Origin of the sequence: Bacillus sp. CD3-5, from assembly GCF_006349665.1 — a bacterium.
GTDB lineage: Bacteria > Bacillota > Bacilli > Bacillales > Bacillaceae_G > Bacillus_A > Bacillus_A paranthracis.
Genome location: NZ_VEPX01000004.1, coordinates 114,689 through 172,359, shown reverse-complemented (window position 1 = coordinate 172,359; position 57,671 = coordinate 114,689). Strand labels below are relative to the sequence as shown.

Genomic DNA, 57,671 nt, shown 5'->3' with positions numbered 1-57,671 from the left:
AATTGTTGGTCTTTCAACAGGAATGGCTTTAACGAAAAAATTCCCTCATGCGAAAATTGCAATCATTGAAAAAGAAAAGGAACTCGCACATCATCAAACGGGACATAATAGCGGTGTCATTCATTCTGGCATTTACTATAAACCAGGAAGTTATAAAGCGAAGTTTGCAAAAGAAGGAAACGCAGCGATGGTCCAATTTTGTGAAGAACATGATATCGCTTATGACATGTGCGGAAAAGTAATTGTCGCAACAGAAAAAGAAGAACTTCCTCTTTTACATAACTTATATGAGAGAGGCTTACAAAACGATTTACATATTGCAAAAATAGATAAAGAAGAATTAGCTGAAATAGAACCGCATGTAAAAGGACTTGGCGCAATCCGTGTTCCTTCCTGCGGGATTGCTGATTATAAAGGAGTTAGTTACGCATTTGCTCGCCTCATTCAGGAAAGCGGCGGAGAAGTACATGTAGGAACAGCGGCAGAGCGTATTACCGAGAAAAAAGACGCCGTCACAATTGAAACAAGCAAAGGAACATTTCAAACGAAATTTCTCATTAACTGCGCCGGCTTACATAGCGATCGCATTGCGAAAAAGACTGGTATATTAACGGATATGAAAATCGTTCCGTTCCGCGGTGAATATTATGAACTTGTCCCAGAAAAACGCCAGCTTGTAAAACATTTAATCTACCCAGTTCCAAACCCTGAATTTCCGTTTCTAGGCGTTCATTTTACAAGAATGATAAACGGAGACGTACATGCAGGGCCAAACGCAGTATTAAGTTTCAAGCGCGAAGGCTACACGAAAAAAGACTTCGACATAAAAGACTTCATGGAAACAATGACATACACAGGCTTCTGGAAAATGGCGATGCCAAACATGAAAGAAGGTATAAAAGAAATGGTGCGCTCATTTAGTAAACAATCCTTCCTAAAAAGCTTACAGCGCTTAATACCAGAACTAACAGAAAAAGATATCATCCCAACGCATGCAGGCGTAAGGGCACAAGCCATCTTATCAAACGGCAATATGGTTGATGACTTCTGCATCATTCCAGGCATAAACTCTCTACACATTTGCAACGCACCATCCCCGGCCGCAACGGCTAGTATAAAGATTGGTGAGGAGATTGCGAAGCGAGTGCCGGATGTTGTGGGGGTTAGGGTTTGATGAGTCCCCCGAGTTTCGGGGGATTTTTTAGTGGGGTTCGGGTGTTCTCCGGTAGACCGGGTGTGGGATTGGTTGGTGGTTATTGGGTGTGAAAGTGCGGAATTTGTCGGTAAGTCGATATGTTGTGTCGAATCGTTGATATATTCGGAGTTGTGATTGATATAATTGGATAATCGTTGATATATTTTTGGGGGGGTGGGATTAGTTGGAGACTCCTGGCTGCCAACCTTCTACTGTATAAAAAAATAGACAGTAGTGTATGCTTTTTTACACAATGTATACAAATCTATACCCTATGCGTTGGCATGATATTTGCAATAAAAATAGTATCAACATATAGGGGAGAGATAGAAATGAAGGTTAGTAAAGTGTACACGACAATTGATGCTCACGTAGCTGGAGAGCCGCTCCGAATTATTACAGGCGGCGTGCCAGAAATAAAAGGAGAAACGCAGCTAGAAAGACGCATGTACTGTATGAAACATTTGGACCATCTTCGCGAGGTTCTTATGTATGAACCGAGAGGACATCACGGTATGTACGGTTGTATCATTACTCCGCCTGCAAGTGAACACGCTGATTTTGGCGTGTTATTTATGCACAATGAAGGATGGAGTACGATGTGTGGTCATGGCATTATTGCTGTTATTACAGTCGGAATTGAAACTGGTATGTTTGAAGTGACAGGTGAGAAACAGAAGTTCATTATCGATAGCCCTGCTGGGGAAGTCATTGCGTATGCAACATATAACGGGAGCGAAGTAGAATCCGTATCATTTGAAAATGTTCCTTCATTTGTATACAAAAAAGACGTTCCTATTAAAATAGATGAATATGAATTTCAAGTAGATATCGCATTTGGCGGAGCTTTTTATGCGGTAGTAGATAGTAAAGAATTTGGTTTGAAAGTCGATTTCAAAGACTTAGCTGCTATTCAAACGTGGGGCGGTAAAATTAAGCACTACATTGAGAGCCAGATGGAAGTGAAGCATCCCCTTGAAGAAGGGTTAAAAGGAATATACGGCGTTATCTTCTCAGATGAACCGAAAGGGGAAGACGCAACTTTACGAAATGTAACGATCTTCGCTGATGGGCAAGTAGATCGTTCTCCTTGTGGTACAGGAACTTCCGCAAGAATCGCAACTCTTTTTGAAAAAGATGTCTTACAAAAGGGAGAAAATTTCGTCCACGAATGCATTACGGATGGGAAATTTGAAGGGGAAGTATTGTCGGTAACCGCAGTAGATACATATGAAGCTGTCGTTCCAAAAATAACGGGGCATGCATTTATTACAGGATTTCATCAGTTCGTTGTAGACCCGAGAGATGATTTGCATCGGGGATTTTTGTTAGGATAGAAGGAGGAGGTGGAAAGATATGCTAGTCATAAGCGCGAACGAACAACGAAATTTAGTAAATATGAACGAAGTTATTGAATACGCGGCGCTTGCTTTAAAAGAATTTTCCGCAGAAAGAACGATCACGCCAATTCGCGGCTCATTGCCATTTGCGAACGAGAAAAATACGGCATTAATTATGCCTTCAGTAGCGGAAGGACTTGAGGCACTTGGCTTAAAAGTAGTAACAGTAGTCCCCGAGAACAAAAAGATAGGAAAGAAAACGATAAACGGGATTGTAATGCTATCAGACTTTCAAACAGGAGAACCGCTCGCACTGTTAGAAGGATCTTACTTAACGATGATTCGAACAGGCGCCCTATCAGGAGTAGCGACAAAACATTTAGCTCGTCATAATGCAAAAACGTTATGCATAATCGGGACGGGTGAACAGGCGAAGGGAATTGCTGAAGCTGTATTTGCGGTAAGAGATATCGAAAAAGTCATTTTATACAATCGAACAGAAGAAAAAGCACATGCATTCTCGCAATATATACAAGAGAGATTCAATAAACCTGCATATGTTCACACAAATGTGAATGAAGCAATAAGCGAAGCAGACATCATCGTCACAACTACGAACGCATCCACACCAGTCTTTTCAGAAAAACTACAAAAAGGCGTCCACATAAACGCCGTCGGCTCATTCAAACCGAACATGCAAGAACTACCATCCCACGCTATCACGAGCGCAAACAAAGTAGTAGTCGAATCAAAAGAAGCAGCATTAGAAGAGACAGGGGACCTTCAAGTTCCGATGCAGGAAGGGTTATTCAAAGGAAGCGATATCCATGCTGAACTAGGTCAAATTATAAGCGGGGAAAAAGCAGGTAGGGAGAACGATGAAGAGATTACTGTTTTTAAATCGGTTGGTTTGGCGGTAGTGGATATTATTGTTGCGAAGTATTTGTATGAGAAAGCGGTGGAGAGTGGGGTTGGGAATAGGATTGAGTTTTGAGTGACTGCCTTTTGGTGGTCTTTTTAATTTTGGGTTGAGGGGTAATAACATTTGGTCCTTTCCAAGAAAAGTAAAGAGTTGCATCAAAGTTATTTTAGGTGTTATGAAAAACTGCGTCATTTATTTCTGCAGGTTTCTAAATTTTATAACTGCTGTACAGTATCGCCATAACCACTACTAGCATTTCCATCGTCTTAAAAAAGATTTATAGTTATATTATAAATCTTCTTAAGGAGAGGGTATATTGAATAAGAAAAACAGGATGAATATTGCTATTTTAACAATTTTATTATTAATAATAGGCTACATATTTTATACAATGTACAGCAAAAATATTACGCAAGATAAAGCTTCAAAAGTAGCAATAAAATACATGACGGATAAAGAAAATATAGATCTTGTAGTTACTAAAGTCGAGACTTTACATGGAGTACGTGAGGGTTTTATTGATGTAGAAGGTTATTCTAAAAATGATAAGAAGAAGGTAATCCGCGTTACAATAAACAAAACGCAAAACTATTTAGTATCTGGTTGGGGATTTAAGAATCGAAGGTAATAAGTTAGATTACTCCAATAGAACTACCAATGGCATCTGTTTTATGAAGCCATTGGTAGCTAATCTGTTTAAGGCTTAGAGTCTCAAACGATGTCCTTTGTTAGACTGCCGTGCATTTCATTATTAGAGGTGCAGCTTTTTTACCATTCCCGCCATTCTTCAGTTATATCTTCTTCGGATTCTAAGCCACCTATTCGTGCAGCTGCATCGATAAATTCATAGAGATCTTCTCTTTCCATTGTTTCGATAAAATGGTCATGTTCGATATTTAGTTCATTTAATTTAAGAACTACCTCTTTAACAACTTGCATGACTTCGGCCTCGGTTGGATTCTCACCTAATTGCTGTAAATTGTTAATGTAAGTGTCAAGAACCTTATTTGTTGCACTTATATTTTCTTCAGTGAAAAATTCCCCATCTTCATCATACTCAACCCATGAGGTTGTAGGTTTGTTTTTTTTCAATTCATCAAATGTCATGATAACCTCCTAAAAAGTGTTTTTTTATCTTTAATCTCATTCTATATTTTCAATCATATATAACAATCACTTAAGAGAAATTTTTTAGGCTACTAGTTTTTTAACTTATTTTGCTCTTCGCATCAATATAGTTTATCACAAGAATGCATGAATAGATTTCAAACCTTCTAGTTTTACAAAAAAGTTTGACTTTATATAGAGGTAGTGGTAATTTAAAACTTATAAGAAAACTCGGGATTAATTCCGAGTTTTCTTATGGGTATAACTAGTTTGAGGGGGGCCGAAAGATGAAACGGAAATTATTTGCATTACCATTTGTCCTAATACTACTTATTGCATTAGCGGCTTGTTCTGGAGGAAAAGATTCTTCGAAGCAAGCGGGCACTAGTAAATCAGGGACTCCGAAAGATGGAGGAACATTAACGATTGGCGTTAGCGATAACCCAGAGACGATGAATCCGCTTTATGCGAATGATCGTGTGTCGTTAACGGTGCAGCAAGCTTTATATGCACCGCTGTATCATATGGAAGACGGTAAGAAGAAATTTGTTCTTGCTGAAAGCTTTACGCCTTCAGAGGATCAATTAACGTGGACATTGAAGTTAAAAGATAATTTGAAATGGCATGATGGTAAGAAAATTACATCAGACGACATAGCATTTACATTCCAATCTATTTTAGATGAGAAGCAAAATAGCTCAAGTCGTGAAAACTTTGTTTTTAAAGGAAAACCGCTTGAGGTGAAAAAGGTAGATGAGTTAACAACTCAATTCGTTTTACCACAAGTAAGTGCATCTTTTGAAGGTGTGATGAATGATTTCTTCCCAATTCCGAAACATGTATTTGAAGGGGAAGCAGATTTAGCGAAGAGTAAGAAAAACTTACAACCTGTAGGATCAGGTCCGTTTAAGTTTAAAGAGTATAAGTCTGATGAGTACGTTGCATTAGATCGATTTGATGATTATGTAGGTGGTAAAGCGAAATTAGACTCTATCGTATATCGCGTTGTAAAAGACCGTAATACAGCAAATGTTTCACTACAAAATGGTCAAATCAATATGAAGATGATTGAGCCGCAAGACTTTAAGAAATTAGATAGCACTGGGAACTTCTCAATGGTGACATTCCCTGAAGGTAGATTATTCTACTTATCTTATAACCAAAATACAGATCTTATGAAGAAAAAAGAAGTGCGCCAAGCAATTGCGCATGCGTTAGATAAGAAAGAAATGATTAACTCTGCATTCGTTTCGAGTCAATTTGCAGAACCAGCAAATTCAATTTTAACGCCAGATGCTATGTATTATGCAAAAGACATTAAAGATTATAAGTATGATAAAAAAGAAGCGAAAGATTTATTAGCGAAAGCTGGCGTGAAAGATAAAGAAAAAGTACGCGTCATGTATGTAACGAATAATAAAATTATGGAAAGCTTAGCGCTTTATACACAACAAAAGTTAAAAGAAGTTGGCTTAGAAGTTGAACTAAATGCATTAGATGCTAGTGCGGCAAGTGAAAAAGGCTTAGATAAAGAGAATAAAGAATATGACATTACATTTGGTGGTTACATAATGGGACCTGAGCCAGATTCATATAAGAGCTTATTCTTAAGTAATGCTGAATACAATTATGCACGATATAAAAACGCTGATTTCGATAAGTTATGGGAAGAAGCTGCAGTTGAAACAGATAAAACAAAACGCGCAGAACTATATCATAAAATTCAAGAGACAGCTAGAGAAGACTTACCTTATCTACCAATCGCGTATCCGAAAGCTGTTATTGCAGTAGATAAAAAGTTTGATGGATTAAAAGAAGCAAAAGCAATTCCTGTCACAATGTTTGAAGATTTATCTAAGATTTATGAAGTGAAATAAGAAACAAACAGTAAAGAAGCTGGTGGAAATCAGCTTCTTTAGCTTGAGGGGGGAAGTTTGTGTATAAAGTAATTGCGAAGAGGCTTTTAAATGCAATTCCGCTTTTATTTGTTATTTCTATTATTTCTTTTCTATTAATAAAACTAGCGCCAGGTGATCCTGTTCGAAACTTTGTCACACCGAATATGAGCCCAATTGATGTTGAGCGTATTCGCAAAAGTTTAGGGCTCGATCAACCCATTTATATGCAGTATATTTTATGGCTGAAAAATATTTTAACAGGGAACTTTGGTTATTCACTGCAAAATCATCGTCCTGTTTTAGACCTTATTGTAGAAAGATTACCTGCGACAATTGGGTTAATGGGATCATCTTTACTCGTCTCATTTGTAATTGCAATCCCGCTTGGACTACTTACAGGTGTAAAAAAGAATTCTATCTTTGATCGCATTGTGAACTTTATCTCTTATGTGGGAATTTCAATGCCAGTCTTTTGGTTCGCTTTACTATTAATTTACTTATTCTCTTTAAAGTTGAACCTTCTTCCGAGCATGGGTATGCGTACGGTCGGTCAAGATTCCTTCTTGGATATTGTCCAGCACGGCATTTTACCTTGTATGGTGCTAGCGTTCCAAAACGTCTCTGTTTATATGAGATATATTCGTTCCAGTACGATTCAGCAGTTAGAAGAAGACTACGTACAAATTCAATATGCATACGGTGCTTCAAAGAAAACCGTTTTATTTAATCACGTACTTCGAAACGTATTAATACCGATCATTACAATTTTCGGATTATCTATTCCAAGTTTAGTAGGCGGAGCGTTCATTACGGAAACAGTATTCTCATGGCCAGGTCTTGGTTCGCTCGGGGTAAATGCTATTTTTAGATTTGATTATCCGATTATCATGGCAATTACATTATTATCATCATTCATGTTAATTCTCGGTAACTTAATTGCTGATATTTTATATGGCGTAGTAGATCCGCGCATTCGAATGAGGGGGTGATTTGGAATGAATAATAGGAGATTTCAAACGATAAAAAGTAGTTTTACGAAAAATAAGTTTGTACTAATGGGAGTTATTATACTTACGGTTTTAACGGTCGCATCGATTTTCGCATTTGTATCACCATACGATCCTAGTAAAATGTCGATTCCAGATCGCTTACAAGAACCGAGTGTGAGTCATCCTTTCGGAACGGATGATTACGGAAGAGATTACTTAACTAGGGCGTTATATGGTGGACGCGTTTCACTTGCGGTCGGTTTCCTTGCGATGGTTGTATCTGTTACAATCGGTACCGCAGTTGGGACGATTAGCGGATATTTTGGCGGAAAGTTAGACAACTTCTTAATGCGAGTTGTTGAAGTGCTTATGTCAATTCCATCATTCTTCTTAATGTTACTATTAAATGCTTATTTAAAACCAGGAATTACAACGTTAGTTCTTATTATCGGATTACTAACATGGATGGACACCGCTCGTATTGTAAGGGCAGAAACGCTATCTGTAAAAGAGCGGGAGTATGTTTTATATGCAAAAGTGTCAGGACAAAAATCACTCACGATTATTGTAAGACATATCATTCCTAACATTTTATCAACCATTATTATCGCCGCGACATTAACGATTGCGACATCAATTTTAATGGAATCATCACTTAGCTTCTTAGGTTTAGGTATTAGAGAACCAGATTCTTCTTGGGGCAGCATGCTAAACAATGCGCAAGGATATATCGGTGAAGCTTGGTATTTAACACTCTTCCCAGGATTCCTTATTCTTTTAACGGTACTTAGTTTTAACGTAATTGGTGAAGCGTTGAAGAAAGCTTTCGCACCAAAAGGAGCTGGAAATGAAAACTAAAGTGTTAAGTGAAAGGAGTGAGAAGCGTGTCTGAAAAACTACTAGAAGTGAAAAATTTAAAGACTTCTTTTTTCATAGAAAGTGGAGAAGTGGAAGCCGTTCGCGGCGTTACATTTCGTTTAAATAAAGGAGAAGTAGTTGGTATCGTTGGGGAATCTGGAAGCGGAAAGAGTGTAATGGCGAAGTCCGTTATGTCTCTCGTTACGTCACCAGGGAAAGTGAAAGAAGGAGAGATTCTTTTTCATAATGAAAACATCCTTTCTAAATCTGAAAAAGAATTACGTTCTATTAGAGGAAATCAAATTTCACTTATCTCCCAAGATCCAATGTCTGCGCTAAATCCAGTCGTGAAAATTGGGAAGCAAATGACGGAAGTAATTATACGGCATCAAAAAGTAAAAAAGAAAGAAGCAGAGCAGATTGCGATTAACTTGTTAAAACAAGTCGGCCTTTCGTCACCAGAAGAAAGGGTAAAACAATATCCGCATGAACTAAGCGGCGGTATGAAGCAGCGAGTTATGATTGCGATGGCGATGTCTTGTAACCCTGACCTTCTCATTGCGGACGAACCAACAACAGCGCTTGATGTAACGATACAAGCACAAATACTAGATTTAATGAAAAACTTAAAAAATGAAACGAATATGGCGTTACTTCTTATTACGCATGATTTAGGAATAGTCGCGCAAAACTGTACACGCGTTATCGTTATGTATGGCGGGCTTATTATGGAAGAAGGACCTGTACTTGATATTTTCCAATCGCCGAATCATCCATATACGAAGGGGCTATTAAACTCTTTGCCGAAAATATCGAACGGTGTAAAAGAAAGGCTCGCACCAATTCAAGGTGTAACGCCAAACTTATTACACCCGCCAAAAGGTTGCCCATTCGCAGAGCGTTGCCCGCATGCGATGGACATTTGTGAAAAAGAACGGCCGCCATATTTTGAAATCGGAGACGAAAGACGTTCCATGTGCTGGTTAAATGATAGGGCGGTAGGTGATTCACATGCATGAAGAAAACTTAATTGAAGTGCGGAACTTAAAAAAGTATTTTCCTATTAAAAAAGGACTATTTGGCAGGAAAACAGAGCAATTAAAAGCAGTCGATGATTTAAGCTTCACAATTAAAAAAGGTGAAACATTCGGGTTAGTAGGAGAATCTGGTTGCGGAAAATCAACGACAGGAAGAAGCATCATTCGCTTACATGATGTTACTTCAGGTAACGTGTTATTTGACGGAAAAGACATCGCAAGTTTAAAGGAAAGTGAACTAAAAGAATATCGAAAACGAATGCAAATCATTTTCCAAGATCCATACGCATCATTAAATCCGTCGATGAACGTATTCCAAATTATTAGTGAGCCAATGAACATTCATGGATCTTATGAAAAAGAAGAACAAAAAGAAATCATATTAGACCTGCTCAAAAAGGTAGGCCTAAAAGAAGAACATCTATATCGCTATCCGCACGAATTTAGCGGAGGCCAGCGCCAGCGCATTAGCATCGCGCGCGCACTATCTGTAAAACCAGATTTCATCCTATGTGACGAACCGATCTCAGCACTAGATGTCTCAGTCCAAGCGCAAGTCGTAAACATGCTGCAAGACATACAAGAAGAAACAGGCGTCACATACTTATTCATCGCACATGACCTATCGATGGTAAGGCACATATCAGACAGAATCGGAGTCATGTACTTAGGAAACATAGTAGAAATTGCCGACAGCGAAGACCTATACACAAAACCGGCACATCCATACACACAAGCACTACTCTCATCCATGCCAGAACCAGATCCAACAAAAACAGGTAAAGATCGGATCATTCTAGAGGGAGAAGTACCAAGCCCCCTCAACTCACCATCCGGCTGCAAATTCAGAACGCGCTGCAAATTCGCCACTGAAAAATGCGCACAGGAAGTACCGAAGATGGTCGAGATTGCGAAAGGGCATGAGGTGGCTTGTCATTTGTTTTAGAGTGGGGAAAAGCACTGGGGGAACCTGGTGCTTTTTTCTTTTGTGTGGGAGCGTATATTGATAATAAAGTCATTTGAAAACAAAAGTAAATCTCTTATTGTTATTTTGTTAATTTTTACCGTGCAAAAAATAAAGTTAAAAGTGATGTAAAATGAATTCGTAGATTTGAATAAATAGGAGGGGAGTTCTAATAAACAAAAAAGAAATTGAAGAATTATTTGAAGGCGTACCACCAACATTTCGGAAATTTTGTACGGTAAGCAGTCAAAACTATAAAAATTGATTGTAATATTTTCGCTTAAGCCATTGCCAAAAAGATATTAACCACTAATCATCGGCACTTTGTTTTTGGTAATGAGTTTTGGCGACAGCGAAAGAAGCCAGTGAGAAATGGGGCATTTCAGATCGGCTGGACACGGGCTATTCCAGAGGATGCCGTAGAACCTGTTGATGGACGAACGAAATAAATAAATCTTAAAACTACAGGGAAAATACAGATTGCTGTGTTATCTTTTTTACGGAGGTATACATTTATGGATATACGAATACTGCTTGTCGAGGACGATGAGCATATTTGCAATACAGTAAAAGCCTTTTTATCTGGAGCGGGATATAAGGTGGATGCCTGTTTTAACGGGGATGAAGCGCATAGCAAGTTTTATGATAACACCTATCAGCTTGTCATTCTTGACATCTTGCTGCCGGGAATGAACGGTCATGAGCTTTTAAGGGAGTTCCGTAAGCTGAATAATACGCCGGTTCTGATGATGACCGCTCTTTCCGATGATGAGAATCAAATCAGAGCATTTGATGCGGAAGCGGATGATTATGTGACTAAGCCATTTAAGATTCAGTTATTGCTGAAACGTGTGGAGGCGCTGCTCCGTCGCAGCGGTGCGGTGGCAAAGGAACTTCACTATGACAAGCTGACACTTTTGCCGGAAGATTTCAAGGTTTTTTATGATGACGAAGAATTACTTTTGACCCTTAAAGAGTTTGAAATCTTAATGCTACTGGTGCAAAACAATGGCAGAACACTATCTCATGAAGTTATTTTGTCCCGCGTGTGGGGCTACGATTTTGACGGTGATGGCAGCACCGTGCATACTCACATTAAAAACCTACGGGCGAAGCTACCGAATAATATCATCAAAACAGTACGCGGAGTGGGCTACCGATTGGAGGAAACTTCATGAAAAAGAATGGGATATTTATTAAAATTTTTGCCTATACGATAGTTGCTATGCTGTTGATTGTTTTCGTAACTGCCACATTGTTTTCAGGTCAATTCTTAACACTGTACAGAGCAGTTGAAAGGGAACAAATATTAGTGTCCTATCAGCCTTTGGTCAATAGAGTAAAAAATAGTGATTATAACGATATTCCCGCAGCAGCACAAAGGTTTCATGACAACAACCAATCATTTGAGTTTTGCATTATAGATGATAATGGCGGCGTGATTTACGCTACGTTGGGTGCTGATACCTCGGATAATTTCAATGGTGACTTTTACTATGTGGTGCATAATGATAAAGCCCGCGGCTATTCTGTCGTCGCCCAGACCAGACCGGGCTTAACTGCCTTTTACAATGAAATAATTGTGCGGGCATTTGTTGCGTTTGCCATTATACTCGCCCTCTGCCTTGTGTGCGCGTATGTTTTTGCACGTCAGATAACCAACCCCATCAAGCGACTGGCGGATGACGCCGGGAAAATGACAAGGCTTGAAGATGTACCGCAAAGCCTACCTATACGCCGGGATGAATTAGGCGATTTGTCGCGTGACATTCACTCTATGTACGATAAGTTGAAAGATACCATTTCCCGGTTAGAAAATGAAATCCTGCGGGTAAGGGAAATGGAGGAAGCACAGCGATATTTCTTTTCGGCGGCTTCACATGAGCTAAAAACGCCTATCGCGGCAACAAGTATCTTGCTGGAGGGTATGCTCGAAAATGTAGGTGATTACAAAGACCATCCCAAATACCTGCGCGAATGCGTGAAGATGATGGACGCGCAGGACGATGTGATTTCCGAGATACTGGAGATTGTCAACCTGAGCGATGGGGAAATCTCTCAGGCTTTTGAAAAACTGAAAGTCAGGCAAATAGTGGCTGACATACTGCCTGACTTTCAGATATTAGCTGAAGCAAACGGTCAGTGCATTGTTATGGACATTCCTGACGGACAAAACTGCCTTGTCGATTCTAAAATGCTTCAAAAAGCACTTTCCAATATCATTTTGAACGCAGTACAGAATACGCCTACAGGCGGTGAAATCAGGATATGGAGCGAGCCTGCGGCTAAACAATATCGCCTTTGCATACTAAACGCAGATGCAAGGATAGACGATACAGTTCTGCCTAAGTTATTTGACCCGTTCTACCGTATGGATAAAGTGCGGGGTCGGAAAAGTGGGCGCAGCGGTTTAGGCTTGACCATCGTGCGGAAAACGTTGGAAGCAATGAACATTGAATATGCTTTGGAAAACGTTCCGGATGGCGTTCTATTTTGGATGGATTTGCCAAAGGCATAAATAACACAAGGAGAAAAAATAATGAAATCAGAAAACCGAAATAAACTTACAATTACATTGTTTGTAGTATATATGCTGCTGTTGACAGGCGTCATTCTCTTCAAATTACCGTTTTTTTCTTCTGAAATATCAGATGGGATACGAGTAATCAATCTGATTCCGTTTCAGGGGTCTTTCGATGATAGCGGAACTATTGATTTTAGAGAAATAAGAGCTAATATATTTATTTTTATCCCTTTAGGTATATATATTTGTATGCTAAAAAACAAATGGCCTTTTATGAAGAAAGTTCTTCCAATTGTTGCTTTGACATTGGCGTTTGAAACTATACAATTCATTTTCGCAATGGGAAGAAGCGATATTACTGATGTACTTGACAATACGCTTGGAGGGGTAATCGGCATTGGTATTTATGCTTTATTGTTCAAGATTTTCAAAAACAGGACTGTTAAGGTTGTAAATATATTTGCCCTGGTAGTAACCGTTTGCGTAGTATTATATTTCGCCTATCTGTTTTATCTCAGCCATTTTGTTATAAGGCGTCTGCACCCCTGATGTTAGCAACCAAGCTTTATCACTTTGACCGACAGGATTATTCCTGCCGGTCTTTTTTGATGTTCTCCGCTACAGACAAACTACAGGGAAAATACAAATTGCTTTGCCATAATAGGAGCATGACAAACGTAAATGTCTATTTTACGCCATACATAGGAGGACTACCTCAATGGACGTAAAGTAACTTGATTATTCTTAATCATTCGACAAGATGCAACAATTTAAGATCGTATTTTTTGCTATGATAAGTAAGGAATTTATATATCGTGTTATTGGGGGATAAAAAGAGATGTTGAAAAAATTTACTACATGTATTTTAGGTGGCGCTTTAGTATTCAATTTATCTGGTTGCGGCAATACATCCGACAAAACTTCTTCAGAATCTAAAGAAACTAATTCTAAACAAGAAGAAAAGAAAGTGCAAACAACTGATGAGGCGAAAACGAAAGAGAATACAAAGCAGAAAAATACAGAACAAACAAAAGAGAAATCAAAAATAAAAGAAAAAGAGTATGCTGTAAACAAGGATTTTCATACACCTAAATTTGATGTAACTGTAAAAAGAGTTGTAGAAAGAGATAAGGTTGGTAAAGAAAGTATAGGATTCCAAAAACCTGAAGATGGACATGTCTTTATTGTTGTAGAAGCAGAAGGGAAAAATATCACAAGCGAACCGATGAAATTAGCCTTTTTACCATCAGTGGATTTAGTGGATGAAAATGATAATGCTTACCAAAGTGATGTGTGGGCAGCTAGTAGTTATGATGTTGAAAAAGGTGAGACCTCTAGTATTACTAAGGAATTAAAACCAGGGGAAGTAAAGAGACAAAATAAAGTTTATGTGATTAATAAAGAAAAATTTGATACAGGAAAATGGTATGTAGTTGTTAACAATGAGTATAAGGAACAAATTAAATAGTGTTTATTTATGAAGAGGAGAGGGCTCCTCTTTTTTGTTATAAGTTAACATAGAATTTTATTTTAACATGATATCAGAGAACGTTTATTGAATAGTGAATTAAAATTAAATAAATCGAAGAAAGAGTAATCTTATTTATACTAGAAAAATAGCAAAGGAGAGTAAAAAATGAAAATTTGGGAATTAAAGAGTTCATTTGATGACTATGAATCCTTTCAATTATTGAATTTAGAAGAAGATTCTAAAAAGTATTTTGAAGGGAAAATTGACTCGGCAGTAAAAGCATCTGACTCATGGGGAGAAATACGTATTAAATGTGTAGAAGAAGGAAATCAAAGTGATTTGCCTCATTTTTGGGGAGAAGTTGGTACAACAATGGTTAGTGGGAAAGCTAAAAAATTCTTAGAGTCTATACTTGGTGATAATGTAGAATTTCTTCCCCTAATTCATGATGTGACGGGAGAAGTGTATTATATAATTAACGTTTTAAATGCAATAGATGCTATTGACTATGAGAAAGCTATACTAAAGAAACTACCTTCTGGCTTAGTAATAGATTGCAAAAAATACGCATTCTTACCTAATATGGTTAAGAACCAAACAATATTTAAAGTTTACTTAAATGAAATATTACATATTCCTTCCGTTTTTGTATCAGATGAATTTAGAAATACAGTGTTAGAAAGTGATTTAAAAGGTTTTGAATTTATAACGGTATGGGATTCAGAAGCAAACATGTAAAAGAAAGTCCTAAAATAATTGATAGGAGTTAGTGATATGGATGCAAAGGTTTTAGAAGTTCTAAGAATGTTAAACAATTATGAGGGAAATGAAAAAGAAATTTTTGAACTGATTCAAGCTGAAGTAATGGTGAAATTTATATGTGGAAAAATCTGATTTTAGAAATTGAAAAAATAGAGAAAAGTTTTAATGATAAACTGAATACACCAGCAACAGATAGTGAGGTTCAGAAATTAAGAGAACGCATGAAAGAGAGTTTTAATGTTGACCTGCCGAGTGAATATGAGGAGTTTCTTAAAAATGTAAATGGATTAGATTTTAACGGGCTAGTATTTTATGGAGTTGACTCTTATTTGTTAGATACAGAAAGGGACGAATCAATTTGCGGGCTTATAGAAACCAATGATATTTGGTATGAAAATGAATTTCAAAAAGAGCATCTTTTCTTTGGCGATTCAAATATTGCGTGGTTTTGTAAGAGTTTATCAGACGGTACTTATTTAGAACTTGATAAACCATCAGGTACGGTAATGAACACATATAATGATTTTAATACAATGCTTGAGGAAGCGTTAAAAATAACTCTTCTTTAATAGGGGGTATTAAAAATTATGTTTAATTTTTTGAAAGAATATGTTGTGGCAGACAGAAGTGTTTGTTTTAAACAAAAACCTATTTTCTATCCTATATATCAAGATGGGATAGATGAGGCAGAAAGCTTATTACAAATGGAACTCCCAAAAGAACTGAAACGCTTTTATCAAGAAATAGGTTGTGGGTTTTTAAAGTCTGATAAAAAAACGTTTTTCAACAGATTTATGGATCCGATTTCAGTTGCAGATTTCCGTTTAAGGCAAGATATTTATGAATATAATCCTAACCTAGATGATGTAGATGATAATGAATCATTAGTGTTTTTTGAAGTAACAGAACTTAACTTTTTAACCATTAAATTTAAAGAGGAAAATGAATTAGGTCAATGTCCTATTTACTCTGAGGATGAGAAAATAGCGGATTCTTTAGAAGAATTTTTAATTAAAATGGATGAAAATCCTGACTATTATATTTAATCTTTTTAAGACTTGCTTTAAGGTGTAGCATTTGAAAAATATCTAATCATGAGTAAAAAAGCTTATGTATAACCTGCATAAGCTTTTTTAATGTCCATAAAATGAAAGAAATTTTCATATCCAAATCTAAGAATGTGTTTTTACTCATTTTATTAGGCTCACTCGTACAGACTTTAGATCGAGCATCTTCTAAAAATGTGGCGGATTCAATAAGTAGTCCATTTTCAATAATCTCAATTGAGTTGTACATCAATAAGGTGTGACTTTTTATTTATGGATTTACGACATCTTTATTTATAGTGTTTTGAATGTATACTTTTTTTATATGAATTGAGGATATCAAGGGAATTGTTGAGAAGTCAATGTTTAAGGGGGAATGAAAGTAAACTAATATTTAAAAGTTTACTTTCAAATTAGAAATACACTTATTAGACACTCTAAGTAATAAATTTGTTCCACTTTAAGAGGAGGGAGAATTTTGGGTTTTTAAATTATATATGAATCAATTAAGCTTTTTTAGATAAAGCAAATCGAGTTCAGGTAAACGAAGATCATAGAATACATACTTTTAACTAGATTTATTATTAACGGATGTATCCCCACCACCAAGCTCCGCCTCAATCTGCGAAGTCTTCGATGACTCTGCCATACGCCAATACGTAATAAAACTTATCGCGATACATCCAGCTACGTAGAAGTAGAATAATGACTCCATTCCGATACTCTTTAGCCATAAAGCGATGAATTCTGCTGTTCCGCCGAATATCGCGACGGTTAGTGCATACGGTAAACCTACGCCGAGTGCACGAATTTCGGTCGGGAAGAGTTCTGCTTTTACAATTGCGTTAATGGAAGTGTAACCAGTAACGATAATAAGACCGACCATCATGAGTAAAAATGCTACGATTGGTTCTGTCGTTTTTTCCATAAAGAAGAAGATTGGTGCTGTTAGTAATGTTCCGAGAATACCGAATGCCATTAATAGTGGGCGGCGTCCAATTTTATCGGATAGTAGCCCTGCAATCGGTTGAAGTACGACGAAAATAAGTAGTGCGACAAAGTTAATCCAGCTTACAATTTCTTTCGGAAGACCGACTGTGTTTACCATGAACTTTTGTAAATATGTTGTGTACGTATAGAATGCAACGGTGCCTCCGAGTGTTAGGCCGACTACTGTTAGTACTGCTTTCGGGTGTTTCATAAGCGCGCGAACGGTTCCTGCGCTTTCGCGTTTTTGTGATTTTATGTTGGAGAACTGCTCCGATTCATCCATCGTACGGCGAAGCCATAATACAGCTACTGCGCCCATCGCGCCAATAATGAATGGAATACGCCATCCCCAAGCTTTCATATCTGGTTCGCTTAGTAATTGCTGAAGAACAATTTGAACGCCTAATGCAACCATTTGCCCCGCAACGAGCGTTACATATTGGAAGCTTGAATAAAAACCGCGGCGACCACTACTAGCCATTTCAGATAAATACGTTGCGGAAGTTCCGTACTCTCCGCCAAGTGATAATCCTTGCAGTAAACGGGCGAGAACTAAAATAATAGGCGCCATAATACCGATGCTTTCGTAACTAGGTGTACAGGCGATAATTAAAGAACCACCGGCCATAACCGTAATGGAAAGCGTTAATGCTGCCCGGCGTCCGTGCCGATCTGCATAACGTCCCATTAATAAACTTCCGATAGGGCGCATTAAAAATCCAACTGCGAAAATAGCTGCTGTGTTCAATAATTGACTCGTTGGATCGCCTTTAGGAAAGAACTCTGCTGAGAAGTAAACAGCGAAAGCAGAGTAAACGTACCAGTCATACCATTCAATTAAATTGCCGACAGAACCTTTGAAAATATTGCCGGCGACTCGGTTAGATTTTGCTTGAGCCATACTAATTCCTCCTCTTGCATAGTAATAAAATGATAATTATGAAAGCGTGTTCATTGCATTTGAATTGTACTGTTCTTTAAATGAAATCTCAATATTATGATAATTTTATTCTTTTTGTACTTTATGAACATGGATATTTTTAATAGTTGCTTCATTTTCATTTTTGTCATAATAATAGAAAAGGAGATTGATAGTTTTGAATATTTTATCAAAGGATATGAAGCATGAAAAAATCACGCCAAGTGTCATTACAAACGAAAATAGTAAGCTTAATTATCGCGTTAATTTTATTTGTCGTTCTCCTATTAACGGGAATATTTGTTTACATTCAATCCGTTGATACGAAGCACCAAGTGGAACAGTTAGCACTGCAAACAGCGAAGTCGCTTTCTTTTATGCCTGCTATAAAAGAAGCTTTTCAAAATAATGAGCATAAAAGTACGATCCAATCCATTGCGGAACAAGTTCGTGAGCAAGCTGGTGCAGATTATGTCATTATAGAAGATCGCTTTGGGGTTATGTATTCCCATTCTAATTCGGATTTAATTGGCACAATGAGTAACAATCCATATAACTATGAAGCACTTACTTTTGGTGGCTATTATACGCTTGAAGCAAATGGTGAAAGTGGTCCTGCTTTAATGGCGAAGGCACCTATTATTGTTCATAACGGAGACTACGATCAAGTAGTAGGCGTTGTGACAGTAGAGTTTTCAATAAAAGGTATAGAATCTAACATACTGAGTAGAACGAAAGAAATTATACTCTTTTCTTTAGCTGTATTATTAGCTGGAATTGTTGGTGGTATTCTTTTAGCACGTAGCATTCGTAAAGACACACTCGGTTTAGAGCCAAATGAAATTGCGGCGTTATACCGGGAACGAAGCGCGATACTACTATCTATAAAAGAAGGAATTATCGCTATCGATCAAAACGGTTTTATTACAATGATGAACACGTCAGCAGAAGAAATGCTACATGTAAATGATGATTATATGCAGCAACACATTTCAAAAGTTTTACCAGAATTTAATATGGAAAGAGTGTTAGAAAGCGATCAAGAAATCGCGTTTCAAAATAAAGTGTTTATTTTAAACATGACACCGATACTTGAAAATAACAGTACAGTAGGAGTTGTATGTAGTTTTAGAGATAAAACAGAACTGCAAAACTTAGTGAATACGATATCTGAGGTAAGAAAGTATTCGGAGGACTTACGCGCTCAAACACATGAATTTACAAATAAACTGTTCGTCTTATCAGGATTACTTCAGTTAGGGCACTACAAAGAAGCGATTGAATTTATCCAGCAAGAATCTAACATTCATCAAAGCAAAAACCATATTTTATTCCATCAAATTCATGATGCGAAAGTACAAGCTATTTTATTAGGAAAAATCGGAACAGCATCTGAGAAAAAAATTGATTTTCATATTGAAGGAGATAGTGCGCTTCATCCGTTACCAGACCATATAAAAGTTTCACACCTTATTACGATCCTTGGAAACATAATCGACAATGCGTTTGATGCGGTGAGTGGGCAAGAGGGCAAGAGAGTTTCATTCTTCGTTACGGATATTGGACATGACATTGTGTTTGAAGTGATAGATAGTGGAGCAGGGATACCGGTAGAAAAAATCACGACCATTTTTCAAAAAGGGTTTTCAACGAAAGGAAATGATCGTGGTTACGGACTAGCAAACGTAAAAGAAATGGTAGATCTACTAGAGGGAACAATTGAGATTCAAAACGAGAAAAATGGGGGAGCTATTTTTACAATGTACCTTCCGAAAACATTGAGAGAAAGTACATAACAAACAGGGGGATGGGCATATGTTGAAGGTTGCAATTGCAGAAGATGATTTCCGCGTCGCGCAAATTCAGGAAGAGTTTTTATCAAAAATAAAGGACGTAAAAGTAATCGGAAAAGCATTGAACGCGAAAGAAACGATGGAACTATTGCAAAGGGAAGAAATCGACTTGCTTCTATTAGATAACTATTTACCAGATGGAATCGGAACAGACTTATTGCCGAAAATTCATGCTGACTTTCCAAACGTTGATGTCATTATGGTGACAGCGGCGAATGAAAACCATATGTTAGAAAAAGCAATTCGAAATGGCGTAAGTAACTACCTTATAAAACCAGTCACATTAGAAAAATTTGTGCGTACAATTGAAGACTATAAAAGAAAGAAGCAATTATTACATAGTAACAATGAAGTGAATCAAGCACTAATCGATAACTTCTTCGGCATGTCGCAAACACAAGACATAAAAAACTTACCGACAGGTGTAGATCCGTTAACACTGCAAAAAGTGAAAGAAATTATAAAAGGATTCGACGAGGGCATTACAATAGAAGAAATGGGGGAGCAAATGGGGGCCTCCCGAACAACCGCAAGAAGGTATTTAGAATACTTAGTAGCGACAAACGAATGCACAGTAGAGTACACATACGGCATTATCGGACGACCAGAACGAAAGTACCGAATAGGACGAGGACTATGAAAAAACGATTATTACTATGTATATGGATCATGACAGGAGTAATAGCTGGTTGTTCCTCGGAAAAATCCCAAAAGAATAAAGTAAACATCGACAAAGTAGAAATAGTTGCGCCAAACGTTCAAGGAGCAGGCTGGGACTTAACAGCGCGAGCGATGCAAAAAACACTAACAGAAGAAAAAATCTTCACAAAACCAATCACTGTCACAAACAAAGTAGGTGGCAGCGGTGATGTCGGTTGGAAATATACGAAACAAAAAGGTGGTCACGTACTCGCGATTAACTCAAGCTTACTCATAACGAACAACCTACTAGGCCACAGTAAACTAACATATAAAGACTTCACGCCGCTCGCGCTACTTGCATCAGACTGGGAAGTCGTTGTCGTATCAAAAGACTCTAGCATAGATAACGCAAACGAACTAATGAAACAACTAAAACAAGACAAGAAAAACTTCAAAATCGGCGTTGCCCCTGGCCTAGGGAACGACGATCACCTATCATTCGTACAAGTAAGCAAAGCATTCGGCATAAACCCTGCTGAACTACAATTCTTCGTCTACGAAAACAAAGAAAAAATCATAAACGCCTTAACGAACAAACAAATCAGCGCCGCAACCATGACCCTATCCGAAGCCGAAAAACAACACAAAGCCGGCAAAATAAAAATACTAGCCGTATCCGCACCAAAACGCCTAGACCGACTACCAGAAATCCCAACATGGAAAGAACAAGGAATCAACGTCATATTCCAGCACTGGAAAGGGATTATGGGCCCAAAAGATATGACCGAGGAAGAGGTTGCTTATTGGGATGGTGTGATTAAGAGGATGGTGGAGAGTGATAGTTGGAAGGGGGTTTTGAGGGAGAGAGGGTGGGAGGGGTTTTATAAGGGGAGTGGGGAGAGTAGGGGGTTTTTGGAGGAGAGTGATTTTAGGTATGAGGAAATGGTGAAAAAAGAGGCTTAAGAGGGAAGTTTTCAATCATGCTTTATTTTTGTAGTTACTTCTATATAATATAAAAGAGATGAGAGTGTTAGGCTAATTGCATTAAAAGGGCTAGATAGGGATAGATAAAATCTAGCTTACTGATTAAAAATATATTAGTCGTTAAAAGATATAAAAGGCATTTTTCAGTCTATAAGGTGTGGAAACGTAAATTATAGAGTTTCTGTGAGATTTAAGGAGGACATCATGAAGAAAAATATTTATGTTGTTGGAGCAGTAATTGTCCAAGATGAGAAAATTTTATGTGCGCAAAGAGGACCTTCAAAGTCGCTACCTCTTATGTGGGAATTTCCAGGTGGAAAAATAGAAGAGGGAGAAACACCTCAAGAGGCGTTAAAGCGTGAAATTGATGAAGAAATGCATTGTAGCGTGCAGATTGGTGAGCAAATTGATTATACAGCCTATGATTATGATTTTGGTATTGTGCATTTGAAAACTTTCTATTGTAAACTTGTTGAAGGAAGTCCGGTTCTAACTGAGCACGTAGCAATTAAATGGTTATATCCGAATGAGCTATCAGCTTTAGAATGGGCACCTGCGGATATCCCAACTATTGAGAAATTATCAAAAGAGTCGATTGTAAAGTAATTTGATTAAAAACTATTCGTTTTATGCGGATAGTTTTTTTATTGTAATAAATTTGCACTTTAAATCAGTGAGTAATACAATTAATATAAAAATTTGTCATAAATGGTGATCATATGGAGAATTTTATTCAAAAATTAGAGGGGTCTTTATATAAAGGGTTTATTGATCAAAAACATAGTCATCCCGGAATATATAAGCCTAAATTATTAGTAAACAATACGAAAAAAAACGAAAATGTTTTAAGTTCATTGTTGGAGGAGCTAGAAAATAGTACATCCTTTATTTTTTCAGTGGCTTTTATTACGGAAAGTGGACTGGCGACTTTAAAATCGCATTTCCTTGATCTTAAACAAAGAGGGGTTAAAGGACGTATATTAACATCTACATTCTTAAATTTTAATACACCAAAAGTGTTTAGAGAATTAATGAAACTTGAAAATGTAGAAGTAAGATTAACAAACTTATCTGGTTTTCATTCAAAGGGGTACATATTTGATAATAAAACACATTGTTCATTAATTGTCGGTAGTTCAAATCTGACTGCACATGCTTTGAAGGTAAACTATGAATGGAACGTCAAGTTAACATCGCATGAAGATGGAGAGATTGTTCAACATTTTAAAAATCAATTTGAAGAAGTCTGGGAGCATTCTCAAGTATTAACTGAAGAGTTAATTGCAAATTACGAAACAATATATGAACAAGTTGCAGAAAATAAGTTGCTAGATCGAGTTATAGAATTACCTGGTCAATATCATAATGCAATTGAAGAAGCGTTGAAAATTACGCCAAATAAAATGCAACAAGCTGCGTTAAAAGAAATACAAGCTATTCGAGACGCTGGAAAAGAAAAAGGGTTAGTTATCTCTGCAACTGGAACGGGTAAGACATATCTTTCAGCATTTGATGTTAGAAATTTTGCACCTAAACGGATGCTATTTATTGTCCACCGAGAGCAAATATTAAATAAAGCAAAATCAGATTTTCAAAAGGTTCTTGGTGGAGCCGATGAAGATTTTGGAGTTTTATCAGGATCAAATAAGCAAATAAATGCTAAATATTTATTTGCGACAATCCAGACTATTTCAAAGGAAGAAAATTTACATCAATTTGATCCTGGGCTATTCGATTATATTTTAATAGATGAAGTTCATAAAGCGGGTGCTAGTTCTTATCATAGAGTTATTGATTATTTTAAACCAAAATTTTTAATGGGAATGACTGCTACACCTGAGCGTACAGACAATTTTAATATTTATGAGCTATTTGATTACAATATTGCTTATGAAATTCGTTTGCAAGAAGCACTTGAAGAAGATATGCTTTGTCCTTTCCATTATTTTGGAGTAACTGATTTTGAATATAATGGTGAAAAGATAGATGACACTACAGTTTTATCTAAACTTGTTACGGAAGAGCGAGTGGATCATATAGTTGAAAAAGTAAAATATTACGGTTTTTCCGGTGGAAAAGTAACAGGACTAATGTTTTGTAGCCGAAAAAATGAGGCAGAACAATTATCACACGCCTTAAATAATAGAGGTTTTCGCACATTTGCATTAACAGGAGATCATTCCCAAGAGGAAAGAGAATTGCGCGTGAATCAATTAGAAACTGGCGTGCTTGATTATATTTTAACGGTAGATATATTCAATGAAGGAATTGATATTCCGAGTGTGAATCAAGTTGTTATGTTAAGACAGACTCAATCAAGTATTATCTTTATACAGCAGCTGGGGCGTGGGCTTCGAAAACACGATTCAAAAGATTTTGTTACGATTATTGATTTTATTGGAAACTATAAAAACAACTATTTAATTCCGATCGCCCTTTCTGGAGATAAATCACAAAATAAAGATAATATACGTAGGTATACAAATGACACGAGTTATATTAAAGGTATTTCAACAGTTAACTTTGAAGAGATAGCGAAAAAGCAGATCTTTAAAGCAATTAACGAAAGCAATTTAACAGCTATGAAAGTATTAAAGGAAGCTTTTGCTGAGTTAAAAAATAGAATCGGCAGAATTCCATATCTATATGACTTTATCGTAAACCATTCTATTGATCCAGTTGTACTTGTAGAAGGATATTCGAACTATTATCAGTTCCTATTGAAAATGAAAGAAGATGTCCCTACATTAACAGAGTACGAAAATAAAGTTTTAACGATGTTTTCATTGGAAGTATTAAATGGGAAACGTAAAAATGAAATCGTTTTGTTAGACTTATTATTAAAGCAAGAAAAAGTTGATAAGGATGAGTATATAAAACAACTTGAAGAAACTAATTGCTTAACAGATGATGAAACGATTACTTCAGTACAACGAATTTTTGAATTAGAGTTTTTCTCACAAAACAGCCAAAAGAAATATGGAGAAAAGCCAATTCTCTCTTTACAGAACAATAAGACATATATGTTTAATGATTCTATCCAAAAAAGTTTAGAACAAAATGAATACTTTAAGCGCATGGTTATGGACATTATTAGAAGTGCAAGAGAAAAGAGCAAAAACTACGAGTGTGATAGTAACCTTACTGTATATAAAAAGTACTCAAGAAAAGATGTCTGTAAACTTTTAAATTGGCATAATGATGAGAGTTCAACTATGTATGGTTATAAGACAAAGTACTATACTTGTCCAATATTTATCACATACCATAAAAATGATGAGGTAGAATCCAGTGTGAACTACGGTGATGAATTCCTTAATCAAGATGTTCTTAAATGGTATACAAGAAGTAATAGAACGTTAAAGTCAAAGGAAGTCCAGACGATTATCGATGCCAAAGAAAATAATATTGATGTCCATATTTTTGTGAAAAAAGATGATGACGAGGGAAGCGACTTTTACTATTTAGGAAAAGCGAGACCTGATAAAGCAAGTGTAGAACAAACTGAAATGCAAGATAAAAATGGAAAAGAACTACCGGTTGTTACAATGAATATGATTATGGAGAAATCGGTTGATAATAAGCTTTATGATTATTTAAAAGATAGTAACGTTTTGTAGGTAGAATAATTTTTTAATGCTTGTATAGTTCAAAAATGAGTAGTATTAGTGGATAAGATAAGGCTGTATCAAAATGGTATGGGGTATGCTTTGGATATAGCTTTATTTATTGGGAAGGGTTCTAAAGTGTAATTTCTGGTTAAACTAGTATTAATATTATTAGTTTAATAGACTTTTCGCGATAACAGGCAATATGAATGAGGTATTTTTGTATAATCGAAGTGTAAAGTACTATGAACTTTATTGATTGCCTAGCACACAAAATTTAACTATCAAATTTTGTGTGCTAGGCTTTCTTTTGGTTAATCAAAATTAATGTGAAACTAGACTAATAAGGAACTAATGGTAGGCTGGTAAATATTTCATTAGAAATTAGTTAGGGTATGCTTCTTATTATTAATCTTCTCCACAACTTCTTCGGGTAAATCTCCTAAGAAATAATTTTCAATATGATTCCAAAAATCGTCAGAAGTAAAACCACTTTCAAATAAATACCTCAACATCTCTACAGAGGTATAGTGACGATCGTGTACATTTTTTAAAATGCTGTTGTTATATCCTTCAGGATTTTGGAGTACTTTTTCAATTTGATATTCTGAACCGACACGAATATAAATTTGTGGATGATCGCCACCTTTAACTTCATAAACTAAGAGCTCAAACATTTCTAGTAAACCTAAGACTAAAAATAACTTAGCTGATCCAAAAGTGTCTTGCTTTCGCAAAAGATACTCTATAGAAGTGCCTTGTTCATTTTGCTTGTGTGCATAATATAATAATTTGGAAGTTTCTTGGGTGATAAACTTTATAAATGTGTTAAAGCTAGGATGAATTCGATATGTTGTTGAAAGTCGATATTCATTTTTATTTAGTATATTTGTTCTTTGAGTGTTTGTTTTATTCATAATTGCTTCATAATTAATAATGCTTTCAAGTAATTGACTGACAAATGCTTCAGCTTTATAAGATGAAATAGAAAAATGAGCCTTTATAAGTTTTTGAAGCTCTTCAGCTTCAAAAACTTTTCTTTTCATAATATATTGTGAGAAAACCTCATTTAATTTGTTAAGATTTTCTTCTAATTTATACATAAAGAAATCTTGAGAAGGGGCCTGCAATTGGCTAGAAATGATAAAAATTGGATCGAGTTTTTCTAATAACTTATCTTTAAGTTGACGATCCTTTGCATGCAAGATTCTTTTGAAATTAGGGAATGATAAATGGCTAAATTTATCTCTCCAAAGATGATCAAGATTTATTTTATAAATGCAATGTGTTTCTGCGTCTACCTCGCGATACTTTTGAACATATTCTTTATAATTTTTTAATAAATCACCTTCATCTTCTCTAGATACTTTAAAGTATTCTATAGCAAACATACTGCGCGGACGTGCTGTTATAGGAGAATATTTTAAAGGTGAGTTAATAAAGCCTTTCTCAATAATTAATAGAGCAGTTTTGAGTTGGTTATCTATTAAATCACTGTTAATAGTATCATCCCTTTTAGATTGGAAAATGTAATGGAATTCCTCAGAACTCACTAATAAGTGACGAGATTTATTTTGTTTGCTTCGTTGTTTATATAAGTCTAAAACTTTTTGCATAACTTGAATTAATTGATATTTTTTAATTGTACTAATACCATGCAGTCGATTCACATGTTTAAAATCCTCTTTTAAAAAAGTGAAACTTGCTAATCCCATCTCTAAATCCCGTGCAGCGCGACCGATTTCTTGTACATAATCACATACATTTCCTGTTGGGGCAAAATGTAGCACTGTATCGATGTCTGGAATATCAATACCCATTCCGAAAGCTTTTGTAGCTAGCATGATTTTTGCATTTCCATCTTTAAATCGTAAGAAATTTTCATTTTTCTGCTCTTTTTGAAGGCGGCCATGATAAATCGTGAGATGTTCTAAAAGATTATCTGAGGCATGACGTTCTAAATATTCTTTAAAATTGAGAATAGATTTGATTAATGGGAAATATATGAGCACCTTTCGGTTATCTGCTAGCTCATATTTAATTTGTTCCAACAAAAACTTGTGCTTAGCTGTAAGGTACTCTTTATCTTTTGCATTCTCAATTCTGTTCGAATTAATTGGGTTGATTTGAACTTCAATATTATCCCGCTTTACATAGCCAAAGTAGTTAATTGGATGATTTAATATTAAACTATCCCGTGTTTCGGCATACATATCCTCAATACCACCATAAATCGCAGTTGCAGTAAAAGTAGCAATAGGAAATTGATGCTTTGTCTCTAAATCTGCGGGGGTATTTTTTTGATAAGTTTTACCTCTGCGAATTTTTTGTAAGTAATCTCCTAAGTACCAATAATCTGCTCGGAAAGCTTTACCCCAAGTTGTGACAATATGTGCCTCGTCAATAATAAACAGTCCAATCTCCCTGTCTCCAATAAGTGCTGATATATCTGCCCTGCTTAAAAGCGTTTCAGGTGAAATATATAAAATAGAGACTTCTTTATTTGAGATTCGATCTGCAATATTTGCTTTTTCTACTGGAGAAATCTCAGAGTTAATCGTCGCGCTAAAGGTTATATTTTTTTCTTGTAAATTATAGACTTGGTCTTTCATAAGGCCAATCAATGGTGATATGACGATTGTAAGATATTCATATTTTTCAGCTAAATAAATAGCAGGCACTTGAAACATAATAGATTTTCCAGCGCCTGTTGGTGCGGTAACAAAAATATCTCTAAAGTTTGGTATTGTACCAGTCCTTTTTGCGGCTTTAGATTGTGAAATTATATCGTGAATAATTTGCATCTGAGAGACTTCAATGGTTTCTTTTTTATTAGTAAGAGAGTCCACATTTTTATAAACTTTTAAAGAACGATAAGAATCATATCCCCAATAACGTTTCAAAATATCTAAGTATGTAGCTTCCATTTCAGATGGAATTTCATTTTTCTGTACCTGCTTCAACACTTTATAAACTTTTAGGTTGGGTATATATGAATAAAGTAAATTCAACTTATCTAAATTAAGGATTTCTATATAGTTTTTAGTGGACTTCTCACCGAAACTTATGTAAACTGGGCTGTTTATTTCAGCTGATTGGATTCGAGCTGATATCATATCTAAGAAATCAAAGGGGATTTCGCCCCCTAATTCAACATAATCAACCTTTTCGCTTATTTCTTCTAATTGTAATTCGTTAATCTTACTAAATAGATTTACTTCTTCAAAGTCTTCTCTAGTAACGTATGAAACATAAATGTTTTTTTTCGGAGAAACTTCAATTGATGAGTAGAAGTTAAATAAATAATTGGCTTCATTATTATTTTTTGAATCAACTTGAAAGTTATGAAAAATATCTAGGTGTTCTTGTGGAATAGAATAACTTAAAGGGTAGTATGCATCGTAAAAGTTATTGTTAATAATAATCGGTGTTCCAACAATCTCAATATTAGCGGGTGAAATTGTTTGGAATTCTTCATAAGTTAGCCAGCAATGGTTTTTTACAGAAGATTGAGTGAAAAAGTCTATAATGTTTTGTTGTTTTTTCACATTTAAGGAAAGTAGTGAAGTATGCAAAGGAATTGGTAATAATTTGAAGTCGGAAACTTCTTGTAACCAATCATGCGGGAATCCTTTGAAAACATAAATTATTTTATTTGTATCTTGTTTTTTTTCTCTTAAGTTAAAAAAAGAATCTCTAAAAATTTGCTTAAGCAAAAAGACACCCCCTGATAAATGTAAATATGTTACTATTATATCAGTATTTATTCATTTACGGAAACGTAAGGGAGGTGTTTTTAGTGAGAGAGCTCTTGGATGATATTCTTTCTTCTCGGCTAACAAGTTTAGATAAAAATTCCCCAATAAATATTCAATGGTTTTTACATATTTGTAATTCTTTCTCCACTAAAGACGTAAGTGAGAAAGAATTAATTTCCTATCTACAGAGAAAGGGATATTTTTTGTTCTTTAACCAAACATTAGAAGAAGTAGTAAAAGAGACTAAACATATAGAGCAAAAAAAATCAGTTGTAGTAGAAAATACAAGAGATGAGCTAAAAAAAAAGAGAAAGCCTTTTAATCCTAATGAATTTTTAGATGAGATTAAAAATAATATTGATTTAACTATTTATACACATAGGGATAATGATTATTTGATTCAAAAGTATCGAGACACTAATGAATCTAAGTATTTAGATAGAATTATAGAAGTAAATATTAAATTGGTGCAGTCAATAGCTAAAAGATTTCTTAACTTAGGTCACCTGCTAGAATTTGATGATTTAGTACAAATAGGAATAATAGGATTGTATAAGGCTGTTGAAAAATTTGATGAGAACTTAGGTTATAGTTTTTCCACCTATGCAACTTGGTGGATTAAACAAAGGATAGATAGAGAAATTATGGATCTTGGCTTTACAATTAGGTTGCCAGTACATATACATGAACAATTAATTAAGTTGAAAAAATTACAAAAGCAATCAATTGAAAGTCAGCGAAAAATTGATAAAGTGTGGATTGCGGATCAAATGGGCATTAAGATAGAAAAATATAATGAATTATTAAAGATAGATTACTATTTTTATAGCTTAGCCTCATTAAATACGTACGTGTCTCCAGACGGTGAGGAAACAGAATTATTAGAATTGATTAATCCTAATCCAGATGTAGATTTTAATATGCAACTACAGCATTTTGAAGAACCTGGTCTAGCATGTATAAAAATAGATACAGTAGAGTTGCTGGGAGGGTTATTAGATTTATTAACTGATAAAGAAGCAGATATATTAAGAAAACGCATGGGCTTCTGTGAGGACAAACAGATGACATTAGAAGAAATTGGGGTCGAATATGATTTAACAAGAGAGCGTATTCGACAATTAGAAGCCAAAGCTTTAACGAGGTTAAAGGAAATTATTAAGCTAAAGAAATGGGATAAATATGATTTGATGTTTTAATAATTGGGATGTAGATGGTAAAATTATTACAACAAATAGTGTTTAATGGTTTTTTTATAAGATTAATATACAAATATAATTATAAAAGAGGGATAATGATGAATTATAACAATGTGGAGGGGAAAAATGAATAGAAATATTATTATCAGAAAAAAAGAAAGTCCTGTTCATAAACATATCGGTGCGTTAGTTATGGATAATGAAAGAAGAGATTCTAATAGAAAATTAACAGAATTAGAGAATACTACATTAGAACATGCTTTGAGACTTTTATCACACAGTGAATTAGTGGAAACTTTACTTTTGAATGGAGAAAAAATCCCATCTTCTATCAAAAAAAATACTGATTTAGTCGAGTATGTAAAGAGTAAATTTGCCAGAAGAGATATGCCGATTTCTGTATATACAAATTTAAGAGAAAAGGCTTTTAATCCTGAGCTAAATACTACAGATGGCTTCTTTTTAACTTATTCAGGAAAAGTTAAAAATTTAACTGAAGAGAAATTAGATGAATTTATAATGGCATCAAATAAAGAATATGATGAAGATGGGGCTGCTTATAAAGCAGTTATAAAAAAAGAATCTTATGAAAATAAAAGATGCAAATTGTTGGTGAATAGAATCCATTATGGATACGTTTTTGATAAACATAGTATGTTTAGTACCAAATTTGTAGATGAAAATAAAATTTGGGTGGAAATTGATTTTGATAAGGAAATTATTTTTTTTCAAACTTCGAATGTAGTGAAATTTAGAGCAGTCAAAACAATTGTTAAGGACTTTTTGAGAATAGTGACTGGTATAAATAGTTTGAATTTAAATGCCCCGAGATTATCTCAAACATTGGATATGAAATTAGAGTCAGATAAGGCGATTTCATATAGTATAAATCCAGCGACCACTAAGTTGCTAGATTTATTTATGCAGTTGGAAAATGATACAACAAATTTTGGTGGATTTGAGTGCCAAGAAATAGTTTTTGACCATAAAGACTCTAATAAGAAAAATCGAAAAGAGAGAATTGATAGGCAGGGCTACGGTGGTGGTGATCTTCTGAAAAAAGAAGATGTAAAGAAATTAGTTTTAGATAATCGTGATATATTAGAAATAGAATTTTTACTTGCATACAATCAAGATTTGGGTAATGGAAGTACGAGAAAGCATACCATTGTTGCGGGAATTAATAATAGAAAAAAAGACTATTTGAGAATTTATATAAAAAATAACGATTTAAATATTAAGAGGATTTTAAGAAAGGCTTACTTTGATTTGAAGGAAGTCTTTATTGAGCATTACGCAGATAATAAATTGAAAAGTGATGAAAAAATAAAAAAATTATTAGGGATATGATGCGGATTGGAAAAAAGCATCCCTTTTGAAGTTGCTTCTTTGTTTTTGTATAACAGTAGTGTTGCAGGAAATCTTCTTCAGCAGCTATTGGATGGTAATATTAAAAATAGGCAGGAGAGTTGGTTTTTAAATAGTAGTGTGATAACAAAAGATTGTTTTATTTTATATAATGAACAACTTCTTTGGGTCTTCAGTAGAGGTTCTGTGGAACCACGATTGTTTGAGGAAAGTAACTTTGAAGAGTACTTCGAAAAATTCCAATTAACGGAAAAAAAGTTTATTGATTTTCTTTTTGAAAAAGAATTTAGCGATAATCTAATGGAAATATTTGTTGATGGTGAATGTATTTATGATTATTTTGAAGAGCAATTTCTTTATGGTGCACAATTAAATTTATCTAAAGAATATGAGAAAGTAATGAGAGAAGATGATATTCAGATTATTGATATAAAATTACAACCATTAAATATGGATACTATAATTACATTAAGGAATGAGCATGTTATTGAGTTTAGTAACAAAGCTAACTTAAAAGAAAATTTACATATTATAAATATATTATCTAAATATATTATGAATTACTTAAGAACTGAAGAAAAAGGTGATAGGAAATGAGAATTGTATCAATTACATTAACACATGATGAAACATATACTGAATTGGAGCATAATATTTATGCTAAAGAAGAGGGAGTAAGTATAGATTTTGTGATGGGAATCGAAAATATTCCATCTAAAGAACATATTTTTCGCATAAAGAGGGAGACAGAAAACCTAAAATGGCTATCTTTTGAAGATGCCAGCTTCTATTTCAATTTAGATTTACTGAAAGTGGAATACCCTGCATTATTTGGTGAATGTAATTGGATGAAAGGCAAAGTGAAAATTGTTCCTTCTAATGCCGTATGTATTACTACTGATAGAACGGTAGTAAGTTTTTCTTTGACAAAAGAAGAGATAGAAAGTACATTCCCTCAAAAAATATTCTTGAGTCATAAGGGAGCTAATAAACCTATGGTTCGAAAGTATTTTAATTTATTGAAAGAACTAGGATTTGATCCTTGGATGGATGAAAAAGATTTAGTTAATGGCGACCCGTTGGATAGAGGATTGCTTAAAGGTATGAAAGAGTCGTGTGCTTGTGTTTTCTTTATAACTCCTGAGTTTAAGGATGAAGATTACCTTGCAGATGAAATAAACTATGCCAAAAGAGAAAAAAAAGAGAAACGCGAAAAATTTAAAATTATTACTTTGCAATTTACAAATGAACAAGGAGAAAAAGGGATTGTCCCAGAAATACTTACGTATGAGGTATATACATCCCCTAATTCTGAATTGGAAGCTTTTAATGATATTGTAAGGTCGTTACCTATTAAGCTTGGTAATGTACATTGGATAAAAAAATGATTTAAATTTATCATTATTATTGGGTCGGTGGATATTTAGCGGCAGGGTTCGTTACTTATCTATTTTGGCAACTAGTTTAGAATTTTTATATATGAAGTAGTCTTTGTACTTTAGATGTGGACTATGCTGGAACATATGTATAAGCCCGTTCTAAATTTGGAACAGTCTTATGTTTGTTTTGGTTTTTAAAATTAAATAACTTTATTGTCATTTTGCAAAATGATGAAAAGATAGTGTGAGATTATAAATTCACACTATCTTTTATTATTTTACGTGGAATATGTTAGCAGGCATGTATAGTAAGTGTAATACTGGAATTTTAAAATGTTAATGTGAAATCCATAGATAAAGTCGTGATTGCTTCTGATAATGTTAAAGAATTTTATGATACTAATCAAATAGAAAAAATACAATGCAACGTGAAGGACTAGCAGAATCAGAAATTTTAGTTGGTTTTCACTTGCTTCCTAAAAAAGGAATGAAGCTTATTGCGATGGGAGGTATGGAACAGCAAATGAAGCGACTTTTAGCATTTGCTTACCAACTACCTACTTAATTTATGGAAGTGTACGTAGGTTTGGAATTTAGTGCACCAAATTTTGTTGAGCCTTTCAATCTTTTTCTTGTCTTATCGTTTCATCATCTTTATGAAGTAAATCGCCCCAAACGGTCATAGCAAACATAGACATTATTATTATTACTGACACGAATAATAGGATCATTTTTATTCGTTCTTTCATTTTTTAAACCTTCTTATATAAATCCCTTTCAGTTAGAACGGTTAATTGTAAATTTATAGTATAATAGACGTATAAAATCTTTTGGGGAACGGTGATGAAAAATGAATAGTAACTTTTCATTTTTTCGTGGGAAATGGGATGTATTAGCAAATCTTGGAGAGACAGCGGAGAACAATGTATATCAAGATCCACATACGACCTTAATGAAGCTTCGTCTGTTTGGTGAAACATTATCAAAATTTATTCTTGCTTCTGAGAATATTCGTGAATCGTTTGGAACAACACAAGTAGACCGTATAAATACATTAAGAAGAGAAGGCTTAGTTGAATCTGAATTAATTGATATTTTTGATACTATTCGTCGGAAAGGGAATAAAGCATCTCACGAAGCAGATTTTGGTAAGGTAGAAGAAGCAAAGGCATTGATTAAATTGACTTTTCGTTTGTCTACTTGGTTTATGGAAGTATACGGAGATTGGGATTTTCAAGCCCCTGATTACATAGAACCAACTGAGCAGACAGAAGTAGATGAGGATATCCTACAAAAAGAGTTTGAAGATAAGATTAAGGAACTTAAAAAGCAATTAGAATTAACCCGCCAAAAAGCAGAATCTGAAAATGATGAAGTGAAGATTGAGCGTAAAAAAATCTCGAAGAACTTCATACGTAGGCAACAATTATCTGAAGCGGAAACACGTGCCATCATTGATGAGAAACTGCGTTTAGCTGGATGGGAAGTAGATACCCACCAACTCAATAATCAAACTAAAGGTACCTTTCCAGAAAAGAACAAAAACATGGCGATTGCCGAATGGAAAGTAGACGGTGGTAGAGTTGATTATGCACTTTTTATTGGTCTACAATTAGTCGGATTAATCGAGGCAAAGGCACAGAAAAAGAACATTCCTGGAATATTAGAGAGTCAAACTAAAGTGTATGCGAAGAATGTTATTCAACGTGGAAAAGAATTGATAACTCCAACTACAGGGAAGTATAAAGTACCATTCTTATATGCAACTAACGGTAGGCCTTATTTAAAGCAGCTTCAAGAAGAGTCTGGTATATGGTTTTGGGATTCACGAAAACCATTAAAACATGCTCGTCCTCTAGAAGGGTGGCATTCTCCTGCTGATTTACAACTTCTCCTAAGTCAAGATGATGCCGATGCAAACAAGCGACTTGAAGAAGAAGACATTACTAAGTTTGGGTTACGTCGTTATCAACAAAATGCAGTTCTTGCTACAGAAGCAACCTTAAAAGAAGGACAAAGGAGAATGTTGGTTGCTATGGCGACAGGAACGGGGAAAACTCGAACAGCCATTGCATTGATGTATCGATTAATTAAAACAAAGAAGTGTCGCCGTATCTTATTCTTAGTAGACCGAAAATCTCTAGGTAAACAAACCGAAGATGCTCTAAAAGATACCAAAATTGAAGGATATTCTTTCTCGGATATATACGATGTAAAAACACTTGAAGATATGACACCTGATGTAGAAACAAAAGTACAAATTGCAACTGTACAAGGAATGGTTCGGAGGCTGTTCTATAATGAGAGTGATAATATACCAAGTGTAGGTCAATATGACTTTATCATTGTTGATGAAGCACACAGAGGTTATACAAGTGACAGAGAAATGTCAGAAGAAGAATTAACATTCCGAGATCAATATGATTATATCAGTCAGTACAGACGAGTTATTGATTATTTCGATGCGGCGTGTCTAGGCCTTACAGCAACACCTGCTCTTCATACTACTGAAATCTTTGGTATGCCTATCTATAAGTATTCTTATAGTGAAGCAGTATTAGACGGTTATCTTGTTGACCATGAGCCTCCGTATCTATTTAAAACAGAACTTTCACAAGCAGGTATCAGTTTTGAAAAAGATGAAGAGGTAGAAGTCTTCGATGTGGATAGTGCTGGGATTCAGTTAGAAAAAATGGAAGATACGATACGGTTTGAGGTCGAACAATTCAATAAAAAAGTAATTACAGAACCTTTCAACAGAGTAGTGCTTAACAAATTAACTGATTACATTGACCCAACTAGCAAAGAAAAAACTCTAATATTTGCAGCCACAGACCAGCATGCTGATTTAATTGTTCGTTTACTAAAAGAAGCATTTAAGGAACGTGGTGACGAGGTAGAAGATGATGCTATTGTTAAAATTACTGGTTACATCTATAAACCTTTAGAAACTATTAAGAGGTTTAAAAATGAACGTTTGCCAAATATCGTTGTAACAGTGGATTTATTAACAACTGGGATTGACGTACCGGCTATAACAAATTTAGTCTTCGTAAGACGTATTCAATCACGTATTTTGTATGACCAAATGCTTGGTCGTGCTACACGCTTATGCCCTGAGATAGGGAAAACCCATTTCAATATTTATGATGCGGTAGGTATCTATGACAAGTTACAAAGTTATACAGAAATGAAACCTGTAGTAAAGCAACAAAACTATACAATTAGTCAACTTCATGAATCTTTATCAAATGCAACTTCAGAAGAAGAAGAGGCTTTTTACCGAGAACAATTAGTTGCAAAGATCCAACGTCGTAAACAACGGTTCAATGAACAAGGAAAGCAGAAATTTGAAGAGTTATCTAACGGTAAGAGTTTAGATGAGTGGGTGAAAGGGGTTCAGTCATATTCTTCTCAAGATGCAAAGAAAGACTCCGTCCTGTTTGAGTTTGTTGAAACTTTCCGTGCTAAAGGTGAAAAGCGCTACATTTCTAAAACAGAAGATGAAGTGACAGATGTAGTTCGTGGATACGGAGAAGGGAATAGCCGACCAGAAGATTATTTAGATGGATTTGTCCAATTTATAAAAGAAAATATTAATGAAATTCCTGCTCTACAACTTGTATGTACTCGACCTAAGGATTTAACCAGACAAGATCTTCGAGAACTGATAACAATCTTAGAAACAAAGGGCTTTAAGCAATCACATTTACAGACTGCATGGAAACAAACAAGGAATCAGGATATTACAGCAGACATTATCAGTTTCGTTCGTCAAGCCGCATTAGGAGAAGCACTTGTAGATCACGATACTCGCATTAAAAACGCTATGCAGAAAGTGTACTCATTAAATGACTGGACACCAAGACAGAAAAAGTGGTTGGAGAGAATTGAAAAGCAGTTACTTCAGGTACCAGTTTTAGCACCAACTCCTCAAGAAGCTTTTTCTGAAGAGCCATTTCTTAGCCGTGGTGGGTACAAGATGTTGAAGCGTGAATTTGGCGATTACATTGATAAAGTTGTAACCACAATAAATGATAGTTTATATATCAGTTAAATTTTGTGCCTCTTAATTGAGGCACATTTACGTTATAATAGAAAGGTCATTTTAACAAGTATATTAATTTTTAATATATATTTTGGGAATTATTTTAGGAGGTAAGAGAATGAACAACCAAGAAATCGTTCAGAAATTATGGAATTTATGTAATGTATTACGTGATGACGGAATTACATATCAGCAATATGTAACAGAGTTAACATATTTATTATTTTTAAAAATGATGAAAGAACAAGAAACAGAAGGGGTTATTCCAGAAGGATATCGCTGGGATGACTTATTACAGCAAGAAGGTACGGATTTAAAAAAATTCTATCAGCGTCTACTACTCGAACTAGGAAATAGTTCAAATGAAAGGCTAAGTCAAATTTATAGCGACGCTGCAACAAGCATTGTAGAACCGAAGAACCTAGAGAAAATTATCAAATCTATTGATGCGCTTGATTGGTACAATGCGAAGGAAGAAGGATTAGGTAATCTATACGAGGGCTTATTAGAGAAAAATGCAAGTGAGAAGAAATCGGGAGCTGGGCAATACTTTACACCTCGTGTACTGATTGACGTCATGGTTCAATTAATAGATCCGAAGCCAGGTGAGCGTTGTAATGACCCTGCAGCTGGAACATTTGGTTTTATGATTGCAGCAGACCATTATTTAAAAAATAAAACAGATGATTACTTTGATCTAGATCCACAAGATGCAGAGTTCCAGAAGAAAGAAGCTTTTACTGGGATGGAACTTGTAAAAGAGACACATCGCCTTGCATTAATGAATGCCTTACTACACGATATGGAAGGGCGCTTAGAACAAGGAGATACTTTGTCTAGTAACGGAAAATGGATGAAGAACTTTGATGTTATATTAACAAATCCTCCATTCGGTACAAAAAAGGGCGGAGAAAGCGCAACTCGTGACGATTTAACATTTGAAACGTCAAACAAACAGTTGAATTTCTTGCAATTAATTTATAATGCATTGAAAGATGATGGACAAGCACGTGCAGCAGTTGTTTTACCTGATAATGTTTTATTTGAAAGTGGAGCTGGTGCACAAATTCGACGTGATTTAATGAACAAGTGTAACTTGCACACTATTTTACGTTTGCCAACGGGTATTTTCTATGCACAAGGTGTTAAAACAAATGTTTTATTCTTTACAAGAGAAAAAACAGATAAAGATAACACGAAAGAGGTATGGGTATATGACCTACGTACAAACATGCCTTCATTTGGAAAACGTACTCCATTAGCGGAAGCGCATTTTGAAGGGTTTATGAAAGCCTACAATGCTAAAAATCGTACAAAGGTAGAAGATGAACGATGGAATGTATTTACACGCGAAGAGATCGCTAAAAAAGATGATAGTTTAGATGTTGGATTAATTGCTGATGAATCACTGTCTATATATGAGAATTTACCAGATCCAGTTGAATCAACGAAAGAGGCGATTGGTAAGTTGCAACAAGCCATTACCTTATTAAATGAAGTTGTAGATGAATTGAAAGCGGTGGAAGAAGCTGAGGGGGATAAGTAATGAGTAAAAAGAAAAAAAATCTGGATACTCTTATGCAAGAAGCAATAGTTAGAGTAGAAGAGCAACCTACTAGCTTACCTGAAAATTGGATATGGTCAAAACTTGAGTATTTAACTGATTCAGCACCTTATTCTTTAGTAGATGGACCATTTGGAAGTAATCTTAAAACTGTAGATTATACAACTGAGGGAGTAAGGTTAATACAGCTTCAAAATATAGGTGATGGATATTGGAAAGATCAAAATCAAAAGTTTATTTCAGAAGAGAAAGCTAAAGAATTAGAACGATGTATTACTTATCCTGATGATATAGTAATAGCGAAAATGGCTGCGCCAATAGCTAGAGCTACTATTGTTCCAAAGGTTGAAGAGAAATATATTGTAGTGGCGGATTGTATAAAATTAACAAGTAATAAAAAATTAAATATAAAATATTTAGTTCATTGTATTAACTCCCCAATTGTAAGACAGGTCGCAGAGAGTCTAGGAAAAGGTTCAACTAGAAAGCGTATAAACTTAAAAGATGTAAAAAAACTTCCTATTCCACTCCCACCTTTAAATGAACAAAAGCGTATTGCTGAGAAAGTAGAGCGTCTTTTAAATAAAATTGAAGAAGCGAAGCAGTTGATTGAGGAAGCAAAGGAAACATTTGAACTTCGTCGAGCGGCTATTTTGGATAAAGCATTTCGTGGGGAATTGACGGCGAAGTGGAGAGAGAAAAATCTTGAAATTGAGTCTGGTGTAATGAGGTTAGAGAAAATTAAAAATGAGAGGTTTCAAATTGTTGAGAGCAAGAGAGAACTTTCTGAAATAGCAATCATGTTTGATGAACTAAATACTGAAGAATGTATAGATAATAATAACTGGCTGTACTTAAAGGCAAATATGTTCTGTTATAATATTAATTGTGGAGGCACTCCTTCTAAAGATATTACAGAAGAAGGAGAAATTCCGTTTTTAAAAGTGTATAACATAGTTAAAAATAAAATATCTTTCTCCTATAAGCCACAGTATATCCCAAAAGAAGTTCATGAATCAAAGCTTAAAAAGTCTATTCTAAAACCGAATGATGTAATTATGAATATTGTTGGTCCTCCGTTAAAGAAAATAGCCATTATTCCTGAAGAATATCCTGAGATGAACATGAACCAAGCAATTGTCCGCTTTAGATCAACAAAATACGTTTTACCGAAATATCTCTATTTTTGTTTACAATATGACGAAACATTAAAAGAAGTAATAAATGAAACTCGAGGTGTAGTAGGTCAAAGTAATATTTCTGTTTCTCAAAGTAGAAATTTAATTATGCCAATTCCTTCATTAGAAGAACAAGCTGTAATTGTGAATAAATTAGAGGAATTGATTGAGAGAGAAGAAGTTGTATTAAACTTAATATCCGACAAAAAGAATTTAGAGGAATTAAAACAATCCATTCTCTCAAAAGCCTTTCGTGGAGAACTAGGAACAAATGATCCAAGCGAAGAAAATGCGATTGAATTATTAAAAGAAGTGCTACAAGAGCAGGTGAAATAGGTTGGAAAAACAGTGAGCAAACACGCTTGCTGTTTTTTTATAACAAAAATTGGTTTTTGTTTGCATATTTGCTTATTTTTTTGAACTTCAACAGGAAATAATTATTTTAAATAAATGATGAGGTGAGGAAATATCCAAATATACTATAGAGGTGTATAAATTGCCTTTAATCTGGGCTCAAAAAGTAAAAAATGTGAATACATTGAATAGGAACTGTAAGGATGATGGTAAAGTCGTTGGTCCTTTTATGCCAGGATATGAAGCAGATCGAGCAAATGGAATAAAAACTGAAGGTGTTGCAAATGTACTAAAGGGGGTATTCTAAAACAACATATGGTTATCGTTTTTTACGATTTCTTTTTCAGTGAAGTAGGTTAAAGACATAAAAAAACGCCTTCATTCTCATTTAGAGTTAAAGGAGGAGTTTCAATCAAAACTTGAGCGGTACTCACCGTTAGTTTTGGTCAAAATATAAATTATCAACAGTTGATACAAGAGGGTGTGACCCCGGAGAATCTCGAACTCACGACCACCACACTGTCAAGGTGAAAGTCTAATTTTATCTATATCGGTATCAATCAATTTTTCTATATATTCCCCTTGCACCTCCCCCAACGTCACCCCCTAATCTAAAGAAGACAAATCAAACAGGGGGGACCAAACCACTCATGAAAACCACCAGAAAAGAAAAAAGAAACACCATCATCATGCTACTACTTTCAGCTGCAATAGGAATCTTCTCACCACTACTCATGTACATCACACTGGCACGGAAAAATGAGGTGTACAAATATCATTGCCGAAAGGCATTCAACTTTCATTTGTTAATTTTTCTTCTATTTAATATTAGTTCACGTATTAGTGATGTTTTGTTTTGGAGCGTATTTGCCTTTGAGGTCGTTCAAGTGATCATTGTTGCGTGGAAAGTAATACGCGATGAACCATATCGTTATTTCATTCGAATTCCTTTATTTAAAGAAGATAAGTATGTCGTGGAAGGAGAATAGGTGATGAAACAAGAAGTGGAGATAAAGGGAAAGCGAATTTTTATTATGATTGCAGTGTTGTTTATTGCGATTTATATCGTTTTAAGAAAAAGAAAGTATGAGTACTTTTATGATGGTATTAGCGAGTATGAACATCGTTATAGGGGGAGTGTTCCTTTTGTATTGCTTGCTGTAGGTTTGTTTCAATATTGTAGGCAGAATGAGATGAGTTTTTCTCATATGCTTCAGTATGTGAAAGAGAAGTTAGCGGAGTAGGTGATGATATGGCATGGATGATTAGTGAGTTTGCAAGTGTTGGGGATGTTACGGTGCGGACGCTTCGTTATTATGACAAAATTAATTTATTAAAGCCGAGCGATTATACGGAGGGCGGACATCGGTTATATACGAAAGATGATTTGTATGTGCTGCAGCAAATCCAATCGTTTAAGCATCTTGGTTTTTCGCTTGGGGAAATTCAAAATATTATATTGCAGCGTGATATAGAGACGGCAGAATTTTTAAGACAAATGCATTTTCAAAGAGAGATGCTTTTGGCGGAGCAAGAAAGAATTGCGAAGGTACTATCACATATGGATGAGATGACGAAGAAGTTTCAAAAGGAAGAACGAGTGGATGTCGCTTTGTTTTCTTCTTTTTTGCAAACTTTTATATGGGAGAAAGAAAATAAGGAATGGTTAGAGGAACATTTTTCAAAGGATAGTGTTCAGTCGTTTTATAATAATAAGGAACTAAAAGAGAAGTTTGATCGGCGCTTTATGGATGTGATAGGGAAGTTAAAAAAGTATAAGGAAGAAGAGAAGGATCCGAGTCATCATGAAGTTCAAGTTACTCTGAAGGAATTTTTCAATGTAATAGAAGAGGTAACGAACTATCTTGATATACCTCAAAGCGATATAGAGAATATAATCCAAAAATCAAACCTTCCACTATCCGAATTCCCAGCTCTCTTCACAACTGAAGAAGAAAATTATATAAAAGAAGCAATGCAGCAGTTTAACACCTAGTTAAACTGCTTTTCCATTATAATAGAAGAAAAATCAAACGGAGGGAAAATCCCATGCCAACCTACAACAAACTAATCCGAAACAAAATTCCACAAATAATAAAAGCTAACGGAAAAACACCCACAACAAGAATCCTAAACGAAGATGAATACATAGAGGAACTCTGCAAGAAAACACAAGAAGAGCTAACAGAATACATCGAAGCAAAAACAAAACCTCATAAACTAGAAGAACTATCCGACCTCCTAGAACTAATCAACGCCCTAGCCGAACATGAAGGCACAACACTAGAAGAAATCAACAACATCCGAAAAAAGAAAGCAAAAGAACGAGGCGGCTTCTCAGATCGAGTGTTTCTAATCGAAGTAACCGATAACTAGCCCCTCCTAAGCCCCTTACAAGCCCCTACCAAGTAATAAATCACTAAGAAAAAACATAACAAAACAAAAACACCAACAAACACCGTAGTAGGAATCGAAAAAAATTTTGAAATAACACGCCAAAACCCCAGCCCTCCTTCCTATATATAGTACAAAGAGGGAATTTTCATTTTTGAATTAGGACGGGAGGAATTGGGATGGCGGTGTATCGTACTGTGCAGGTGAATTTTTGGCAGGATGATTTTGTTTTGGATTTGACGCCGGAGGAGCGGTATTTTTATGTGTATTTGTTAACTTGTTCGAAGACGACGCAGTGTGGGATTTTTCCTTTTCCGAAGCGGTTAGCTGAGATGGAGACTGGTTATAATCGGGAGACTGTTGATAAGCTTGTGCAGCGCTTCATTGATTATGGGAAGATTCTTTATGATGCGGATACGCGGGAGTTATTCGTTTTGAATTGGCTTCGTTATAATCCGGTAACAAATACGAATGTGGAGAAGTGTGTGCTTCGTGAGCTTAAGGGTGTGAAGAATAAGGAGTTTGTACATATGTTTCTTCAGAAGTGTGCGGAGGAGGAGATGAATGTTCCGATGCTGTTAGCGCATTTCGGTATGCCTGGTGATTTGGCTATGGATGATGTAGAGCCGGCTTGTGAGGAGGCAGAGGAAGAAGAGGAAGAAGAGGTTGTTCAGGAAGAGACGGGAAGTAAGGTGTTCACGTTTTATGAGCAACATTTTGGTAGTTTGTCTCCTTTTACGGTGGAGGAATTGAATGCATGGATGAATGATTTGTCAGAGGAGCTGGTGCTGAAGGCTCTTCAAATTTCGTATGAGAATAAAAATCGGAAGATGGCTTATGTGAAGGGGATTTTGCGGGGTTGGCACGGGAAAGGGTTTACGAAAGTGTGTGAGGTTGAGGCGGATGCTGCGAATTTTCGGAAGAAGGGGTCGTCTGTTAGTACGGGGGAGACGGAGGAGTTTTTGGCGAGGTGTGAGGAGTGGGAGAAGAATGCGCCGTCTGAGGAAGAGTTGCAGCGCTTTTTAGCGGAGCGCGGGTGGCGTCCATGAGTATTCAAAATGTGGAGGCGGAAAAGACGGTGTTAGGTTCTCTATTACTTGATGGAGAGCTTATTAAGGAGTGCCGTTTGACGGAGCAGTATTTTTCTATGCCAGTGCATAAGTCTATATTTCAGTTAATGCGAAAAATGGAAGGAGAGGGGCAACCGATTGATCTTGTGACGTTCACTTCTAGAGTGGATCCGAAGTTTTTGAAGGGGATCGGGGGAATGGAGTATTTTATAGGGTTAATGGATGGTGTGCCTACAACTGCCAACTTCTCTTATTATGAGGGGCTTGTTCGAGGTGCCTGGAAAATGTATCAGGCGGGTGTTCTTGGGCACAAGATGGGAGAGCGTCTTATTGCAGAGAAGAGTGAGAAAATTATTGGTGAGACGATTACGGCACTTTGTGAGTTAGAGGAGAAGGACTGTGTATGTGAGTTTGATTTGAAGGATGCGCTAGTTGATTTATATGAAGAGCTTCATCAAGATGCGAAAGAGATTACTGGTATTGAGACGGGTTATACATCGCTAAATAAAATGACGTGCGGATTGCAGGAAGGAGATTTTGTCGTTCTCGGTGCTCGTCCTTCGATGGGGAAGACAGCGTTTGCGCTAAATGTTGGACTGCATGCGGCGAAGTCTGGTGCGGCGGTTGGGTTGTTTTCGTTAGAGATGAGTAGTAAGCAATTATTGAAAAGGGTGGCTTCTTGCGTAGGTGAAGTGTCAGGAGGTAGGCTGAAAAATCCGAAGCATCGTTTTGCGATGGAAGACTGGGAAAGGGTGAGTAAGGCGTTTGCGGAGATTGGTGAGTTACCTCTTGAGATTTACGACAATGCAGGGGTTACGGTGCAAGATATTTGGATGCAAACTCGTAAGTTAAAGAGGAAGCACGGTGATAAAAAGATTTTAATTATTGTAGATTACTTGCAACTTATTACGGGCGATCCGAAGCATAAGGGCAATCGTTTTCAAGAGATTAGTGAGATTTCTCGTAAACTTAAGTTATTAGCACGTGAGTTAAATGTTTGTGTAGTAGCATTATCGCAATTGTCTCGTTCAGTAGAGTCGCGTCAAGATAAGCGCCCTCTTTTATCTGATTTAAGAGAGACAGGACAAATTGAGCAAGATGCGGATGTCATTATGCTTATGTATCGCGAAGATTATTACGATAAGGAAACGAAGCAGAAAGAGATGACGGAGATTCATGTGGCGAAGCATCGGAATGGACCTGTGGGGAGTTTTAAGTTGAGATTTTTGAAAGAGTTTGGGCGGTTTGTGGAGGGGAAATAGTGAAAAGACTTGAGTATTACTTTGCATATAAAATAAAGCATAAGTTTTCCACTGTATTCACTTATGCTTTATTTTTTGAATATGTTCCTTATTTTCCCATAAAGAAAGATCGTCTCTCTGCAGTAATCCATTGTTCCAAGTCATCTTGGCTACGTCGGACAAGTCGATTTACTAAAACATCATGCCATACATAATCCTCTAATAAGTATATATGAACGGGGTCATCTGTATAAAAAGCAATATTACGCTCTTCAAGTGATGGGCCATAAATCATCTCTTTAGAATCTATCGATAAAATAAACCAATGTTCTGTAGAGAGGGTTTCTGTATAAGTTGTTATACGATGGGCTTCTAGATTTTTAATAGGATTTTCAACATGCAAGGTAATGCCTTGTACTGTGACTTTATCAGCTACCTCAGCTAGGTCCTCTTTTAACGCTTCATACATTTCATCCCACATCGAAATGACAATACGTCGTTCTGCTTTTTTTATTAATGTTTGACAGTAGCTAATGATTGTTTGATTATCTTTTAAAGTAATGACTCGATTATCCGTTTTTTCCTCGGAAGTTTCTAGTTTTTTTAATGAATCGCTAATTCCTTCATAAGTAGACTGCCATTCTGATTGCGCCTTCTGTAAAAAGATTTCAACAGGTAGAGGTGAATAGCGAGTGGTGTCATTTATTTCTTCCTTCATGACAATTCCTTTTTCTACAAGGTTACCTAAAATCTCATATATTCGCGCTCTTGGGACACCCGAATCTTTACTCACTTGATAGGCTGTGACAGGCCCCTGTTTCACAAGAGATACATAAGATTTAGCTTCATATTCATTAAAACCAATTTTTTTAAGCTGTTGCACTATGTAGTCCACTTTTTTTCCTCCGATGTTTGCTGTTATATTTCAACGTTACAATAACTCTTTACATTTAGCAAATCAGTAGTTACTATTACAATAGTGACTAAAGGGGAGGCTATTAGTATGGATTTTTATTTAGACCCATCTGTATTAATGATTTTGATTGTTTTTGGGTTTGTGGCTGCATTTATTGATTCAGTTGTAGGCGGTGGTGGATTAATCGCTTTACCAGCTTTATTATTTACAGGATTGAATCCAGCAAGTGCAGTAGCCACAAATAAGCTAGCATCGACGATGGGAAGTGCAACTAGTAATATTGTGTTTTATCGTTCTGGTAATCTTGATTTGAAATCGGCGTTTAAATTATTTCCAATCACTTTCATAGGTTCCATAATAGGGGCATGGACCGTTCATTTAATGAATCCAGAAGTATTAAAGCCATTAATGCTGATCATGCTCGGTGTGGTCGCTATTTATACGATATTCAAAAAGGATTGGGGAAGTATTTCCACTCATAAAAAATTGTCTGGTCGACACGTCATTATTTTTACCTTTTTTATTTTTATTATTGGTTTTTATGATGGATTTCTAGGTCCTGGTACAGGTTCATTTTTAATGTTTGCTCTTTTATTTATTGGGTATGATTTTTTAAAAGCAGCAGGTACGGCGAAGTTTCTTAATTTAGGAAGTAACGTTGGTGCATTGTTGATGTTTATGTATGTAGGGCAAGTAAACTATGTGTATGGTTTTATAATGGGAGTTGCTCAAATTGCTGGAGGAATCGCCGGCTCCAGATTTGCTATAAAAAAAGGAAGCGGGTATGTTCGCGCCCTTTTCATTACCGTAACTTGTTTGTTGTTAGCGAAAAATCTGTATGACTATATTCAGTAAGTAATCTAAGTGAAGAGAATGAAAATAATATAAACTCATATTTTTCCATATAAAATTTCATTTGTTTTATTTACATAATATCTTTACAATCATTTGATAAAATAAAGTCAACTGCATATTGTGAGGGTGGGTGGTTATCTCTTCTTTCCATTTGGAAGGAAAGGGGGGCATAATATGGAGTTTTTGTTTGACCTTGTAAAGAATTTGTAAAAGCGACTGTACGTGAAGTTTCAGCGTATTTTTTGCGGAAGCAACTTCTGGGTAAGGACAACAAAAAACCCACTCCGCGCCGTAGGAAGCAAAAGGGTGGGTTTCGTAAAAAATAATAACGTATAATAACCACCACCCTATACGGTAGCAGTTAAGGAAGAGATGTTAGCGCATCTCTTCTTTTTATTATATGCCAATTTATTCGCTGTTACACTTATATAGTATTCTACGGAAAATATATCATATTCCTATTTTGGGGTCAATTTGATTGCATGATTGAAAAGGTGCAGTCTTATTCCTTTTCAAACTGAAAAATATCCCGGTTAATAAGTTGGTGGAGATACATATCCATTTCAGCCGCAGAAACTTTTCTTTCATTTTTAAACCACCATGCGCTTAATGAGGTGATTGCCCCTGAATAAAATTCAATGATTAAATCATTTGGCATCGTATGATTTTTGAGCAGTTGATGTAACGCTTCTATTTCTTGTTTTCTCGTTTCGTGACTTAAATACTGTGTCCGGTTAATAAATTGTTCATCAGACATTTGCGTTTCTAATATTTTACCAATTTCTTCATGGTGTAGAAATTGTTCCATTACTTGAAATGGTTTACTTAATCGATCTGAAACGGGTATTTCAGCAATCATCTTGCTGTATCGTTTAAATCCAAAGGCTAATAAAGCATCTTTATCTTCAAAGTGTTTATAAAAGGTTGTTCGGTGTACCATCGCGCGATCACATATTTGGTTAATCGTGATAGTACTATATTTCTGTTTTGATTGCGTCATTAATTCAAATAAGGAATCCCATAGTAATTTATGTGTACGCCTAATACGTAAATCAAGTTGTTTTTCATTATCGTTCATCTACAATTCTCCTTTTTTGTAGATTAAATATACAGTGGTTGAAAATTGATTCTCCCTTTTTAATCTACATATGTATATTATATTACATGTGTTCAGGTATATTTAAAGTTTTTTAAGTAAGAAATAGGAGGAGAATTTGCAAATGAATATGACAACTAAGAGCCCAGCAAGTGGCAAAGTTGATACTTCTAATTTGAAACATACCCCCATTTTAATTGCATTACTTTTAGGGGCAATGGTTGCATTATTAAACGAAACGTTACTTGGTAATGCGTTAACGGTATTAATGAAAGAATTTGGCGTAACAGCTTCAACGATTCAATGGCTTTCTACAGCTTACATGTTAGTAGTTGGGGTTTTAGTTCCAATTACAGCGTTACTTCAGCAATGGCTCACAACGAGACAAATGTTTTTGATCGCTATGGTAACGTTTTTAGCCGGTACATTAATTGCGGGATTTGCGCCGACATTTTCCGTTTTATTAGTCGGCCGTATCGTCCAAGCTGTAGCGACGGGGTTAATTTCACCGTTATTAATGAATACGATTTTAATCATTTGTCCGCCTGAAAAACGTGGTGCCACAATGGGATTAATTGCACTTGTGATGATGGCAGCTCCAGCAATTGGCCCTACATTATCTGGAGTAATCGTAGACTCACTAAATTGGCGCTGGTTATTCTATATTGTTATTCCAATCGTGATCATTTCCATTATGATTGGGATGAAGTACATTCAAAATGTTTCAGAGTTAACAAGACCAAAAGTAGATTATCCATCTATCCTTTTATCGACATTAGGATTTGGCGGGCTTGTGTATAGCTTTAGTGCATCAGGTGACTTAGGATGGTCCGATGCGAAAGTATATGGTGCTTTAATTGTTGGGCTTATATCATTATGTATTTTTGTCGTTCGACAATTAAAAATTGAGAATCCAATTTTAGAATTACGCGCATTTAAAGTTCCAATGTTTACATTATCAGTTGGATTAATCGTCATTGTGATGATGTCGTTATTTTCAACGATGACTTTATTACCGATGTTCCTGCAAACAGTTTTACTCGTTACAGCTTTTAAATCAGGAATTATCATGCTTCCGGGAAGTATTATTAGCGCCATAATGGGACCAATTGCAGGTAAACTATTTGATAAATTTAGTCCGAAAGTTATTATCGTTCCCGGCATTGTGTTAGTAGGGATTGCAATGTTCTTATTTAAAGGCATTACACCTGACACATCAATGTTACAAATTATTATTATGCACAGCGTATTAATGGTTGGACTCATGTTTGTCATGACAGCACAAACATACGGTTTAAATCAATTAACACCAGATCTATATCCGCACGGAACAGCACTGTTTAATACGCTGCAGCAAGTAGCTGGCGCAATTGGTACGGCTATCTTTATTTCAAAAATGTCTTCAGGAACAACTCAGTATATGGAAAGCTCCGCAAATCCAATGGATCCAGTAGAGAAGTTAAATGGTTTAACGTCAGGATTCCAAGGTGCATTTGCACTTGGATTAGTCTTTATCGTTGTTGCATTTATCGTATCGCTATTCTTAAAAGAAGAGAAAAAGGGAGTAGAAGTAGCAGGGGTTTTACAGAACGAAAATTAAGGTTTATATAAAAAGACATCTTTTACGATATACTGTACCCTATTGAATAGACACTTAGAAAAAAGTCTATTCGATAGGGTATTTCTTGTATAATAAAAAGAAAATGAGAATCAGAGAATATTCAAAATGAACAAAAAATTATTCGCAAAAAAAGAAATGCAAAACTTATCGAAGAATCCATACGTAACGTTGTTTTGAGTTAAATCATTTTCAAACAAAACAGGAGGTGTAGTATTTACATTAAAAGAATCCGTAGATGCTGATGCTTCAGTTGCTAAAGTAGTTGTTAAAAGTAATGGTGCAGTTAATGCTAAGATTTTTTTTTCTTCATAATGTCTCCCCCTAATTACTTTTTTATTGAAAAACCATATTTAAGTTTAATAGAATTTAGATATAAGAATGTTTATCTAAATATTTTTTTGGTATAATTATCCTGTAAAAAATGTAAACTTAACGAATTGTACGATTGGGAATCATCAGAATTTTAGTTGTCATTTCTTTATAAAAAATAAGTATGTTTGTCGATTTTTTAATATATACATACCTTGCCCCCTATAGTATAATAAACGCTGTAATTATACATTATTTTCCTTAAACTTGAAGGGTTTCAATATATTATTCGTATATATTGAAATTATTCAAATTTATAAAGAACTAATATACTGGGGGATATTTATTATGAACAATAAGCTACTACTAACACTCTCTTGTTCTGTTTTATTTATGGGGTTAGCAGCTTGTGATTCTGAACCAAAAAAAGAAGAAGTAAAACAAGCGACAACTAGAAATGGAGCATCAGAGGACTGGACAGACAACTCAAAAGATAAACAAGAAACAAAATCTACATTCAAAAAAGTTTCGATGGATCAATATATCAAAAACTATAACAAAATCAAAGAAAAAATGAAAAAAGAGGGCAAAGAAACCTTTCCCTTCGAATATGAGAAACAAGACCACTTAGTTGGCTATACGGTGTATTCCACAAAGTCAAAAACAGAATATCAATCAAAAGGATATACCGAAGTAGAAGTATATTTAAACGATGCTCGTGAAGTTGTACGTATCTCTTATAAGGGAAATGTAACAGATATGAATACCATCCAAGCAATGACAGAAGCTACTAATATCAAATGGACAAAAGAGATGGAAAACCTCGTACTCGCAAGGCAAAGACATAGCGATGGTATTAAAATGAGTAATGGTGTTAGTTTTGATGCCTATGTATCAGGCAACGATGATGAAATCAGTATAGAAATTTGGACCAATCACAATGATCGCTAACTAAAAAACAAATTAGGTCCTGATATATCTTCAAAAATAAAAACTGATTCCTTAACATACAGGGAATCGGCTAATTTCTGTCCAAAATTAGTAAGGAAGTCGACGAGATAAAAAGAGAAAGGAAAGGGGACGATCATGAGATTACAACCTACACAACCGAAAGATCCAAGAATCCGGTCGGACGAGGAAAAATTTCACACTATTGACTGCTGGATGTATACATCCATTTTTACTAGTTTGCAATACAGCAATCGGTTAAAAGTATTGATTGGTATTCTATTTACTGGTGTACTCTTTTCTTTAGCAGATTACGTTATACCTGCTCTTGGCTATATGTCGTATGACAAAACAGATTTCAGTGTATTGATTCCAATATGCGTCGTTATATTCTATGCTTTTTGCCATCTTGGGTCTGCTAGGTGGCATCAATATATCGTTCATCCTATATTATGCCTCATACTTGGATACAGTTATGCTTCCATTTTAAAAATGATTTTTCCTATTGATTTGGAATTTTTCCGTTTTTCGGTTTTACTTGCGGGCGGATTTTTACTCTTTTCCTGTTTCACGAGAAAGGTATACACCTTGCCTATGTATCTATTTAATGCCAGTGTCAGTTTGATTTGTAGCTTTTATTTATCTTATATTTTGAGTTACGTGCTGACAGGTATGAAGATTCTCCCGTACGAAACATCTTATAGCGGCCTTGCTATATTTATACTTTATTTGTTCCATTTTATATGTGGGTATCGTCACCGCTTTACCATCCCAGCCGGTATCATATCGTTTTTCGTAAGCGGCGTTGCCACTTATATATTTTACAGCATTTGGGCAAAGCAGCCATTCTCCATGGATGCTTTATTACACACACTAGTGGGCGGTTTTATCTTCACGGCGTGTTATGCGATATGCAGTTCGATTGCAACAACTTATTGCCACCAACCAAAGGCACACGTCTTTCTTCCACCGCCACCACTGGAAAAATATACAGCATATGACCAAGGATATGATGATGGGAGATACGAAGGGGAACAAGATGGATATGAAAAAGGACTGCGAGATGCTGAACGTCAAAATTATTAGACATTTGTTTCAAATAAGCCCTGTTAAATAGTAATTAAAATTAGAGTGGTTCAAGTCGAAGGAAGGCACCTTTGGGTTTCTTTTCTTTATAAACTTTATTCAATATGGGGGAGCGTCCCGAAAATACGGATTTACAACGCTAAGCCTATTTTCCTGACAAATCTTATATAGTTAAAACCATTTTTTATCAAGATATTTTTTTTAACATCGATATATAGGCCTTGAACAAACAAAAAATATAAATCGTGCATTTATTTGTTTATTTAATTTTAATAATTTATAAAAAAATTAGCATTTCATTGGTAAAAAAAAGGAGAGTGTTTGTTAGTGGATCCATTTACTTCACGTTTTGCGAAACGATTTTTTATTACAGTTGGGTCAGCTGTAGGGTTATTTTTGATAGGAGCTATGATTAATAGCGAAGCCATAGCATTTTCTTATCTGCTTGCTTTGTTTGGGATTCCTATTTATTTTGTGATCCAGGATAAGAAAGGGAAAAACAGCTGTAAAGAGATTGTACGTAATAAGTATAATCAAAACAGTATATTGACAGTAGAAGTATATCATCATTCTGATTTTGGGTGGGGATTTCTTACGTTAACTAAAGAGGCGCTAATTTTCGTTCCCAAAAAAGGTGATATAATAAATATTCCTCACAGTAATTATTCTGATTATGGTTATAAAGGACTTGGTACTGGAAATTATATAACTACTTCGTCAAAAATTGGGGATACAAATATGAGTATTAATAATACAAGTGAGAAAAAAGCCCCTGTTTTCTACATTGCTGCACAAAACGGTAATGAAACCCATTTTCATACAAGAAAAAACAAACAGATGTTTACTGCTGTACGAAAATTACGTGGAGAGGATAATAGCAATCTTAAAAGTAATTATTAAGAAATTGAAGTGCAATTATATTTTCTTTTATTAGTTTTATAATAAGTAATTAATGCGAATAAGTGTTACAAAAAACCATTTCATATTTGAAGTGAATCCGAATAGTGGCACATGAAAAAAATACCTCCTGAATTCGCATACTAAGTATGCAAATTCAATGGAGGTGTTTTTCGTTTGAAGACAAGAGTTCATTACCCAGAAGAAACAAAGAAAGTCATTGAAATATTTCACATTCAAATATTCGAAAATACAATAGGAAAAATTAAGAAATGTAAGATTTTTTAAGAATCCTACATTTCCTCCGTAACATCATACCGAAGCAACTCTTCCTGATCATAAAACCTCTCAAAAATAAGCCCCATAATATAGAAGAATACTAGGCCGAAACCAATATGAATGAGTGTAAAAGTAGCTCCAAATGAAGAAAATTCATACACGAGAATTGGCAATTTAGCAGTTGTCCAAACGCCTAAGAAAAATACGATGTACCGAATGCTTGCGCCTTTTTTTAATAGTAGTGCTGCAATTGGGAAGGCGACGTAGAGGGGACCCGCTGCAATGCCTCCTAATAATAGAGAAAATAAGATTCCGTATATACCTGATTTTTTGCCCATATATTTCATGAGTGTTTCTTTTTTTACCCACTGATCAAGTAACCTTACAAATAGTAAGACAGGGGGGAGGAGAAACAACATATCTAAAATGCTATTCCCTGTTAGTTGTAATGCACGCCATCCTAAAGATTGATTTATAAACGTTAATATGAAGAGACCGAGTAGTAAGATGAAAAAGAAGCGATATCTTTTTAATTCTTTCATACCATCACCATCCAAATGATATAGGAAAATAGAAGTGACATGAGCAAAGCAGATGCATTACGTGCGTAAGCAAAGCTTCGTCCGAATATTTTTTGTTCCATCGGCAAGGTTGTAATTCCTACTGACATAAGTGTAGACATAAGTGCCGCAACTTGAGGTAGCCCTGCACCGTGTTGAACTAACGTATGACCGAGAGGAAATACAACAAAGCTTGGAATAAGTGCAATGGATCCGAGTATTGCTGAATACACAATGCCGATAAAACCTGATTGCCCTCCAATAATTGAAGAGATAAAGGACGGCGTTAATATAGAAAGCGATAATCCAACGAAAAGCATGATGGAGAGCATCGCAGGAAGAAGGTTGCGAAACATTTTCCACGACTTCATTAGAGCATCTTTTGTTTTCTTGCGGTCCTTCATAAAAGAAATCCCCGTAAGAATAATGGCTAAAGTGTAAAGGATCACGCCGTTAATCATGGTCGGATTCCTTTAAGTCTTTATATTTGTCCAGGAAAAAGGATAAGTTCTTCATTTTTTCTTCAATGTCCATTTGAAAGTCTGCCAATTGTTCCTTTCCAGCAGGCGTAATTTTGTACATCTTTCTCGGTTTGTCTTGATGATCTGTGCTTACATAAGATTCAATTGCACCTTCGTTTTCTAACTTTTTTAGCGTACGATATAAAATGGCACTATCGATTGGATTGACGGGAAGTTCTTCCTCGCACTTTTGCAGTAATTGTCCGCCATAGTTATCGCCCTCAGCTAGAAATAATAAAAGAAATGCACCTGTATGTCTTCCTGTATGTTTCATGGATATACCTCCTAGAATGAATTTGGATTTATACTGTTAATGACAGTGTACTGTTGTTAACAGTATATGGTGCATGAAGTGTTATGTCAATTTTAAAATATGTAATTCTTCAGAAGAAAAATAATCAGTTTAATTGTAATTGTTTTCTGATTTTGTTGAGTGACAAAATTTAAGCATGCGGCATTCTCGTTCAAATGTTTATTGAGTGCCTCGGTTGAAAAACAACTAACAGTGGCTTCATTTAATTTTGTGCAAAGAGTAACTAAAGACTCAGAACTGATTGTTTGTCCTAAAAATACAAAGAGTAATAGAAGATTCTGTGCCTGAGATTTTTGTTTTGGTTGAATCATACCTGTTTAATACATAAGTTCCTCGATTGGTGCGTCATTGTTTATAGCCATAAATTAAAACACCCTTTCATACAGTACTGCATGAAAGGGTGCCCTAATTCATTATTTTATTCATTTTCTTAAGTTGATGGCTATGCTCTTATGAGTGCCTACAGTGTTAGTTTTTAAGTTCTAAATTTTTAGAATGAGACATGGAACTTACATGATATTTTTCTCCACCGTATTCTACATCTGCAGAAAAGGTTTTACTCTCATCATCTTTTATATGCCCGTTTATAAAGACGGTTTGAAAATTACTTGGGGCAAATTTATGTCCTGTAATGATTACTTCTAAATTCTCTTTTTCTTTGAAATATTTAATAGTTACTTCTTCGGCCTTTTTTACTATTTTTTGTTCTTCTTCTTTCTTATCATCATTCATGTTACACCCTCCTAAAATGATTAATATAAAAATAATACTCAAACTGGAAAAGATTTTTTTCAATTCAATTCCCTCCATTAATGGTATCTAATATTTAAATCTATACTTTGTGGAATTGATTGAGCTATTAGATCAAAAAAGAGACGCTGTAATTAATGTTTCTTTATAATAAGTGTACTCTTACAGTTTAAGCATACTATTTCTTTTTGTTTGAATACAAGGTGCTGCCTATTACAAGTTAGGAAAATAATACCAACAGAGGTTAAACGTAATGTATTATATTCATGACTTTAAAAACCCGTTGTTTAAGAGGAGTTTATATAAGGGAGACGTAGTAATCAGTTCATAGGGCATTAACGGATTATATATGTAAATTGAGTGCAACTAGAGGGGAAATTAATTATTATAAGTAAAAAAAAGACACTCTCAAGAGTGCCTCCCCTTAGCAGCCAAATCCGCCGCCCCAACAGCTAGCGCCAACGATGATTAATAAGATAAAGAGTACAACAAGTAAAGCGAATCCGCCGCCGAAACCGCAGCCGCCACCACAAGTACCGCCATAGCCCATATTAACTCCTCCTTCCATAAAGACCATTAATTAATGGATTTAATTCACTTTATGTTTTTACGGATAATCTTGAGCAGGTCCTTTTGAAAAATAAAGGTGCTTAGATTTTATAAGAGTTGACGACCTTATTTTTGTCACCGCTATTCCGCTGATGACATATTCTATTTTATTCTGTGCATTGGGGGAAGGAGGATCTTTATGGCCAATTCTGAAATGATTTTACGATTACTTACGGATTTAAAGATTGAACAGCAAGCTTTAAAAGAGCAGTTGGAAAAGATACAGACAGCCGTGAATACTCTTGAAGAAAAATCAGCGATTGTGGAAGAGAAACCAACGACTATTGAAGAAAAACCAGCTGTTGCTGCTGCAAAGCAAAGAGCTCATTCTGGACACCCAACATCTTTTCGTGCTTGGAGAGCATCTGCTCAAAGGAATTCATAAAAATATAAGAAAAGAAGACATCAATTAAGATGTCTTCTTTTGCTTGTGCAATCCAAATGCGATAAGAAGGTATATATCCATATTGCTTTAAAACTAAGAAGAAAATAACGATTGTCGACTCCTTTTTTAGTATAGCATGTAATAATAAATAATTTTATGTAATGTTGCATATATACGGATTATATAATATTTAGTCATATATATTTTAGTTGTCTGTTGTCGAAACAGTATGTATCCCCTATTTAAGTAAACGTCAAATTGACTCGCGTATTTGTAGTGTGCTCTTCCGTTTAGATAATAATTTTTTCAGTCGGTAATAAAGCTAGCTTAGGGAAAAAGATCAATATATGTACATCAATAATATTGCTAATTATAATTAAGATGAAAGCATTCATAATATATGGGGGAATAACAAGTAATGAATAAAAAGGCAACATTTAAAATAGGGGCAATGTTTACTATTTTATTAATGGCATGTTTGTTTTATGGATATAGGAGTTTAAATAGTTTTTTAGTCTGGAATGAACTCGGTGATATACAGATGATTTCAAGTGAAAAAGAGGTTGCAAATGGTATATATTTTGTAAGGGGAGAGATATATTCTGAACGTGTAACAGGAGATGAAACGCTACTTGCTGATGGGTATGCGGTAGTGAATCGAATTCAAAAGAAAAAAACAACATACTATACACAGACTTCTGCACCAAATCGTTCGTTATGGAGTAACGGTCAAGTAACAGCTTTTTATAATGAACCAATACATATCGGAAATAAAGAATTAAAATTAATAAATAAAGAAAATGTGTCTTTGGAAACTCCCTTTATGGAATTAAATGATCAGAAGGTAATTTCAACAAGAATAAATGATATTCAGGCGAATACTACCAAGTTAGCAGATGGAAAAAAACGCTTTTATTCATTTAGAGCAGTAGAAAATAAAGAAAATGTAGTTGTACTTGGAAAAGTAGATGGAAAAGTAATAAAAGAATTACCTAGTAGGTACGGGAAATTTGTTCATATTGGACATACGAAGGAGCAAATTATAGATAGCTTAAAGAATGGTAATGAAAAAAATTGGATATATTTCGCTGTACTTATTATACTAACTAGTATTAGTGGATTCGTATTTTATATGTATGGGAAAGGAAAATGGACAAAAGATGTTTTTGTTTTTACATTTTTCGGACGGAAGATAAATTAAAGAGGATGCATCTTTGCATCCTCTTTAAAAATTCATATGAGTTCTTTTCGTAAGGAAAGTTCTTCTTCATTTTCGTATCCAGTAAATAAAATTTCTTCAATTTAAAAGGTGCCCCATAAATGATAAACCATACCGATAACAAAAAATGCTAGTCCCACAAACAAAACAATTAAAGCAAGGATTCCGTTTTTATTATGTTCCATACAGTCAGCTCCTTTTTATTTATATACAAAAAAGCCTTTAGTCGTAATTATGACTAAAGACTCCATTTCTCAAATTTTTTAATTTAAAGAGAAAAGACACCTTAAGGCGCTTTCCTCCGACTTGAACCATCTTAATTTTAATAATATGTATTGGACTCCCATCCGAAGATTATTTTACCCCCAGAACGAAAAATTGTGCTTACTTGTAATAAAAATCTCATTTTTTCGTTTTGGGGTGTTATAAAATCTTGAAGTTGATGGGCATAGGGTGGGACCCAAAACAGTACAATTTTATTTCAAAGACACAACGATCTTACTACACACTTTTATTTATCCCACACTCTCATCTGCTAGTATTACTATTTTTTATTACTAATGTTGCCGTTTCACTCGGATGGCTAAGAGGAAAATGATGGCCATATGGAACAAAATCAATCTTACCAACATGCGATGGAGCAGA

The 57,671-nt window shown here is 35.2% G+C and carries 55 protein-coding genes and 2 pseudogenes (2 of these 57 running past the window's edge); 45 read left to right on the top strand and 12 right to left on the bottom strand.

The genetic code is table 11. The features are described from left to right. The 4 genes from lhgO to FH036_RS10430 form a co-directional block, all read left to right on the top strand. A protein-coding gene (gene lhgO / locus FH036_RS10445; protein WP_139895708.1) for an L-2-hydroxyglutarate oxidase crosses the window boundary here: on the top strand, positions 1 to 1,174 show its 3' portion. Its footprint begins 29 nt before the window's first position; the window shows 1,174 of its 1,203 coding nt (coding positions 30-1,203); the start codon falls outside the window, past its left edge; it ends in the stop codon at positions 1,172 to 1,174. A gap of 305 nt (positions 1,175 to 1,479) precedes the next feature. After that, positions 1,480 to 2,532, top strand: coding sequence for a proline racemase family protein (locus FH036_RS10440; RefSeq protein ID WP_139895707.1), 1,053 nt, complete (start codon positions 1,480 to 1,482; stop codon positions 2,530 to 2,532). A gap of 19 nt (positions 2,533 to 2,551) precedes the next feature. Then, on the top strand, positions 2,552 to 3,529 hold the full coding sequence (locus FH036_RS10435) for an ornithine cyclodeaminase family protein (protein ID WP_139895706.1): 978 nt from the start codon (positions 2,552 to 2,554) through the stop codon (positions 3,527 to 3,529). A 262-nt stretch (positions 3,530 to 3,791) separates the two neighbouring features. Next, positions 3,792 to 4,085 (top strand): hypothetical protein, encoded by a 294-nt coding sequence (locus FH036_RS10430; protein ID WP_373995682.1) that lies wholly within the window; start codon positions 3,792 to 3,794, stop codon positions 4,083 to 4,085. 140 nt (positions 4,086 to 4,225) lie between these two features. Here FH036_RS10430 and FH036_RS10425 read toward each other — a convergent pair whose 3' ends face one another. Further along, entirely contained in the window at positions 4,226 to 4,564 is a 339-nt protein-coding gene (locus tag FH036_RS10425; protein WP_139895704.1) for a hypothetical protein, read from the bottom strand. A gap of 287 nt (positions 4,565 to 4,851) precedes the next feature. On the opposite strand from FH036_RS10425, the gene FH036_RS10420 reads away from it, so the two are divergent. From FH036_RS10420 to FH036_RS10360, 13 genes and pseudogenes are all read left to right on the top strand, one after another. Next, positions 4,852 to 6,441, top strand: a complete 1,590-nt coding sequence (locus tag FH036_RS10420) for an ABC transporter substrate-binding protein (RefSeq protein WP_139895703.1) — start codon at positions 4,852 to 4,854, stop codon at positions 6,439 to 6,441. A gap of 59 nt (positions 6,442 to 6,500) precedes the next feature. After that, positions 6,501 to 7,451 (top strand): ABC transporter permease, encoded by a 951-nt coding sequence (locus FH036_RS10415; protein WP_046198798.1) that lies wholly within the window; start codon positions 6,501 to 6,503, stop codon positions 7,449 to 7,451. 6 nt (positions 7,452 to 7,457) lie between these two features. Then, the gene (locus FH036_RS10410) at positions 7,458 to 8,309 is read left to right on the top strand and encodes an ABC transporter permease (protein ID WP_044792518.1); all 852 of its coding nucleotides are present in this window, start codon (positions 7,458 to 7,460) and stop codon (positions 8,307 to 8,309) included. Between the two features lie 26 nt (positions 8,310 to 8,335). After that, complete coding sequence (locus tag FH036_RS10405; protein WP_139895702.1) at positions 8,336 to 9,328, top strand: ABC transporter ATP-binding protein; 993 nt, start codon at positions 8,336 to 8,338, stop codon at positions 9,326 to 9,328. Continuing rightward, entirely contained in the window at positions 9,321 to 10,292 is a 972-nt protein-coding gene (locus FH036_RS10400; RefSeq protein WP_000544145.1) for an ABC transporter ATP-binding protein, read from the top strand. Before FH036_RS10405 ends, FH036_RS10400 begins: the two co-directional genes overlap by 8 nt. A gap of 533 nt (positions 10,293 to 10,825) precedes the next feature. Then, positions 10,826 to 11,488 carry a response regulator transcription factor gene (locus FH036_RS10395; protein WP_139895701.1) on the top strand — a complete coding sequence of 221 codons (663 nt, stop codon included), beginning with the start codon at positions 10,826 to 10,828 and terminating at the stop codon, positions 11,486 to 11,488. Further along, on the top strand, positions 11,485 to 12,828 hold the full coding sequence (locus tag FH036_RS10390; RefSeq protein WP_139895700.1) for a sensor histidine kinase: 1,344 nt from the start codon (positions 11,485 to 11,487) through the stop codon (positions 12,826 to 12,828). The genes FH036_RS10395 and FH036_RS10390 overlap by 4 nt, the downstream gene beginning before the upstream one ends. Before the next feature lie 21 nt (positions 12,829 to 12,849). Next, positions 12,850 to 13,383, top strand: coding sequence for a VanZ family protein (locus FH036_RS10385; protein ID WP_139895699.1), 534 nt, complete (start codon positions 12,850 to 12,852; stop codon positions 13,381 to 13,383). 289 nt (positions 13,384 to 13,672) lie between these two features. Further along, positions 13,673 to 14,302, top strand: a complete 630-nt coding sequence (locus FH036_RS10380; protein WP_000913406.1) for a hypothetical protein — start codon at positions 13,673 to 13,675, stop codon at positions 14,300 to 14,302. Between the two features lie 168 nt (positions 14,303 to 14,470). After that, positions 14,471 to 15,043 (top strand): imm11 family protein, encoded by a 573-nt coding sequence (locus FH036_RS10375; RefSeq protein WP_139895698.1) that lies wholly within the window; start codon positions 14,471 to 14,473, stop codon positions 15,041 to 15,043. Between the two features lie 140 nt (positions 15,044 to 15,183). Further along, positions 15,184 to 15,636: a YrhA family protein gene (locus tag FH036_RS10370; RefSeq protein ID WP_000265789.1), complete on the top strand. Its 453-nt coding sequence runs from the start codon at positions 15,184 to 15,186 to the stop codon at positions 15,634 to 15,636. Positions 15,637 to 15,654: 18 nt separating this feature from the next. Beyond that, positions 15,655 to 16,113, top strand: a complete 459-nt coding sequence (locus tag FH036_RS10365; RefSeq protein WP_139895697.1) for an SMI1/KNR4 family protein — start codon at positions 15,655 to 15,657, stop codon at positions 16,111 to 16,113. 101 nt (positions 16,114 to 16,214) lie between these two features. After that, positions 16,215 to 16,361: pseudogene (locus FH036_RS10360) on the top strand (Yip1 family protein); the annotation flags it as partial. 320 nt (positions 16,362 to 16,681) lie between these two features. Here the strand turns inward: FH036_RS10360 and FH036_RS10355 are convergent. After that, on the bottom strand, positions 16,682 to 18,004 hold the full coding sequence (locus tag FH036_RS10355; RefSeq protein WP_139895696.1) for an MFS transporter: 1,323 nt from the start codon (positions 18,002 to 18,004) through the stop codon (positions 16,682 to 16,684). A 224-nt stretch (positions 18,005 to 18,228) separates the two neighbouring features. Here FH036_RS10355 and FH036_RS10350 point away from each other — a divergent pair, with 224 nt between their 5' ends. The 5 genes from FH036_RS10350 to FH036_RS10330 all read left to right on the top strand — a co-directional run bounded on the left by FH036_RS10350 (position 18,229) and on the right by FH036_RS10330 (position 25,121). Further along, a complete protein-coding gene (locus FH036_RS10350) occupies positions 18,229 to 19,818 on the top strand; it encodes an ATP-binding protein (protein ID WP_139895695.1) in 1,590 nt (529 codons plus the stop codon). Between the two features lie 19 nt (positions 19,819 to 19,837). Further along, positions 19,838 to 20,515, top strand: coding sequence for a response regulator (locus tag FH036_RS10345; protein WP_131260352.1), 678 nt, complete (start codon positions 19,838 to 19,840; stop codon positions 20,513 to 20,515). Beyond that, positions 20,512 to 21,480 (top strand): tripartite tricarboxylate transporter substrate binding protein, encoded by a 969-nt coding sequence (locus FH036_RS10340; RefSeq protein ID WP_139895769.1) that lies wholly within the window; start codon positions 20,512 to 20,514, stop codon positions 21,478 to 21,480. The genes FH036_RS10345 and FH036_RS10340 overlap by 4 nt, the downstream gene beginning before the upstream one ends. A 225-nt stretch (positions 21,481 to 21,705) precedes the next feature. Further along, a complete protein-coding gene (locus FH036_RS10335; protein WP_139895694.1) occupies positions 21,706 to 22,107 on the top strand; it encodes a (deoxy)nucleoside triphosphate pyrophosphohydrolase in 402 nt (133 codons plus the stop codon). Positions 22,108 to 22,220: 113 nt separating this feature from the next. Then, positions 22,221 to 25,121, top strand: coding sequence for a DEAD/DEAH box helicase (locus FH036_RS10330; RefSeq protein WP_139895693.1), 2,901 nt, complete (start codon positions 22,221 to 22,223; stop codon positions 25,119 to 25,121). A gap of 365 nt (positions 25,122 to 25,486) precedes the next feature. On the opposite strand, the gene FH036_RS10325 is transcribed toward FH036_RS10330, so the two are convergent. Next, positions 25,487 to 28,825 carry a helicase-related protein gene (locus tag FH036_RS10325; protein WP_139895692.1) on the bottom strand — a complete coding sequence of 1,113 codons (3,339 nt, stop codon included), beginning with the start codon at positions 28,823 to 28,825 and terminating at the stop codon, positions 25,487 to 25,489. Between the two features lie 83 nt (positions 28,826 to 28,908). Between FH036_RS10325 and FH036_RS10320 the strand changes: the two genes are divergently transcribed. The 5 genes from FH036_RS10320 (at position 28,909) to FH036_RS27090 (ending at position 33,378) form a co-directional block, all read left to right on the top strand. Further along, positions 28,909 to 30,066, top strand: coding sequence for a sigma-70 family RNA polymerase sigma factor (locus FH036_RS10320; RefSeq protein WP_180358381.1), 1,158 nt, complete (start codon positions 28,909 to 28,911; stop codon positions 30,064 to 30,066). Positions 30,067 to 30,192: 126 nt separating this feature from the next. Further along, complete coding sequence (locus FH036_RS10315) at positions 30,193 to 31,416, top strand: hypothetical protein (protein ID WP_139895690.1); 1,224 nt, start codon at positions 30,193 to 30,195, stop codon at positions 31,414 to 31,416. A 6-nt stretch (positions 31,417 to 31,422) separates the two neighbouring features. After that, positions 31,423 to 32,031 (top strand): hypothetical protein, encoded by a 609-nt coding sequence (locus tag FH036_RS10310; RefSeq protein WP_139895689.1) that lies wholly within the window; start codon positions 31,423 to 31,425, stop codon positions 32,029 to 32,031. Further along, complete coding sequence (locus FH036_RS10305; RefSeq protein ID WP_139895688.1) at positions 32,028 to 32,822, top strand: toll/interleukin-1 receptor domain-containing protein; 795 nt, start codon at positions 32,028 to 32,030, stop codon at positions 32,820 to 32,822. The genes FH036_RS10310 and FH036_RS10305 overlap by 4 nt, the downstream gene beginning before the upstream one ends. Before the next feature lie 412 nt (positions 32,823 to 33,234). Continuing rightward, entirely contained in the window at positions 33,235 to 33,378 is a 144-nt protein-coding gene (locus FH036_RS27090) for a hypothetical protein (RefSeq protein ID WP_180358380.1), read from the top strand. A 55-nt stretch (positions 33,379 to 33,433) separates the two neighbouring features. On the opposite strand, the gene FH036_RS27395 is transcribed toward FH036_RS27090, so the two are convergent. After that, complete coding sequence (locus FH036_RS27395) at positions 33,434 to 33,562, bottom strand: hypothetical protein (protein WP_257469591.1); 129 nt, start codon at positions 33,560 to 33,562, stop codon at positions 33,434 to 33,436. Positions 33,563 to 33,663: 101 nt separating this feature from the next. Here FH036_RS27395 and hsdR point away from each other — a divergent pair, with 101 nt between their 5' ends. The 10 genes from hsdR to dnaB all read left to right on the top strand — a co-directional run bounded on the left by hsdR (position 33,664) and on the right by dnaB (position 44,683). After that, positions 33,664 to 36,870, top strand: coding sequence for a type I restriction-modification system endonuclease (gene hsdR / locus FH036_RS10300; protein WP_139895687.1), 3,207 nt, complete (start codon positions 33,664 to 33,666; stop codon positions 36,868 to 36,870). 109 nt (positions 36,871 to 36,979) lie between these two features. Continuing rightward, a complete protein-coding gene (locus FH036_RS10295; protein ID WP_139895686.1) occupies positions 36,980 to 38,407 on the top strand; it encodes a class I SAM-dependent DNA methyltransferase in 1,428 nt (475 codons plus the stop codon). Then, complete coding sequence (locus FH036_RS10290) at positions 38,407 to 39,939, top strand: restriction endonuclease subunit S (RefSeq protein WP_139895685.1); 1,533 nt, start codon at positions 38,407 to 38,409, stop codon at positions 39,937 to 39,939. Before FH036_RS10295 ends, FH036_RS10290 begins: the two co-directional genes overlap by 1 nt. Before the next feature lie 160 nt (positions 39,940 to 40,099). Continuing rightward, positions 40,100 to 40,264 (top strand): hypothetical protein, encoded by a 165-nt coding sequence (locus FH036_RS27085; protein ID WP_180358379.1) that lies wholly within the window; start codon positions 40,100 to 40,102, stop codon positions 40,262 to 40,264. A gap of 343 nt (positions 40,265 to 40,607) precedes the next feature. Then, complete coding sequence (locus FH036_RS10285; RefSeq protein ID WP_139895684.1) at positions 40,608 to 40,946, top strand: magnetosome magnetite crystal formation protein family; 339 nt, start codon at positions 40,608 to 40,610, stop codon at positions 40,944 to 40,946. Between the two features lie 3 nt (positions 40,947 to 40,949). Next, a complete protein-coding gene (locus tag FH036_RS10280; RefSeq protein WP_139895683.1) occupies positions 40,950 to 41,201 on the top strand; it encodes a hypothetical protein in 252 nt (83 codons plus the stop codon). Between the two features lie 8 nt (positions 41,202 to 41,209). Further along, a complete protein-coding gene (locus tag FH036_RS10275; RefSeq protein ID WP_139895682.1) occupies positions 41,210 to 41,953 on the top strand; it encodes a MerR family transcriptional regulator in 744 nt (247 codons plus the stop codon). Positions 41,954 to 42,006: 53 nt separating this feature from the next. Further along, complete coding sequence (locus FH036_RS10270; RefSeq protein ID WP_139895681.1) at positions 42,007 to 42,333, top strand: nucleoside triphosphate pyrophosphohydrolase; 327 nt, start codon at positions 42,007 to 42,009, stop codon at positions 42,331 to 42,333. 197 nt (positions 42,334 to 42,530) lie between these two features. Next, positions 42,531 to 43,400: a DnaD domain-containing protein gene (locus FH036_RS10265; protein ID WP_139895680.1), complete on the top strand. Its 870-nt coding sequence runs from the start codon at positions 42,531 to 42,533 to the stop codon at positions 43,398 to 43,400. Continuing rightward, positions 43,397 to 44,683 (top strand): replicative DNA helicase, encoded by a 1,287-nt coding sequence (dnaB, locus tag FH036_RS10260; RefSeq protein WP_139895679.1) that lies wholly within the window; start codon positions 43,397 to 43,399, stop codon positions 44,681 to 44,683. The genes FH036_RS10265 and dnaB overlap by 4 nt, the downstream gene beginning before the upstream one ends. Before the next feature lie 88 nt (positions 44,684 to 44,771). Here dnaB and FH036_RS10255 read toward each other — a convergent pair whose 3' ends face one another. Next, positions 44,772 to 45,557, bottom strand: coding sequence for a TrmB family transcriptional regulator (locus FH036_RS10255; RefSeq protein WP_000384608.1), 786 nt, complete (start codon positions 45,555 to 45,557; stop codon positions 44,772 to 44,774). A gap of 108 nt (positions 45,558 to 45,665) precedes the next feature. Here FH036_RS10255 and FH036_RS10250 point away from each other — a divergent pair, with 108 nt between their 5' ends. Beyond that, on the top strand, positions 45,666 to 46,433 hold the full coding sequence (locus FH036_RS10250) for a TSUP family transporter (protein ID WP_139895678.1): 768 nt from the start codon (positions 45,666 to 45,668) through the stop codon (positions 46,431 to 46,433). A gap of 174 nt (positions 46,434 to 46,607) precedes the next feature. Next, positions 46,608 to 46,791, top strand: a pseudogene (locus FH036_RS27560) (hypothetical protein). Between the two features lie 144 nt (positions 46,792 to 46,935). Here the strand turns inward: FH036_RS27560 and FH036_RS10245 are convergent. Further along, a complete protein-coding gene (locus tag FH036_RS10245) occupies positions 46,936 to 47,511 on the bottom strand; it encodes a TetR/AcrR family transcriptional regulator (RefSeq protein WP_139895677.1) in 576 nt (191 codons plus the stop codon). Between the two features lie 142 nt (positions 47,512 to 47,653). On the opposite strand from FH036_RS10245, the gene FH036_RS10240 reads away from it, so the two are divergent. From FH036_RS10240 to FH036_RS10225, 4 genes are all read left to right on the top strand, one after another. Then, entirely contained in the window at positions 47,654 to 49,129 is a 1,476-nt protein-coding gene (locus tag FH036_RS10240) for an MDR family MFS transporter (protein ID WP_139895676.1), read from the top strand. Between the two features lie 678 nt (positions 49,130 to 49,807). Then, positions 49,808 to 50,410 (top strand): hypothetical protein, encoded by a 603-nt coding sequence (locus tag FH036_RS10235; protein ID WP_138322398.1) that lies wholly within the window; start codon positions 49,808 to 49,810, stop codon positions 50,408 to 50,410. Positions 50,411 to 51,079: 669 nt separating this feature from the next. Next, the gene (locus FH036_RS10230; protein WP_139895675.1) at positions 51,080 to 51,493 is read left to right on the top strand and encodes an RnfABCDGE type electron transport complex subunit D; all 414 of its coding nucleotides are present in this window, start codon (positions 51,080 to 51,082) and stop codon (positions 51,491 to 51,493) included. A 327-nt stretch (positions 51,494 to 51,820) separates the two neighbouring features. Next, positions 51,821 to 52,393, top strand: coding sequence for a hypothetical protein (locus FH036_RS10225; RefSeq protein WP_138322396.1), 573 nt, complete (start codon positions 51,821 to 51,823; stop codon positions 52,391 to 52,393). A gap of 290 nt (positions 52,394 to 52,683) precedes the next feature. Here FH036_RS10225 and FH036_RS10220 read toward each other — a convergent pair whose 3' ends face one another. The 5 genes from FH036_RS10220 to FH036_RS10195 form a co-directional block, all read right to left on the bottom strand. Beyond that, entirely contained in the window at positions 52,684 to 53,211 is a 528-nt protein-coding gene (locus FH036_RS10220; protein ID WP_139895674.1) for a permease, read from the bottom strand. Further along, positions 53,208 to 53,690, bottom strand: coding sequence for a hypothetical protein (locus FH036_RS10215; RefSeq protein WP_139895673.1), 483 nt, complete (start codon positions 53,688 to 53,690; stop codon positions 53,208 to 53,210). Before FH036_RS10215 ends, FH036_RS10220 begins: the two co-directional genes overlap by 4 nt. Continuing rightward, on the bottom strand, positions 53,683 to 54,024 hold the full coding sequence (locus FH036_RS10210) for a PadR family transcriptional regulator (RefSeq protein WP_000683187.1): 342 nt from the start codon (positions 54,022 to 54,024) through the stop codon (positions 53,683 to 53,685). Before FH036_RS10210 ends, FH036_RS10215 begins: the two co-directional genes overlap by 8 nt. A gap of 507 nt (positions 54,025 to 54,531) precedes the next feature. Next, on the bottom strand, positions 54,532 to 54,795 hold the full coding sequence (locus tag FH036_RS10200; protein ID WP_000997168.1) for a hypothetical protein: 264 nt from the start codon (positions 54,793 to 54,795) through the stop codon (positions 54,532 to 54,534). A gap of 442 nt (positions 54,796 to 55,237) precedes the next feature. Further along, positions 55,238 to 55,363 (bottom strand): YjcZ family sporulation protein, encoded by a 126-nt coding sequence (locus tag FH036_RS10195; protein WP_000540385.1) that lies wholly within the window; start codon positions 55,361 to 55,363, stop codon positions 55,238 to 55,240. A gap of 198 nt (positions 55,364 to 55,561) precedes the next feature. Here FH036_RS10195 and FH036_RS10190 point away from each other — a divergent pair, with 198 nt between their 5' ends. Together FH036_RS10190 and FH036_RS10185 are read left to right on the top strand one after the other, a co-directional pair. After that, positions 55,562 to 55,807: a hypothetical protein gene (locus FH036_RS10190; protein ID WP_000013669.1), complete on the top strand. Its 246-nt coding sequence runs from the start codon at positions 55,562 to 55,564 to the stop codon at positions 55,805 to 55,807. 418 nt (positions 55,808 to 56,225) lie between these two features. Next, positions 56,226 to 57,008: a hypothetical protein gene (locus FH036_RS10185; protein WP_139895672.1), complete on the top strand. Its 783-nt coding sequence runs from the start codon at positions 56,226 to 56,228 to the stop codon at positions 57,006 to 57,008. 546 nt (positions 57,009 to 57,554) lie between these two features. On the opposite strand, the gene FH036_RS10175 is transcribed toward FH036_RS10185, so the two are convergent. Further along, positions 57,555 to 57,671: the 3' portion of an alpha/beta fold hydrolase gene (locus FH036_RS10175; RefSeq protein ID WP_139895671.1), read on the bottom strand. It continues 1,740 nt past the right edge of the window; only the last 117 of its 1,857 coding nucleotides appear in the window; its start codon lies off the right edge, out of view; the stop codon is at positions 57,555 to 57,557.

What these genes read in the sequence shown, in the direction of transcription:
- FH036_RS10440 (WP_139895707.1), top strand. Translation starts at nt 1,480, where the DNA reads ATGATATTTGCAATAAAAATAGTATCAACATATAGGGGAGAGATAGAA.
- FH036_RS10435 (WP_139895706.1), top strand. Translation starts at nt 2,552, where the DNA reads ATGCTAGTCATAAGCGCGAACGAACAACGAAATTTAGTAAATATGAAC.
- FH036_RS10430 (WP_373995682.1), top strand. Translation starts at nt 3,792, where the DNA reads ATGAATATTGCTATTTTAACAATTTTATTATTAATAATAGGCTACATA.
- FH036_RS10425 (WP_139895704.1), bottom strand. Translation starts at nt 4,564, where the DNA reads ATGACATTTGATGAATTGAAAAAAAACAAACCTACAACCTCATGGGTT.
- FH036_RS10420 (WP_139895703.1), top strand. Translation starts at nt 4,852, where the DNA reads ATGAAACGGAAATTATTTGCATTACCATTTGTCCTAATACTACTTATT.
- FH036_RS10410 (WP_044792518.1), top strand. Translation starts at nt 7,458, where the DNA reads ATGAATAATAGGAGATTTCAAACGATAAAAAGTAGTTTTACGAAAAAT.
- FH036_RS10400 (WP_000544145.1), top strand. Translation starts at nt 9,321, where the DNA reads ATGCATGAAGAAAACTTAATTGAAGTGCGGAACTTAAAAAAGTATTTT.
- FH036_RS10395 (WP_139895701.1), top strand. Translation starts at nt 10,826, where the DNA reads ATGGATATACGAATACTGCTTGTCGAGGACGATGAGCATATTTGCAAT.
- FH036_RS10390 (WP_139895700.1), top strand. Translation starts at nt 11,485, where the DNA reads ATGAAAAAGAATGGGATATTTATTAAAATTTTTGCCTATACGATAGTT.
- FH036_RS10385 (WP_139895699.1), top strand. Translation starts at nt 12,850, where the DNA reads ATGAAATCAGAAAACCGAAATAAACTTACAATTACATTGTTTGTAGTA.
- FH036_RS10380 (WP_000913406.1), top strand. Translation starts at nt 13,673, where the DNA reads ATGTTGAAAAAATTTACTACATGTATTTTAGGTGGCGCTTTAGTATTC.
- FH036_RS10375 (WP_139895698.1), top strand. Translation starts at nt 14,471, where the DNA reads ATGAAAATTTGGGAATTAAAGAGTTCATTTGATGACTATGAATCCTTT.
- FH036_RS10370 (WP_000265789.1), top strand. Translation starts at nt 15,184, where the DNA reads ATGTGGAAAAATCTGATTTTAGAAATTGAAAAAATAGAGAAAAGTTTT.
- FH036_RS10365 (WP_139895697.1), top strand. Translation starts at nt 15,655, where the DNA reads ATGTTTAATTTTTTGAAAGAATATGTTGTGGCAGACAGAAGTGTTTGT.
- FH036_RS10355 (WP_139895696.1), bottom strand. Translation starts at nt 18,004, where the DNA reads ATGGCTCAAGCAAAATCTAACCGAGTCGCCGGCAATATTTTCAAAGGT.
- FH036_RS10350 (WP_139895695.1), top strand. Translation starts at nt 18,229, where the DNA reads ATGAAAAAATCACGCCAAGTGTCATTACAAACGAAAATAGTAAGCTTA.
- FH036_RS10345 (WP_131260352.1), top strand. Translation starts at nt 19,838, where the DNA reads ATGTTGAAGGTTGCAATTGCAGAAGATGATTTCCGCGTCGCGCAAATT.
- FH036_RS10340 (WP_139895769.1), top strand. Translation starts at nt 20,512, where the DNA reads ATGAAAAAACGATTATTACTATGTATATGGATCATGACAGGAGTAATA.
- FH036_RS10335 (WP_139895694.1), top strand. Translation starts at nt 21,706, where the DNA reads ATGAAGAAAAATATTTATGTTGTTGGAGCAGTAATTGTCCAAGATGAG.
- FH036_RS10330 (WP_139895693.1), top strand. Translation starts at nt 22,221, where the DNA reads ATGGAGAATTTTATTCAAAAATTAGAGGGGTCTTTATATAAAGGGTTT.
- FH036_RS10315 (WP_139895690.1), top strand. Translation starts at nt 30,193, where the DNA reads ATGAATAGAAATATTATTATCAGAAAAAAAGAAAGTCCTGTTCATAAA.
- FH036_RS10305 (WP_139895688.1), top strand. Translation starts at nt 32,028, where the DNA reads ATGAGAATTGTATCAATTACATTAACACATGATGAAACATATACTGAA.
- FH036_RS27090 (WP_180358380.1), top strand. Translation starts at nt 33,235, where the DNA reads ATGCAACGTGAAGGACTAGCAGAATCAGAAATTTTAGTTGGTTTTCAC.
- FH036_RS27395 (WP_257469591.1), bottom strand. Translation starts at nt 33,562, where the DNA reads ATGAAAGAACGAATAAAAATGATCCTATTATTCGTGTCAGTAATAATA.
- hsdR (WP_139895687.1), top strand. Translation starts at nt 33,664, where the DNA reads ATGAATAGTAACTTTTCATTTTTTCGTGGGAAATGGGATGTATTAGCA.
- FH036_RS10295 (WP_139895686.1), top strand. Translation starts at nt 36,980, where the DNA reads ATGAACAACCAAGAAATCGTTCAGAAATTATGGAATTTATGTAATGTA.
- FH036_RS10290 (WP_139895685.1), top strand. Translation starts at nt 38,407, where the DNA reads ATGAGTAAAAAGAAAAAAAATCTGGATACTCTTATGCAAGAAGCAATA.
- FH036_RS10285 (WP_139895684.1), top strand. Translation starts at nt 40,608, where the DNA reads ATGAAAACCACCAGAAAAGAAAAAAGAAACACCATCATCATGCTACTA.
- FH036_RS10280 (WP_139895683.1), top strand. Translation starts at nt 40,950, where the DNA reads ATGAAACAAGAAGTGGAGATAAAGGGAAAGCGAATTTTTATTATGATT.
- FH036_RS10275 (WP_139895682.1), top strand. Translation starts at nt 41,210, where the DNA reads ATGGCATGGATGATTAGTGAGTTTGCAAGTGTTGGGGATGTTACGGTG.
- FH036_RS10270 (WP_139895681.1), top strand. Translation starts at nt 42,007, where the DNA reads ATGCCAACCTACAACAAACTAATCCGAAACAAAATTCCACAAATAATA.
- FH036_RS10265 (WP_139895680.1), top strand. Translation starts at nt 42,531, where the DNA reads ATGGCGGTGTATCGTACTGTGCAGGTGAATTTTTGGCAGGATGATTTT.
- dnaB (WP_139895679.1), top strand. Translation starts at nt 43,397, where the DNA reads ATGAGTATTCAAAATGTGGAGGCGGAAAAGACGGTGTTAGGTTCTCTA.
- FH036_RS10250 (WP_139895678.1), top strand. Translation starts at nt 45,666, where the DNA reads ATGGATTTTTATTTAGACCCATCTGTATTAATGATTTTGATTGTTTTT.
- FH036_RS10245 (WP_139895677.1), bottom strand. Translation starts at nt 47,511, where the DNA reads ATGAACGATAATGAAAAACAACTTGATTTACGTATTAGGCGTACACAT.
- FH036_RS10240 (WP_139895676.1), top strand. Translation starts at nt 47,654, where the DNA reads ATGAATATGACAACTAAGAGCCCAGCAAGTGGCAAAGTTGATACTTCT.
- FH036_RS10235 (WP_138322398.1), top strand. Translation starts at nt 49,808, where the DNA reads ATGAACAATAAGCTACTACTAACACTCTCTTGTTCTGTTTTATTTATG.
- FH036_RS10230 (WP_139895675.1), top strand. Translation starts at nt 51,080, where the DNA reads ATGAAGATTCTCCCGTACGAAACATCTTATAGCGGCCTTGCTATATTT.
- FH036_RS10220 (WP_139895674.1), bottom strand. Translation starts at nt 53,211, where the DNA reads ATGAAAGAATTAAAAAGATATCGCTTCTTTTTCATCTTACTACTCGGT.
- FH036_RS10215 (WP_139895673.1), bottom strand. Translation starts at nt 53,690, where the DNA reads ATGATTAACGGCGTGATCCTTTACACTTTAGCCATTATTCTTACGGGG.
- FH036_RS10210 (WP_000683187.1), bottom strand. Translation starts at nt 54,024, where the DNA reads ATGAAACATACAGGAAGACATACAGGTGCATTTCTTTTATTATTTCTA.
- FH036_RS10200 (WP_000997168.1), bottom strand. Translation starts at nt 54,795, where the DNA reads ATGAATGATGATAAGAAAGAAGAAGAACAAAAAATAGTAAAAAAGGCC.
- FH036_RS10195 (WP_000540385.1), bottom strand. Translation starts at nt 55,363, where the DNA reads ATGGGCTATGGCGGTACTTGTGGTGGCGGCTGCGGTTTCGGCGGCGGA.
- FH036_RS10190 (WP_000013669.1), top strand. Translation starts at nt 55,562, where the DNA reads ATGGCCAATTCTGAAATGATTTTACGATTACTTACGGATTTAAAGATT.
- FH036_RS10185 (WP_139895672.1), top strand. Translation starts at nt 56,226, where the DNA reads ATGAATAAAAAGGCAACATTTAAAATAGGGGCAATGTTTACTATTTTA.